The organism is Curtobacterium sp. NPDC092190, from assembly GCF_044755625.1.
Taxonomy (GTDB): Bacteria; Actinomycetota; Actinomycetes; order Actinomycetales; family Microbacteriaceae; genus Curtobacterium.
The window spans coordinates 114,957-172,627 of sequence record NZ_JBIVRJ010000003.1; the positions used below are offsets into that span (position 1 = coordinate 114,957).

Sequence of the window (57,671 nt, forward strand, 5' to 3'; positions counted from 1 at the left end):
CCAACGGCGAGGACAACAACGACGGCGAGAGCCACAACCGGTCGTGGAACTCGGGCGTCGAGGGGCCGACGGACGACCCGGAGGTCGCCGCGCTCCGACTGCAGCGCCGGCGGAACTTCCTCGCCACCCTGCTGCTCAGCCAGGGCGTGCCGATGATCGCCCACGGCGACGAGCTCGGCCGCACCCAGCACGGCAACAACAACGTGTACGCGCAGGACTCCGCGATCAGCTGGATCGACTGGGAGCACGCCGACGACGAACTCGTGCAGTTCACCGCCGACGTCGTGAAGCTCCGGCACGACCACCCGACCTTCCGCCGCACCCGGTACTTCAACGGTCGTCCGGTGCGCCGGGGCGAGGGCGAGCCACTGCCCGACGTCGTGTGGCTGACCCCGTCCGGCGACGCGATGGACCCCGAGGACTGGGACTCCGGCTTCGGCAAGAGCGTCGGCATGTACCTGAACGGCGAGGGCATCCGCGGCCGCGACCGCTGGGGCGAGCGTGTGACCGACGTGGCGTTCCTGACGTACTACAACGCACACGACGACGTCGTGACCTTCACCCTGCCACCCGAGGAGTACTCGCCCGGGTGGACCGTCCGGATCGACACGGCCGAACCCGGCGCCCGCGAGACGGTCCTCGACGCCGGGACCCCGCTCGACGTACCGGCGCGCTCGATGATCGTGCTCCGCGCCGAGCCCGACCACGAGGTCACCACCACGCAGGTGGAGTCGGTCGAGGGCGGGCGGCAGTCCACCCCGACCAACCCCGCGGCGTCGACGGCGGCGTCCGCCACCGACCCGGAACCCTCCGGGGCGGAACCGTCCGACGCTGCTCCGTCCGGGGCGGAACAGCCCACGGCGTCGGCCGAGGGCACGTCCGCAACGGACCCGGTCAGCGACACCGACGCCGACCCAGACTCCTCCGACACCGAACCCGAACCCGATCCCACAGGAGCCACCGCGTGAGCGCTCGCCGCGTCCCCACGTCCACCTACCGGCTGCAGGTCACCGCAGACTTCGACCTCGACGCCGCCCAGGGCGTGGTCGACCACATCCGCACCCTCGGTGCGGACTGGGTCTACCTCTCCCCCGTGCTGCAGGCCGAGCCCGGGTCACAGCACGGCTACGACGTCGTCGACCACTCGCACGTCGACACCGAGCGCGGCGGCGACGCCGCGCTCCGAGCCCTCGCCGAGGCCGCGCACGCCGCCGGGCTGGGTGTCCTCGTCGACATCGTGCCGAACCACGTCGGCGTCGCCACCCCCGAGGCGAACCCGTGGTGGTGGTCCCTGCTCGAGTCCGGACAGGGCTCCCCCGTCGCGTGGGCCTTCGACGTGGACTGGCAGGCCGGGGACGGGCGCATCCGGATCCCGGTGCTCGACGACCGGCTGCTCGACGCGGTCGAGCTGCGGGACGGCCGGCTGTACGTCGGCGAGACCGCCTACCCGACGGCCGAGGGCACCGTGCAGGACGGTGACGACGTCGCAGCCGTGCACGCCCGTCAGCACTACGAGTTCGTGCACTGGAAGCGCGCGGACCACGACCTCAACTACCGTCGCTTCTTCGCGGTCAACACCCTCGCGGCGATCCGCGTCGAGGAGCCCGAGGTGTTCGCATCGTCCCACGCGACGATCGGCGGCTGGTTCCGCGACGGGCTCGTGGACGGCCTGCGCATCGACCACCCGGACGGCCTGTACGACCCCGCCGGGTACCTGCAGGACCTGCACGACCTCACCGGCGGCGCGTACACGCTCGTCGAGAAGATCCTCGAGCCCGGCGAGCAGCTCCCGTCGTCGTGGCCGGTCGACGGCACCACCGGCTACGACGCCCTCGCCGTGGTCGACCGTGTCCTCGTCGACCCCGCGGGTGAACCGGCGCTCACCGCCGCGTCCGGTGCCGAGCCCGCCGACTGGCAGCAGCTCACGCACGACACCCGGCGCGGGATCGCCGACGGCATCCTCGGCAGCGAGGTCCGCCGGCTCGCACGGCTCCTCGCCCCCGTGGCACCCGACGTGCCCGAGGACCGCGTCGTCGACGCCGTCGCCGAGATCGTCGCGTCCTTCGAGGTCTACCGGACGTACCTGCCCGAGGGCGTCCACCACCTCATCGACGCCCTCGAACGCGCCGCCGAGGCCCGCCCGGACCTCGACGACGTGATCGACCGCATCGCACCGGCGCTCGTCGACCCCGGTCACGCCGCGGCCGTCCGGCTGCAGCAGACGTCGGGCATGGTGATGGCGAAGGGCGTCGAGGACACCGCGTTCTACCGCACGTCGCGCCTGACCACCCTGAGCGAGGTCGGCGCCGACCCGAGCCTGTTCGCCGTCTCGGTGGAGGACTTCCACCAGGCCCAGCGCGACCGCCAGGGCAGCTGGCCGCACACCATGACGACGCTCACCACGCACGACACGAAGCGCAGCGAGGACACCCGTGCGCGCATCAGCGTGCTCGCCGAGCTCGGCTCCGAGTGGGCCGACGCCCTCGCGCGGCTGCGGTCCCTGGCCCCGCTCGACGACGCCGTGATGGCTGACCTGCTGTGGCAGGCCGTCGTCGGTGCACGTCCCGCGAGCCGCGATCGCCTGCACGCCTACGCCGAGAAGGCGTCGCGCGAGGCCGGCGACAGCACGACGTGGACCGAGCCGGACGAGGCGTTCGAGGAGCAGATGCACGCGCTCGTCGACGCGTCGTTCGACGATCCGCAGGTCGTGGCCGTGCTCGACGAGCTCGACCAGGTCATCAACGCTGCCGGGTGGTCGAACGGGCTGGCCCAGAAGCTCGTGCAGCTGACGATGCCCGGCGTGCCGGACGTCTACCAGGGCACCGAGGGCTGGGACCGGTCGCTCGTCGACCCGGACAACCGCCGACCGGTCGACTACGCCGAGCTCCGGCACGTGCTCGCCGGGCTCGACGGCCCCGAGGACGACGGCCCCGAGCGGCTGCCGGCCGTCGGACTCGACGGTGCCGTGAAGACCCTCGTCGTCAGCCGGGCCCTGCGCCTGCGCCGCGACCACCCCGAGCTGTTCACCCGCTACCTGGGGCTCGAGGCCACGGGCAGCGCCGCCGACCACGTCCTGGCGTTCGACCGTGGCGGTGCCGTGACCGTCGCGACACGCCTGCCCGTCGGACTCGAGCGGGTCGGGGGCTGGGGCGACACCCTGGTGCACCCGGTGCCGCTCGACCGGGTCGACCTGCTCACCGGTCGACGGTTCCCGGCGTCCCGCGGCATCGCGCTCGCCGAGCTGCTCACGGACCTGCCGGTGGCGCTCCTCGTGCCCGCCGACCTCGCCGACGCCGGGGCGGCCGCTGCCTCCTCGTCCACGTCGACGACCACCCCCGCGGCCTCCGGGTCGGGCGGCACCGCCGTCTCCGACCAGCAGGCCGAGATCGAGATCCTGGAGGGTCACGCATGACCGTTCCCGCCCGCTACGCCGTCTGGGCGCCGAACCCCGAGCGCGTGCGCCTGGTCGTCGACGACGTCGAGTACGCGATGACCCGCGGTGACGACGACTGGTGGAGCACCGACGAGGTCGCCCCGGTCGTCGGCGCGCGCTACGGCTTCCGCATCGACGACGACGAGGACGTCCGCCCGGACCCCCGCAGCCGGTACCAGCCGGACGGGGTGCACGGCACGTCCGAGGTCGTGGACCCGGAGCGCTTCGCCTGGACCGACGAGGCCTGGACGGGCCGTCCCGCCCGCGGCGGGGTCATCTACGAGATGCACATCGGCACCTACACGCCCGAGGGCACCCTCGACGCGGCCGCCGCGAAGCTCGACCACCTCGTCGAGCTCGGTGTGGAGTTCGTCGAGCTGCTCCCCGTCAACGCCGTCAACGGTGAGTGGAACTGGGGCTACGACGGGGTCGGCTGGTTCGCCGTGCACCACCCCTACGGCGGTCCGGACGCCTACGACCGCTTCGTCGACACCGCCCACGCGCTGGGCCTCGGGGTCATCCAGGACGTCGTCTACAACCACCTCGGCCCGAGCGGGAACTACCTGCCGCTGTACGGTCCGTACCTGCTGCAGGGGCTCGGGAACACCTGGGGCGACTCGGTCAACGTCGAGCACCCCGAGGTCCGCCGGTACGTGCTGGACAACGTGCGGATGTGGTTCCGCGACCACCACGTCGACGGACTCCGGCTCGACGCGGTGCACGCGATCCGGGACACCACGCGCCCGCACGTGCTGCAGGTCATGGCCTCCGAGACCGAGGCGTACTCGGAGTTCGTCGGGCGCCCGCTCTCGCTCATCGCCGAGTCGGACCTCAACGACCCGGTCATGTTCCGTCCGCAGGAGGCCTCCGGGTACGGCCTGACCGGACAGTGGTCGGACGACTTCCACCACGCCGTCCACGTGGCGCTCACCGGCGAGACGAACGGCTACTACGCCGACTTCGCACCGCTCTCGGCGCTGGCGAAGGTCCTGGAGCACGGGTTCTTCCACGACGGCACCTGGTCGTCGTTCCGCGGGAAGCGGCACGGTCGACCGATCGACCGCGGGACGTCGCCCGCGACGGCGCTGGTCGTCGCGAACCAGAACCACGACCAGATCGGCAACCGCGCCGCGGGCGACCGGCTCGCGGCGTCACTCGACGACGAGTCGCTCGTCATCGCCGCGGCGCTGACGCTGCTCGGCCCGTTCACGCCGATGCTGTTCATGGGCGAGGAGTTCGCCGCGACCACGCCGTGGCAGTTCTTCACCTCCCACCCGGAGAAGGCGCTGGGCGAGATCACGGCGAAGGGCCGGATCGCCGAGTTCGCGGAGCACGGTTGGGACGAATCGGTCGTCCCGGACCCGCAGGACCCGACGACGTTCTCGAACTCGAAGCTCGACTGGGCCGACGTCACCTCGGAGCGGGGTGCGCGGATCCTCCGGGCCTACCGCGTGCTCGTCGCGCTGCGCCGCACCGAGCAGGCCTTCGTCGACCACCGCTACGAGGCGAACGCCGTCCGCTTCGACGGGGACGACCGCTGGCTCGTGCTGACCCGCGGCCTGCTCGGGCCCGACGCGGCGCCGGTGCACGTCGTGGTGAACTTCGCCGACGACGCTGCCGAGGTGTCCGTCCCGGACGCGACCGGTGAGGAGCTCTACCGCTTCGGTGAGGCGAGCGTCGACGCCGGTGTGGTCCGGTTCGCGTCGCGCGGCGTGGTGGTCCTGCGCTGACGGACGTGCCCTGACCGATCTGCGAGAGCGACAGTCCCCCGTGGAACCCCCACGGGGGACTGTTGCTTCCGCGGACCAGAGCGGCCACGACACCGGCCGGGCACGGCGCGGCAGTACCGGTACCGGTACCGGTACCGGGCCGTCACCGGCATCGGTACCGGGCCGTCACCGGCACCGGCACCGGTTCCGGGCCGTTGCGGGTCAGGCGGACTGGTCTCCGACCGCGTGCGCGTTCTTGCGCACCGAGGGCAGTCGGCGGTGGTCCTTCACGACGGAGCGCACCTCGCGCACCCGCCGGTCGATGCCCCACTTCGTCACGAGCGTCAGGCTCTCACGGACGATGTTGCCGCTCATCTTCGAGACGCCGAACTCGCGCTCGGTGAAGGTGATCGGCGTCTCGACGACCCGCAGCCCGGCCTCGAGCGCACGCCAGCACAGGTCGACCTGGAAGCAGTACCCCTTCGACGCGACCCCGGCCAGGTCGATCCGCTCGAACGCCTTCGACGTGAACACCCGGAAGCCGCCGGTCGCGTCACGCACCGCGATGCCGAGCGCCATCCGCGTGTAGAGGTTCCCGCCGCGGGACAGCAGTTCGCGGTACCACGGCCAGTTCTCGACCTCGCCGCCCTTGATCCAGCGGGAGCCGAGCACGAGGTCGTTCGAGTCGGCGAGCTCGAGCATCCACGGGAGGTACTCCGGGTGGTGCGAGCCGTCCGCGTCCATCTCGACGAGCTTGTCGTAGCCGTGCTCGAGGCCCCAGGCGAACCCCGCGAGGTACGCGCCGCCGAGGCCGTCCTTCACCGTCCGGTGCATCACGTGGACCCGGTCGGTCTCACGCGCGATCTCGTCCGCGATGTCGCCGGTGCCGTCCGGGGAGTTGTCGTCGACGACGAGCACGTGGACGCTGTCGTCGGTCGCGGCCAGGGTGCGGGCGACGATCGGGCGGACGTTCTCCGCCTCGTCGTAGGTCGGGATGATGACCAGGGACGTGCTCATGGTGCTCCTCGCGGTTCGCATCGAAGGGTATCGGGTCGCCCTGCGTCAGCCCGACGTCAGGTCTGCGAACACGATCAGATTGTCCGTGTAGTGCCCGGTCGCGGTGTCGAACGTACCGTCGCACGTGATCAGCCGGAGCTGCGGGGTCGGTGCGCTGCCGTACACGTCACTCGTCGGGAAGGCCGACTTCGCGGCGCGCTCCGAACGGTCGACCGTGAAGGTGCGGGTCGTGCCGTCGGACATCGCCACGTGGATCTCGTCCCCGGCCACGAGTTCGTCGAGCCGGAAGAAGACGGCTGCGCTCGTTGGGCTGTCGACGTGCCCGGCGATCACGGCCGGCCCGACCTGCCCCGGCACGATGCCGTCGGCGAACCAGCCCGCGCTGTCCCAGTCCTCCGGCGGGTCGAGCTCCCCAGCGGCACCGCGGCCGAGGTCCTCGAGGCCCGAGGACACACCGATCGCCGGGATCTCCACCCGCACCGGCCTGGCGGTCGAGCGTGCCGCCGGGGCAGCGGGGTCCTGGAAGCCCGACGTGTCGCCGGCCCCGGAGCCGTTCGCCGCCGCACCCGGGTCCGTCCTCGCGGACGGGCTGCTGGTCGCCGCCGTCCGGGTCCCCGCGGCGTCGGTCCCCGTGGTGGCGACGGCCACCCCGGCGATGCCGCCGCCGACGAGGACCGCCGCCACCGCTCCACCGACGATCACGCCGGGGCGGCCGGACCACCACCGGCTCGGTCCGGTCGCGGTCCGACGCCCGGTCACGAGGCGCCTCCCGCGTCGGTCGCGCAGCCACCGAGGACGTCGGACGTGAGCATGGTCGCGCCGAGCGCTGCCCACGCGTCGCCGTAGTAGGTCGGGGTGGTCGCCGAGGTCCGGTCCATCCGCCGCAGGTCGGCCGACGCCGCCGCCGACGAGCCGGCCGCGTGCTCGGCCGCTGCCCGTGCGGCGTAGGCGAGCGCGCTGGTGTCCCCGGTCACGGCCGTGCCGCCCAGGTCGAGCTGGGCTGCGAGCTCGGTGCTCCGGCGCAGGGTCGGCGCGATCGACCCGGCGAGCGTGCGGTCCTCGGCCGAGCACGCCTCGGCGTAGCGCAGCGGCAGCCGCATCGCGTCCCACCCGTAGACGACGCTGCCCTGGTCGCCGTTCGCGGGCATCGGTTCGACCGTGCCGTCGGCGTGCACCTGGGACCAGTCGCTCGGCAGGTCGCTGACGTCGAGCACGGCGGCGGTCACCGCACGGGAACCCTCGGTGAGCTCCGCCCAGCGGCGGTCGCCGGTCGCCCGTTCCAGCACCCGGAACGCGGCGGGTGACGCGTAGGACGCGTCGTACCGGTACGGCTCGGTGTCCGCCCACGGCCCCGGCAGCAGGATCGTCCCGAGGTCGGTCTCCGCGGTCTCGTGCTCGAGGATCGCCGACGCCATCGCCCTGCCCGCGGCGGTGTACCGTTCGTCGCCCCACCGGTCGCCGGCGAGCACGAGTGCCCGGGCGGCGTCGAGGTCGGCATCGCTCGCGGACTGGCCGTCGACGACCCCGACCTCTGGCGTCCACCGCCACGCGAGCAGGTCGTCGTCGGTCACCAGGTGCCGCTTCGTCCACGACCAGATGTCGCCGAAGGTCGCACGGTCGTCGTCCGCGTAGGCGATGAGCAGACCGTAGGCCTGCCCCTCGCTGACGGTGTCGCCGCCCTGGTCGGTGCGGACGACCCGGCCGTCCTGCACGTAGTCGTCGAGGAAGTCCTGCCGCAGCTCGGCGGCGCTGCGGTCGACGTCCGGGGCGGGCGACGAGGTCACGCTCGAGGTCGCTCCTGCCTGCGGCACGGCGTCGCTCCACGGACGGACGGCGACGAGGGCGACGCCGACGGCGACGACGACCGCCGCTGCGGCGGTGATGGGGATCCAGGTCCTGCGGGTCATGCCGGCACCTCTTCCGGGGTGGTCGGGGACGGTCGGACGGGAGGCGCGCACCAGGTGGGCGCTCGGGCTGCGGTGATCCGCGCCTCCAGGCCGGGCCCGACGGGTCACGCGACCCGTCGGCTGCCCGTCGGTCAGTGGAACAGCGAGCGGAACGCCGCGACGATCGCGTGCGTGAACTCGGTGACGGGGCGGTCGGCGGCTGCGCCGCCACCACCGGTCTGGACCCCACCGGACGGGGTCGTTGCCGTGGCGGCCGCGTCGGTGACGGGCACGACGGTCAGGTCGCCCTTGCTGTCGTCGAGGACGAAGAGCGTCGAGACGGTGTTGCCGGCGAGGTCGACCTCGGCGGTCCCGCGCTGGCCGCTGCCGGAGACGTCGAGCGACCACTTGCCGGCGCCGACCGTCGCGTACCGGGTGGCCGTGCCGAAGGAGGCGTCCTCGGCGATGGCGGTGCCGTCGGTCGTGCTGACGTCGACCTCCTTCGCCGTGGTCGCGGCCTGGACGAGACGGAGCTTGGCCTTGCCGTCACCGGGCTGCTGCAGGTCGTCGGTGAACGCCTTGGTCTGCAGGTCGTCGTTCTTGCCGTAGGCGACGACGGTGTTCGCGTCGCCCTGCTGGACCTGGACGTCGGTCGAGATCACCGGGGTGGAGTCGGGGGCGTCGGCAGCGCGCATCGAGAGGACGTAGGTGCCGACGGGGAGCTCCTGGTAGGGGCTGACCTGGCCGTACGTGACGTCGTCGAGCTCGAACACCGTCTTGCCGCCGGACAGGCTGGTCAGCTCGACGTCGACGCCCTTGGTGTCCGGGGAGAGATGGCCGACGCGGAGCCAGCCCTCGTCGGAGCCGGTCGCGGCCGAGGCGGTCTGCGGTGCGGCGAGGCCGACGGTGGCGGCGACGACGGCGGCGGCGATCCCGGCGACGACGACCGGGCGGCGGGCGGCGCGGCGGGTGGCGGTGGGCGCGGAGGTGCGTGCGTGCATCGTGGTGCTCCTTCGGTTCGGGTGGTGCTGGTGCTGGGGCTGGGGCTGGGGCTGGGGCTGGGGAGCAGGTGCGGGTGCGGGTGTGGGCGGACCGTGGGGCTGGTGGCCGGTGGCGGTGCGCGAGCGGGCGGATCCTGCTCGCGCCTGCCGGTTCGGCTACCGGTTCCGCCCGCTCACGACGGGGCCGGGGTCAGGAGGCACTCGTCGGCGTCGTCGTGGGGTCGGCCGGGGTGTAGGTCACGACGACCCGCTCCCCGTCGCGCTCGACGTCGGCCGGGCGGATCCCGTCGCTCATGGCATCGAAGGTGGCGACGGCACGAGCAGCATCCGCCCGGTCGGCGGTCTGCACGACGAGCCGACGGAAGGGTTGCCCGTCCTCCCCCGTGAGCGGGCGGAACCGTTCGACCGCCACCGACTGGTCGGCGAGCACCTGGCCGAGGGCGAGCATCGCGCGCGAGTCGACCTGCCCCGCTCGGAACTGCGACTTCGTGCCGGCGTCGGCCCGGAGCGCCGGGTTCTGCGCGAGCTCGGTCCCCATCGTCTTCCGCCCGTTCGTCGCGGCGGTGATCGCGTCGTTCGCGGCCGCCTCGCCCTCGGAGTGGATGCGACGGACGTCGACCTGCTGGTCACCGGTGCCGAACGTGGCCACGCTCGTCGAGTTCCGGATGGCGAGCGACACGTCCTGCGAGGAGTTCCCGCCGGTGCGCATCGAGTCCGTCGTGACCACGTAGTCGGAGTCCTTCCACCCGTTCGGCGACTGGCGCTGGACGGCGGCGTCGGTGTCGAGCTTGTAGTACCAGATGACGTTGTTGCGGGCGTACCCGTCGCGGACCAGGTCGACCCACATGGCGTCGTCCACGAGCAGCCGCGAGGACTTCGGGACGTTGTCGCCGACCCACTGCTCGGCCTGCTGCATCGGCAGGTCGAGGTTCGCCGACGTGAACCCGCGCAACTGCGTGCCCCAGAGCGGCACCGCCACGACGACGGCCGCTGCGGTGACCACGGCCCAGGCGGCACCGAAGCCACGTCGAGCGAATCCGTGCACACGGGTCCGGGCGTTGGACCGGATCCGTCCGGCGAGCGCGAGGACCGCTCGCTCGGCGGTGTACGCGACGAGCAGCGCTGCGAAGGGCACGAGCACGATGACGTACGGCACCGGCAGGTACCCGTTCGGGCGGAACATCATCGCGAGCAGGAAGACGAGCATCGCGGCGATCGGGCGGACCCGGCGCAGGAAGAGCCCGACGACCGCGGCGGCCGAACCGAGCACGATGAAGACGGGGTCGAGCGCCCACCACTGTGCGGCGGCCTGGTTCGCCAGGCTCCCTCCGTCGAAGATCGATCCCGACGCGGTGCGCGAACCGAGCTGGTAGGTGATGCCCTCGAAGAGGCTCACCCGGCCGGCGCCGGGCAGGAGCTCACCCTTGACCGCGGCGAGCAGCAGGTAGCCGCCACCGATGACGACCAGGACGGCCCCGGCGACGCTCAGCGTGTACCGACGGGTGCTCCTGTCGGCCCGGCGGACCGCGATCCAGATCAGGAACGGCAGCGCGAGCAGGTACGTCTCCTTGGAGAGCACCGCGACGCCGAGGCACGCGGCGGCTCCGGCGAACCCGGCGAGCTGCTGGCGCCGGCTCAGGACGAGGACGAACGCGGCGAGGAGCCACGGCGTCGCGACGTTGTCGATGTAGACCGTGCGGTGGTACTGCAGGGCCAGCGGCGACAGGGCGAACACGAGGCCCGCGGCCGCGGCGGTCGCACGGCCCGCGCCCAGTCGACGGGCGAGCACGAACAGCAGGATGCTCGACACCGCGGCGAAGAAGACCATCGCCTCGCGTGCGGCCTCGACGGCGAACGGGTAGCGCGCGAACGCCCCCGTCACCGAGGTGTAGGCCGCGATCTGGATCCAGCCGAGCGGCGGGTGGTCGTACCAGTACGTGTAGTGGGTGATCTCGCCGAGGTTCGTGATCGCCCACGCCTGGGCGGTGTAAGTGCCCTCGTCGTCGATGCGCTGCGGCGTGCCGGACATGTTCCAGAGCTGCACCACCACGGTGACGGCGAGCACGGGGAGCAGCCAGCCGAGGCTCGCCGCGTGGACGCGGAACCAGCCGCGGACGCCGGAGAACGACTCCGCGCCACGCACCGGGATCCCGGTGGTGTGGGTGATGCTGGCGGTCATCGGGCACCTCCTGCGGACGAACCGGCGAGCTCACGCTGCTGCGTGTCGGTGTCGGTGGTGACGGCGTTCGCGAAGCCCACGACCTCGGGCGTCGCGGAGGCCGTGCGGTGCTGCCCGGTGTGCTCGGTCTTCTCCCAGCCGTTCTGCCCCTTGACGTGGCGGACGACGGCACGGACGGCCGCTGCGGCGAGGAACACCTGGTACGGCACCAGGCCGAGGACGAGCTTCACGTAGTCGCGGATGCGGACCTTCTCCTTGTAGATGCGACCGAACTCGTTGAGTCCGACGACCTCGACGGCGAGCAGCATGAGCGTGGGCGCCACCGGGATGAACGAGACGAGGGCGATCGCCGTCGGCACCTTGACGAAGAGGATCATCAGGACGCTGAGCGGGATGAGCAGACCGGTCGCCGCCTGGATGAACGGCATGGTCAGCATGTAGCGGGCGAAGAAGCGCTGGCGGAAGGACGGCAGCTTCTTCCACTCCCCCTTGCCGAGCACCTGCAGGAAGCCCTGGTTCCAGCGGGTCCGCTGCTTGAGCAGGGACGCGAACGTGGGCGGCGTCTCCTCGCGGGTGACGGCCTCGGGGCTGTAGGCGACGACGACCTTCGCGCCGTCGGCGGAGAGCCGGACGCCGAGCTCGCAGTCCTCGGCGAGGCAGTGCGCGTCCCAGCCGTCCGACCACTCGAGGCGCTCCTTCGTCACGAAGACGGTGTTGCCGCCGAGCGGGATGAACTTCGAGCCCGCGTGGAAGTGCAGGCGCGAGCGGAACCAGAAGTAGTACTCGAGCACGTTGCGGAGCGACCACCAGCTCGACTTGAAGTTCATCAGCTGGACGCCACCCTGCACGACGTCTGCGCCGGTCTCCTGGAAGCGCGAGTCGACGAGCGACAGGAGCTTCGGGTAGACCTCGTCCTCGGCGTCGAACACCCCGACGATGTCGCCCGTCGCGTACTGCAGCGCGAGGTTCATCGCCTTCGGCTTGTTCTTCGGTGCGGTGTCGTCGACGACCACGCGGATCAGTCCTGGATGACGCTCCGCAGCCGCGCGCACGACGGCGTCCGTCTCCGGGTCGTCCTCGCCGACGATCGCGATGATCTCGAAGTCCGGGTGGTCCTGCGTCGCGAGCATGTCGAGCGTCTCGCCCATCACGTCCTGCTCGTGCCGACCGGGTACCAGCAGGGTGAAGCGGTGGGCGGCCGGCAGCGGGGTCTGGCTGAAGCTCGTCGACTTCAGCGCGTCGCGTGAGCGCCAGGCGTGCAGCATCCACCACAGCGTGGTGAGCGCGATCACCGTGAGCAGCACGGAGACCGCGATGAGCGCCGAGTAGCCGAACCACTCGCCCAGCGACCAGGCGACCTGCGGAGCCTGCCCCGAGCCTCCCGTCGGGACGTCCGTGGTCCCGCGGTTCGGGAGGTCCCCGGCGGGACCGGTCCCCTCGTTCGGCTGCAGCAGCGGCCCGGCGGCCGTCAGCAGCGTGGTGGTGATGGTCATGCGGCGTGCTCCTTCGCGTGAGCGTCGGTGGAACGGAAGACGAGGGCCTTGTACGCGGCGAACCGGAAGACGGTGCCGAGGACGAGACCCACCCCGTTGCCGGCGACGTTGTCGGCGAGGGTCGAGGTGAAGCCGAGGACGTAGTGCGAGACGAACAGGCAGGCCGAGGCGATGCCGAGACCGATGACGTTCGTGACGGCGAAGAGGAGTCCCTCGCGGAGGGTCTCCTTCCGGCCGACCTGCCGCTGCGAACGGAACGTGATCGAGCGGTTCGCGAGCCACGCGACCACCGTGGCGACGACGGCGGAGACGATCTTCGCGGCGATCGGGCCGTCGGGCAGGACCGTCGCACGCAGGAGGTTGTAGACGCCGAGGTCGATGAGGAAGCAGATCGCTCCGATGGCGCCGAACGACGCGAGCTGCGTCGTGGTGGCGCGGAGCCGCGGGCCGAGGGCCGGTCTTGGGACGCTCGCCGCAGGGACGCCGGTCGCCGCTGAGTGGGCGGTCGAGGCGTTGGAGGTCGGCACCGAGCCTGTGCCTGGTGGCACCAGAACGGGGGTGACGGTTCGGGTCATGCCCCCTCTTCGGGGGCACGTTGCGGAGTGGTTTGGTCGGGGTACAGCCCCTGCCAGGACCCTGCCAGTTCCGCGACACCTGCTGTTCATCAGTGAACATCCTTCAGCGTTTTTGCTGATCAGGTGTCAGGAGGGCAGTCCGTCCGGACGGTCGTGCTCGTCGTGAGCTTGCTGCACGACGGACGGGAGGCACGGTGCCAGCTGGCACCGTGCCTCCCGTCCGTCGGTCGGTCGCGCGCTACGCGGGGCGCTGCTCCGGGCTGACCGTCTTGCTGGCATCGCGCTCCGGGATGTCGCCGAGCGCCTCGTCGATGGCGGCGAGCGCGTCAGCGTCGAGCGTCACGCCCGCGGCCTTCACGTTGTCGGTGACCTGCTCGGGGCGGGACGCGCCGACGATCGCCGAAGCGACGTTCGGGTTCTGCAGCGTCCACGCGATCGCGAGCTGGGCCAGCGTGAGGCCGGCCTGGTCGGCGACGGGCTGCAGGCGCTGCACGGCTTCGAGGACCTCGTCGCGCATGAACCGCTTGATCATGTCCGCGCCGCCCTTCTCGTCCGTGGCGCGGGACCCCTCGGGGGCCGGCTGGCCCGGCTTGTACTTGCCGGTGAGGACACCCTGTGCGATCGGGGACCAGACGATCTGGCTGAGACCGAGCTGCTTCGAGGCGGGGACGACCTCGCCCTCGATGACGCGCCACAGCATCGAGTACTGCGGCTGGTTCGAGATGAGCTGGAAGCCGAGCTCCTTCGCCAGCGCGGCACCGGCGCGGATCTGCTCCGCGTTCCACTCGCTGACGCCGATGTAGAGCGCCTTGCCCTGACGGACGACGTCCGCGAAGGCCTGCATGGTCTCCTCGAGCGGCGTCTCGTGGTCGTAGCGGTGCGCCTGGTAGAGGTCGACGTAGTCGGTCTGCAGGCGCTCGAGCGAGCCGTCGATCGACTCCGTGATGTGCTTGCGGGAGAGGCCGACGTCGTTGTGCCCCTTCGGCCCGGTCGGCCAGTAGACCTTCGTGAAGATCTCGAGCGACTGGCGACGCTCGGCCTTGAGCGCCTCGCCGAGGACCGTCTCCGCCGCGGTGTTGGCGTACGTGTCGGCGGTGTCGAACGTGGTGATGCCGGCGTCGAGCGCTGCCCGCACGCACTGGGTGGCGACGTCGTTCTCGACCTGCGAGCCGTGCGTCAGCCAGTTGCCGTAGGTGATCTCGGAGATCTTGAGTCCGGAGTTGCCCAGGTACCTGAATTCCATGCTCCTGACGCTAGTGGAGTGAGCGCTCTCGTGAGGGGGTGTGCGAGTACCTGTGGAGCGGCGCGGGCGCCGCCGGCATGGGCGCCGCCGGCGTGGGCGCCGCCGGCGTGGGCGGGCGGAACACGCGACGCGCGCCTCCCGACCTCATCCGGATCCGCCCGCTCGGGGTGCGAGCAGCAACAGACCGGATCCGCCCGCTCCGGGCCGCACGCACCGGTCCTCGGCACCGGCACGAGTCCTGCACACCTCGCTCCGTCCGGCGCCCGTCCACAGCTCGACAACGCCCGTTACGGCCGACCTGGCCGATCAGACACACTGCCCGCATGTCCATCGCCGACCACTTCCCGCCGCCGCTCCGCGGACGCCCCTTCCGCGTCCGCGAGGCACTGCACCGCGGTGTCCCGGCGAGCCGACTCCGCTCACGACGGCTCTGCCGACCCTTCCACGGCACACGGTGCTGGACCCCACCCACCTCCCGCGCGGACCGTGCACGCGCGGTCGCTCCACGGCTCCGGTACGACCAGGCGTTCAGTCACACCACTGCAGCGCACCTCCTCGGCATCCCGCTCCCGCGCAGACTCGAGGCAGACCGACGCATCCACGTGACCACCATCGGCAAGGACCAGGCCATCCGCGTGCGCGGGACCGTCGGACACCGAACCAGGGCACACCTCGCGAACGTCGTCCGTTCCGGGACCACCCCGATCGTGGACCCGGCCACCACCTTCGTCATGCTGGCAGCGTTCCTCACGGTCGACGAGCTCGTCATCGCCGGCGACGCGTTGGTCGGGTGGCTGAACTGGTGCGCGGTCGACGCACTCAGGGCCGTCGTCCGCCGCCACCGCGGCGGACGGCACGTCCGCAAGGCTCGCGCCGCCCTCGCCGAGGTGCGCCCGGGCTCGCGGAGCCCGGGCGAGACACGTCTCCGACTGGTCCTGGTCCGGCGCGGACTCCCCCTTCCGTCGCTCAACCACGACGTCGTCGTCGGAGGCAGATGGGTCGCCTGTGTGGACCTGGCCTACCCGGACGCGAGGGTCGCGATCGAGTACGAGAGCGACCTCCACCGATCCGACCCGCGGGTGTTCCGCAAGGACCTGACGCGCGGCGAGCACCTGAAGGACGTCGACTGGTGGCTGGTCCGGGCGACAGCGGATGACGTCGGTCCGCTCGCCGACGACTTCGCCGAGCGCATGCGGCGCCTGCTCACGACGGGCACGGCCGGGAGGCACGACACGCGGTCCCGACATCCCGTTGCGACGTTCACGTGAACATTGGTTGACGCTTCAACCAAACAGGTGCACAATGGGCTAGGCTACAGTTCAAATCGATGCAGGCGCATGAAGATGCTCGCCTGGTCGGGAACCGCAGACCAACACTCTCGTAAGGAGTCACCATGACGCTCAACGCCTCCGCCATCCCGGGCTACCAGACCGGTACCTGGAAGATCGACCCGACCCACTCCGAGGTCACCTTCTCCGTTCGCCACCTCGCGATCAGCAAGGTCAAGGGCTCCTTCGAGCGCTTCGACGCGACGCTCGTCACCGCCGAGAACCCCCTCGACACGACCCTCGAGGCCTCGATCGACGTCGCGAGCATCAACACGAACCAGGCGCAGCGCGACCAGCACCTCGCCACCGGTGACTTCTTCCTCACCGAGGAGCACCCGCAGATGACCTTCAAGTCGACCGGCATCCGCGAGGACGGCGACGACATGCTCATCGACGGTGAGCTCTCGCTCCGCGGCGTGACCAAGAACGTCACGCTGAAGACCGAGTTCGGTGGCGTGACCACCGACGGCTACGGCCAGGTCAAGCTCGGCGCCGAGGCGACCACGAAGATCGACCGCACCGAGTTCGGCGTGAACTGGAACGCGGCGCTCGAGGCCGGCGGCTTCACGCTCGGCAACGACGTCACCATCAACCTCGACGTGCAGTTCGTCCTCCAGGCGGCCTGACCTCCGGGTCACTGAACCGAGGCTGTCGTCCCGCCCGAGCGCGGGGACGACGGCCGCGGACACCGAACGAAGTACCTGCAGTACCCGGCGAACGGCCCGGCTCCTCCCCCACGGAGCCGGGCCGTTCCGCGTTCCCGATGCCTCGATCCGTGAGCCGTGATCGGTGAGCCGGCCCGACGCCCGCCCGTGAGCTCGAGCGGGCCTTTCCTGTGGCAGCCGTTGCCTTGCATGCGCCGATCCCGTCCGCTCGGGCACGAGCGGGCCGTTCCCGCAGCCGTCCCCGCCGCCGCGTACCGATTCCGCCCGCCCGAGCACGAGCGGGTGTTTCCGTCGCTGCCGGCTCGACCTCGACGCCGGATCCGCCCGACCGTCGCGATGACCGACCGCCCTCGGCCCGCAGACGACACCGAGCACTGCCGCGCACGCGCGCTGAACTTGCGAGCGGGCGTAGCGTGTCGCCTGTTCAGCGCGGGAATCGCCCGTCCGTCGGTCCCGTTGCACCTCGCACCCGCCCCGACCGAAGAGGAGCACCACCATGGCCACCGACTGGATCGCGCTGCAGTCCCTCGCCGCAGCCGAGTTCGGACGCCGCGTCGCTGCAGTGACCGACTGGGAAGCGTCCACTCCCGACTCGGAGTGGACCACGCGCGACCTGGTGACGCACGTCATCGACGAACAGCGATGGATCCCCAAGCTCCTGACGGGGTGCGACTACGCGCAGGCCGAGGCGGACCTCGAACCCATCGGGCAGGACCTCGTCGACGAGTGGGCGAAGTTCGCGGCGGCAGCTTCGAGCGCATGGCAGAACGCGCCCGCTGACACTCCCGTGCACCTCAGCACCGACGTGGTCCGTGCAGACGAGTACCTGACCGAGCAGACCAGCGACATCACCATCCACACGTGGGACCTCGCGCGCGCGACGGGGACCGACGAAGCGTTGCCCGATGAACTCGTCCGCGCTGTGTGGGAGTACTTCGAACCGCAGATCCAGGACCTCGCGGCGACCGGGCTGTACGCCGCGCCGGTCGAGGTCGACGAGGATGCGCCGCTGCAGGTCCGCCTGCTCGCGGTCACAGGTCGCGATGCCAGGGTGAACGCCTGACGCGTCTTTCCGCCCGTTCGACACCGGGGGGGCGGAGTCGGCGGCAGAACGCCAGTGGGCGGAACCAGCGGCAGCGTGAGCGCACGCGAGCAATCTCCGCCCGCTCGTCGTTCGGCAGGCCTGACGCCTGGCGGCCCGACACGACGACGATGACAGCACTCATCCAACAGGAACCGCCCGCCGGACACCCGGCGGGCGGAATCGACGAAGGAGCCATCACGAACGCAGCAGACAACGCCCGCTCGACCGCCTCGACCGACGCCCACGGACGCCACGGAGCCGCCGAAGAGACCGCAACCCCCGGAACGACCGGAACCCCCGGAACCGCCGGAACCACCGCCTCGACCGACGCCCCCGACGCCGCCGGGCCCTCGGTGCGCACGACCCGCCTCGGACGCACGGGCCTCGAGATCAGCCGCGTCGTCCTCGGCATGATGTCCTTCGGCAAGCCGGACCAGGGCGCCCACCCCTGGAGCGTCGACATCGACGACGCCCGCCCGTTCGTCCGCCGTGCCTACGAGGCCGGCATCACCTCGTTCGACACCGCCAACGTCTACTCGGCCGGCTCGAGCGAGGAGATCACCGGGCAGCTCCTCAAGGAGATCGCTCCGCGCGAGGAGGTCCAGGTCTTCACCAAGGTCTTCAACCGCATGCGCCCCGGTCCGAACGGCGCCGGGCTCTCCCGCGCCGCGATCATGCACGAGATCGACGCCTCGCTGACCCGGCTCGGCACGGACTACGTGGACCTGTACCAGATCCACCGGTTCGACCCGCACACGCCGATCGAGGAGACCATGGAGGCGCTCCACGACGTCGTCAAGGCCGGCAAGGCGCGCTACATCGGCGCGAGCAGCATGTGGGCGTGGCAGTTCGCGCAGATGCAGCACACCGCCGAGCTGCACGGGTGGACGAAGTTCGTCAGCATGCAGGACCAGTACAACCTCCTCGAGCGTGAGGAGGAGCGCGAGATGCACCCGTTCGCACAGGCGACCGGCGTCGGCGTCATCCCGTGGAGCCCACTGGCCCGCGGCAAGGTGACCCGCCCGTGGGACGCCCAGGGTTCGGGCAGCCGCTCGGACACGGACGAGTTCGGCAAGACGCTGTACCGCCAGGACGAGGACGCGAACCGTGCCGTCGTCGACGCGGTACAGCAGGTCGCCGAGGCCCGCGGCGCGAGCATGGCGCAGGTCGCCCTGGCGTGGGTGGCCGGCAAGCCCGCCGTCACCGCGCCGATCATCGGCGCGACGAAGGAGCACCACATCGACGACGCCGTGGCGGCGGTCGCGATGGAGCTGACGCCCGATGAGGTGTCGCGACTCGAGTCCGCCTACACGCCGCGGGTGCCGTCCGGTTTCTGACGCGACCGGACGACGGACGGGAGGCGCGGTGCCAGCTGGCACCGCGCCTCCTGTCCGTCAGGTCAGTCAGTCCGGGAACGCCGCACGGACGGCGCACCGCTCAAGCGGTGGCGTCCTGACGCGATTCCTGCTCCAACCGGGCGATCCGGACGAGCGCCGCGCGCTCGGTTCCCGGGGTCGTCCCCAGCACCGCGCCGATGCCGTCGAGCACCACGCCGGCGACCTGCCGCACCGGCAGCTGCACGGGCCCGACCCCGGGCGTCCGCAGCGCGAGCATCGACCGGTGTCGCGGGTCGAGCGACGCGACCGCTCCGTCGAACAACGCCCGGTAGCCCGGTCGGAGGAGCCTGGCGAGCGGGGGGTCCTTGATGAACCGGACCACGTCGTGCGTCCGGGCGTCGGCCTTGAGCTCGCCGCGGTCGAGGTACCCGTTCATCTGTGCTCGGAGTTCGGCGTCCGACTCCGGAGCGTCCTCGACCCCCATCAGTCGCCCGGCGACCGCCCACTCGCGCACGTAGGCGTCGGCACCACCCGGGATGGGCTTGCCCCACACCTGGGCGCTCCGCAGGAAGGCATCGGTGAAGGCGAGGTGCACCCACCGCGCCAGGTCGGGGTCGTTCGCGGCGTACGGCTTCGTGACGCCGTGGCCGTCGACGTACTCGCCGACCACCCGCTCGTGGAGCTCCCGCACCCACTGGCTGGCGTGCGTGGCCTGCTGCGTGTCGCCGTGCGAGACCGTGTAGATCCACCGGATGGTGCCGGCGAGGCGGCCGAACGGGTCCTCGCGGTAGCGCGAGTGGTCGGCCACCCCGGCGAGGGCCCCGGGGTGCAGCGCCTGCACGAGCAGCGCCCGGACCCCCGCGAGCACGGTGTGGTTGCCGCCGTGCACGGCCCAGGTCGCGGAGCCCGGGCCGAAGAAGCCCGCGTCGGAGCCCTGTTCGAGCTCGTCGATCCAGGCGGGACGCTCGGTCGCGCCGTTGGTGAAGGTGTCGTTGAGGCGGGAGCGGAACGCGTCGGACACGGAAGCCATGCACCCATCGTCCGTCGTGCCCCTGACAACGAGCACGGCTCCGCCGGTAGGTTGGCCGAGTGAGCATCGACACGCCTCGTCCCTGGCTTGCCTCGTACGCCCCGGGGGTCCCGCACGACATCGACGAGCCCACGGGCTCGCTCTCCGACATCGTGGAGCAGTCCGCGGACCGCTTCCCGGGGAAGGTGGCGCTCGAGTTCTTCGGCAGGACGACGTCGTACGCCGACCTGCAGGAGCAGATCCTGCGGGCCGCGAACGGCCTGCGGAAGCTCGGCGTCGGTGCCGGCGACCGGGTGGCGATCGTGCTGCCGAACTGCCCGCAGCACGTGGTGGCGTTCTACGCGGTGCTCCGGCTCGGGGCGATCGTCGTCGAGCACAACCCGCTCTACACGGCCCGCGAGCTCCGGCACCAGTTCGAGGACCACGGCGCGAAGGTCGCGATCGCGTGGGACAAGTCCGTCTCCACGCTCCAGGACTTCCCCGCGGACCTGCGCCTCGACGCGATCGTCTCCGTCGACCTGACGCGCGCGATGCCCCGTGCGACCCGCATCGCCCTGTCGCTGCCGGTGGCCAAGGCCCGCGAATCGCGCGCGAAGCTCACCACGAGCGTGCGTGGCACGACGAAGTGGGACGACCTCGTCTCGACGCGCAAGCTGTCGAAGCGTCACCCGCGCCCGGGCACCACCGACGTCGCGCTCATCCAGTACACGTCCGGCACCACCGGGGTGCCGAAGGGTGCGGTGCTGAGCCACCGGAACCTGCTCGCCAACGCTGCGCAGGCACGGGCGTGGGTCCCGACGATCCGCCGGGGCGACAACACGGTGTACGCGGTGCTCCCGATGTTCCACGCCTACGGTCTGACGCTGTGCCTGACCTTCGCGATGAGCATGGCCTCGCGGCTGGTGCTCTTCCCGGCGTTCGACCCGGCACTCGTCCTCAAGGCGATGAAGAAGCACCCGCCGACGTTCCTGCCGGCCGTGCCGCCGATCTACACCCGACTGCAGCACGCGGCGGACTCGGCGAAGGTGTCCCTGCAGGGCATCGAGATCGGCATCTCGGGCGCCATGCCGTTGTCGCAGAGCGTCGTCGAGCCGTGGGAGGCCCGGACCGGCGGCTACCTCGTCGAGGGCTACGGCCTGTCCGAGTGCTCCCCCGTCCTCATGGCCAACCCGGTCTCCCCGGAGCGTCGCCTCGGCGCGATCGGACTGCCGCTGTCGTCCACCGAGGCCCGCGTGGTCGACCCGGACGACCAGACGAAGGTGCTCGGCACGGGCGAGGCCGGCGAGCTGCAGGTCAGGGGCCCGCAGGTGTTCCGCGGCTACTGGGGCAAGGCCGAGGCCACCGACGAGGTCTTCACGCCCGACGGCTGGTTCCGCACCGGTGACGTCGTGTCGATCGACGCGGACGGCTTCGTCAGCATCGTCGACCGGCTCAAGGAGCTCATCATCACCGGCGGCTTCAACGTCTCGCCGTCCGAGGTCGAGGACGCCCTGCTCAAGCACCCCAGCGTGCGCGAGGTCGCCGTCGTCGGCATCACGCAGGGCGGCAACGAGCAGGTCGTCGCGGCGGTCGTGCCGAAGGACCGGGAGTCGTTCGACGCCGAGGCGCTCCGTGCGTGGTCGCGCGAGCAGCTCGCGGCCTACAAGGTGCCGCGGCGCATCGTCGTGGTGGAGGACCTGCCGCGCTCGATGATCGGCAAGGTGCTCCGCCGCAAGGTGCGGGACCAGATCACCGCGAAGTAGGCGGGCCGCTCCGTCGCGGGACCGCGAGCAGCGCGAGGCCGGCGACGACGAGCGCGATCCCGAGCCACCCGGCACCGCCGAGGTGTTCGCCGACCACGAGCACGGCGAGCACCGCGGCGACCACGGGCTCGAACAGCGACAGCAGTGTCGCGACCGAGGCGCTGACCCGCCGCAGCCCGACCGCGTACAGCGAGTGTCCGAGCACCGTCGGCACGAGCGCGAGGTACACGAACACGGGCCAGTTCGCCCCGACGACGAGCGCGTCACGTCCCGCGACCGCCGCGAGCACGACGAGCGGGACGGCAGCCAGCCCGAACACGGCGCCGACCACCCCGCGCCCGCCGGCACCGGCCGCACTGCCCGACACGGCGGTCGGCAGTGCCGGCGGCACCGGGGCCGGCCGGGTCGCCGCGTGCATCCCCCGCGCGACCGCCCACGAGTAGGTGGCGTACGTCAGTCCGGCGAGCAGTGCGCTGCCGAGCCCGAGCAGCAGGGACCCGTCGCCCGGTGCCGTCGACCTCGCGAGCGTCACGACGACCATGCCGACCACGCTCACCAGGGTGGCGACGACCCAGCGACCGGTGACACGCCTCCCGTCCGCCGCCCACTCCACGATGCCCGCGAAGAGCGGCGACGACCCGATGGCCACCGTCGTGCCGAGCGCGACCCCCGCGTCCGCGAGTGCTGCGTAGAACGCCACCGCGTACACGACGAGCGAGACCGCGCCGAGCAGCACCCAGCTCCGTGCACCGGGTCGGACGACCGCGCGCAGCGCGGAGCGACCCGTCGTCGCGGCGAGGACGAGCCCGCCGAGACCGAACGTGACCGCACCGAAGACGAACGCGGGAACGCCGGGTGCGAAGTGGGTCGCGGTCCCCGTCGTCCCCCACACGGCGGCGGCGACGAGGACCGCCACGGGGCCGCCCACCGGACGGGAGGCACGACCCACCGCCGCCGGGTCGGTCACGACACGTGGACGGTCGGCCGCCGGTGCACGTCCGGCTCCGCCTCGCGCAGGACCTCGCGCGTCACCGGGGCGACGTCGCCGACCCCGGTGAACACGAAGCGCAGGGCGTTCTGGATCGGGCTGCCCTCGTTCCACTCGAAGTAGATGCTCGGCACGACGCCGGCGATGTCGCGCACGGCGAGCAGCGTCGACGCGATGGTGTTCGGCACGTTGCCGGACCGGACGCGCAGGACGCGGTGGCCCTGCACGACGTGTCCCTCGACGACCAGGTCCTCCTCGAAGTCGGACGAGTCGGCCGGCAGCACCTCGAGGAACATCGTCGGCACGCGCGCGGGGATGCCCGAGTCGCGGCGTTCCTCGCGCCCCTTCGACCGGTAGGCCTCGGCGGTCCCGGCGCCCGGCTCGTTGGCGATGATGCAGACGGAGCTGAACTGGTCGGCGTCGGCCTCGATGAACTGCCGGGCGGTCGCGTCCAGCTCGATCGACGACGCCCGGAGCTCGAACGACCGCCGCACACGGGACACCAGCGACACGACGACGATGGCGATGATGAAGACCGCCGCGATGCGGACACCGTCCGGACGTTCGATGACGTTCGCGACCGTGGTGTAGACGAACACCACCGCGATGACCCCGAAGCCGATCGTCCGCTTCTTCTGCTGCCGCCGCCGAGCCGACAGCGTCACCGCGACGGCCGCGCTCGTGATGAGCACGAGGACACCCGTGGCGTAGGCGCCGCCCTGCGCGTCGACGTTCGCCTCGAAGATGATCGTGATCGCGAAGGCGATGAGCGTGAAGATGATCACGAGCGGCCGGGTCGCACGCGCCCACTGCGGCGCCATGCCGTAGCGGGGCAGGAAGCGCGGCACGAGGTTGAGCAGACCGGCCATCGCGCTCGCGCCCGCGAACCACAGGATCGCCACCGTCGACACGTCGTAGACCGACCCGAAGACGTTGCCGAGGTACTCGTGCGCCAGGAACGCCAGGGCGCGACCGTTCGCGCCGCCGCCCGGCTGGAACTCCTGCTGCGGGATGAGGAAGGTCGTGGCGATCGAGGACGTGATGAGGAACGTGCTCATGATGATCGCGGCGGTCGTCAGCAGGCGCTTCGTGCCGCGGATCCGTCCCTCGGGGCGGCCGTCCGGGTCGTCACCGGCCCCGCCGCGCACCTGCGGCATCACCGCCACGCCCGTCTCGAAGCCGGAGAGGCCGAGCGCCAGCTTCGGGAACACGACCAGCGCGATCCCGATCATCACGAGCGGGTTGCTGTGCTGCGCGGTGAGGTTCGACCACCAGTCGCTCGCGACGACGGGACGCTCGAACACGTGCCACAGCGCCACGACGACCACGACCGCGTTGAGCAGGAGGAACACCGCGACGAGCCCGACGGCGATGCCGATGGCCTCCTTGAACCCGCGGAGGAACACGACGCCGAGCAGGAGCAGCAGCACGAGCGTGATCGGCACCGGGATCTCGGTGAACCAGTGCGGCGTGAAGGGGTTCTCGGCGATGTGCGCGGTGGCGTCGGCGGCCGAGAGCGTCATCGTGATCATGAAGTCGGTCACGGCGAACCCGAGCAGCACGAGCACGAAGAGCTTGCCGGCCCACCACGGCAGCAGCTTCTCGAGCATCATGATCGACCCGGCGCCCTTGAAGCTGTCCGACGCGACCCGTCGGTACACGGGCAGGGCGCCGAACAGGGTCACGAGCACGAGCACGATCGTCGCGATGGGCGACAGCAGCCCGGCTGCGAGCGCCGCGATGGCGGGCTGGTAGCCGAGCGTCGAGAAGTAGTCGACGCCGGTCAGGCACATGACCCGCCACCACGAGTGGGTCTTCTCGACCTCGACCTGGTGGGGGCCCTGGTGCGAGGCACCCTGGTCGGCTCCGTGCAGCATCCAGCGGCGCAGCCGCACGCTGCGGTCGGAGGGTCGCCCGGTGGCGCCGCCCTGGGCGGCACGCTCGGCTTCGGTCGCGGTCACGAGAGTCGATGGTAAGCGGTCCCGACGACCCTCGGGCACCCCACGACCGGGTCTGTGGACGGCGCCTCAGCCCGCGCTGATCCTGGTGTACTTCCGCACCGACAGCGGCACGAACACCACGAGCAGCACCACGATCCCGATCAGCACCGTCACGACCGGGTGCTGCATCGTCCAGACGTCGGGGACGGGAGCCGTGCCGACGTTGCCGAACAGCTCCCGTGCGGCCTGCACGAGCGACGACACGGGGTTCCACTCGGCGAACACCCGCAGCACGAGCGGCATCGTCTCGCTCGGCACGAAGGCGTTCGAGATGAACGTCAGGGGGAACAGCACCATGAAGGACGCGTTGTTGATGACCTCCGGCGTCCGGACGCTCATCCCGAGCAGCGCCATCACCCAGCTGAACGCGTAGCTGAAGAGCAGGAGCAGCCCGACCCCGGCGAGGAACTCGTGCGGTGCGGACCCGACCCGCCACCCGACCGCCAGCCCGGTCAGCATCATGATCACCATCGAGATCGCGTTGAGCACCAGGTCCGAGTTCGTGCGCCCGACGAGCACCGCCGACGCCGACATCGGCAGGGTCCGGAAGCGGTCGATCAGGCCCTCCTTCAGGTCCTGCGCCATCGCCGACCCCGAGAAGGTCGCCCCGAACACGACGGTCTGCGCGAAGATCCCCGCCATCAGGAACTGCGTGTAGTCGGTCCCCCGCACCTGGATCGCCCCGCCGTAGACCTGGCTGAAGAGCAGCACGAACATGATCGGCTGCAGCACCGCGAAGACGAGCATGTCCGGGGACCGCTTGATCTTCGTCAGGTTCCGTCGCGTGACGGTCCAGCCGTCCTCGAACCAGATCGCGACGGGCGAGGTCACGACCACCGGCAGCTGCTGCCGCGACGCGCCGACGGCGGTCACCGGACACGCTCCGGGGTGCTGTCGTTCGTCTCCCCCGCGGCTCCCACCGCGTCGCGTCGCCCCGGCCGGGAGGCACGTCCCGCCCCCGCCCCGCCGCCACCGTCCGACGCGTCCTCCTCGTCCGCCGTGGCGGCGTGTCCCGTCAGGCGCAGGAAGACGTCGTCCAGCGTCGGGCGTCGCATGCCGGCGTCGTGCAGCCGGATGCCCGCCTCGCCCAGGTCGGCGAGGACCCGCTGGAGCGCCTGCGGTCCGGCCTCGACCGCGATGCCGGAGGTGCGCCCGTCGGCCGACGTCTCCACGTCCCCGACGCCGTGGCGGCGCAGGGCGGTGACCACGGCCTCCCGGTCGTCCTCGTCCACCAGGGTGACCACCACACGGTGTCCACCGACCTGTGCCTTGAGCTGGTCGGCGGTGCCCTCGGCGATCACCCGTCCGTCGTCGATCACGGCGATGTCGTCGGCGAGCTGGTCGGCCTCCTCGAGGTACTGCGTCGTGAGCAGCACGGTGGCGCCGTCGCCGACCAGGCCCTCGATGATCGCCCAGAGGGCCAGGCGACTCCGGGGATCCAGTCCGGTGGTCGGCTCGTCGAGGAACAGCACGCGCGGGTTCGTGACGAGCGCACCGGCGAGGTCGATGCGCCGACGCATGCCGCCGGAGAAGCCCTTCACGGGGCGGTCTCCGGCCTCGGACAGGTCGAACACCTGGATGAGTTCGCGCGCCCGCTGCCGCGCTGCCCGTCGACCGAGGTGGTACAGCCGGCCGATCATCTCGAGGTTCTCGGCCCCGGTGAGGTTCTCGTCGACCGCGGCGTACTGCCCCGAGACACCGATGGACCGCCGGGTGGCCTGCGGGTCGGCGACCACGTCGACGCCGTCGATCGTCGCCCGGCCGGAATCCGGGGTGACGAGCGTCGTGAGGACCTTCACGGTGGTGGTCTTGCCCGCGCCGTTCGGTCCGAGCAGCGCCGTGACGGTGCCCTCGGGGACGGACAGGTCGAGCCCGGCCAGCGCGTGCACCGGACCCGAGCGCGATCGGTAGGTCTTGGTCAGCCCGGAGGCTTCGATGATGGCCATGTCGCTCCCTCGTCGGCCACGTCGGTGTGGTGTGGGGTCGGAGGGAGCGACGACGTCACTCAGACGTCGAAGTCACCACCGAAGTCGCCGAAACCGCCGCCGCCGCCGAAGTCTCCGCCGCCGTCGTCCCAGCCCGCGTTCTCGTACCCGCCGCCGTCGGACGCGCCCGCATCGGACGCCCCGCCGTCACCGGAGTCGGCACCAGTGTCCTCCGAACCGCCGTCGCCCGCAGCATCGGTACCGCCGTCGAACGATCCGGCGTCGGGCAGGAAGGCGCTCATGATCGCCGAGCCGATGACGTACCCGGCGACCGTGCCGAGGATCGAGGCGCCGATCATCCGGCCGAACGACGGACCACCGCGCTGGCCCATCGCTCCCGCGCCGCCGTTCATGCCGCCGAGCGAGCGCTCCATGAAGCCGGGCTGCCGGATCTCCGAGCGGGTCGCCGCCTGGGCGAGGGACCGCGGGTCGTCCCCGCGGGGGGCCTCGCCGTCCGGGGCGCTGCGGGTGAACTCGTCGTAGACCATCCGACGCTGCTCGGGCGTCAGGGTCGCGAAGGCCTCGGCGTGCACCTCCTCGATGCGCTCCGGCGGCGCCGTGCGGAGCAGGTAGCGGTAGCGCTCGACGGCGCGCTCGTCGTCGGTGGACGTTGCACCCTGCGGTCCGCCCGGCTGCTGGCCGCCGTACTGCTGGCCGCCGTACTGCTGTCCGCTGGGCTGAGCGGGACCGCCCCACTGCGGGGTCCCGTACTGCTGGCCGCCGTACTGCTGGCCCTGCTGGGTCCCGTACTGCTGGGTCCCGTACTGCTGGGCTCCGTACTGCTGGTCGCCGTCCTGCTGTCCCTGCTGGACGGGCGGCACCTGGTACGACTGCTGTCCGTACCGGTAGCCCTGCTGCTGCGGCTGCTGCTGCGGCTGGCCCCACCCGCCCTGCTGGTCGCGGTCGCGCTCGGGACGGCCGAGCAGTCGGTCGAGGAATCCCATGTCGTTGCTCCTTCGGTGCGGTCCGCCCCGGTCGGGAGGGTCCGTCGGTGCCACCCTAGGGAGCGCCGGCGACCGCTGACTGTGCGACCGCACAGAACTGGCCGAGAGCGGTGTCGGCGCGCGCCGAGCGCCGTCGACCCGGCCGTGGAGCGCGCGTCGGCGGCACCCGGGCGGGCGACGAGGACGGGGCTCCCGCCACGGCGACGAGCGCCGGCGACTGCTCAGGCGCGCCCGCGACCCCGCCGCCCGGTGCGGAGGACGAGCCCGGCGAGCAGCCGCCACCCCAGCAGGAAGACCGCGAGCGAGATCGTCGCGACGATGACGAACGACAGGGGCAGCGGATCCCCCGCGACGTCGCCCTGCCCGGTCAGCACGCGGAGCAGCATCCCGATCGCGACCGTCGCCACCCACACCACCACGCCCGTCGGCCACACCCGGAGCGGACGCCGCCAGCCGCGCACGACCAGGTACCCGACGAGCCAGCCGGCCAGGAACGGGTACGCCGTCGTCCACAGTCCGGAGAGCGACGAGGCCTCGGCGTGGGAGGACCGCCCGATGAGCGCGAAGGCGACGATGAGGACGATGTCGACGACGGCTGCGAGCCAGCCCCAGGTGCGAGTCACCCGACCATTCTCGCGCGGTCGGAGCGCTGCTCGTGACCCCAGCCCGGTCGGCGCACCCGCCCCGTCGTGACCCTGCCCCGTCGTTGCCCTGCCCGTCGTGACCATGCCCGTTGTGACGATGCCCGTCGTGACCCAGCCCTGCCGGGGCCGGCGCTCAGAACAGCCCGGGGCGACCGTTCTCCTCCGGCAGGTCGAACCCGCGGAACATGTCGGAGACGAGCGCCGCGATCTGCGGTTCGACCAGGCGTTCGACGGCCTCGGCGATCCGCGGACGGTGCTCGACGAGGGCCAGGCACACGGCCGTCCCCGTGGCGCGCGCACACTCGTCGGACAGGGCGATCTCGTGCCGCAGTGCAGCCTTCGCCTCGTCGGACAGCGGTTCGCGCGGCGTCTGTTCCCCCGCCCCCGTGCCGGTCATCTCGTCCAGGGTGAACAGGAACGGCTCCCCGGGCGACGGCTCCGGGTCCACGTCGAGTCCCTGGAACTCCGGCGACAGGCCCTCGGTCGGCTGGTAGCCCGCGTGCCGCTTCCGCGCGGCGGCCCGTTCGAGCTCACGGTGCAGCAGCGGGAGGTTCTTCGCGGTGTACTCGTCGACGGCGTCCTCGACGATGGTCGAGATCCGACCGATCAACGCGTGCTGGACGGCGTGCGGCACGTCCGGGCCGAAGCCCGCTGCCGAGGCGATCGGAGAACCGGTGCACTTCCGGCAGATCCGCGTCCGCGGGCGGGCGGTCCCGATCTGCCAGCGCGGCAGCCAGCGCAACCACACGTCGACCGCGCTCCGCACGCGACCGTCGATGCCGTCCATCCCTCAACAGTAGGCCGCGCGGCGCGGTTGCCCGCGGAGCGCGCCCGAGCGGGCGGAAACGCGCCGCGCTCGCCGAGCGGCCTGCACGTTCCGCCCCCCCCCCCTCGTCAGCCCGGCGCGGTGCGGCGAGCGGTCAGGTGTGCCGCGAGCGGGCGGAAACGCCTGCCGGACCGGGCGCGCAGGTGCGAGATCCGCCCGCTCGGAGTGAGCGTCCGGCACCACCCGGCGAGCGGGCGGATTGGTCGAGCAGCCATGCGCGGACCTGCGCGTTCCGCCCGCTCGCGGTGGTCGCCGGACGCGGGGGCCGGCGAGCGGGAAGGAACGGCAGCAGAGGTGGTCCGCCCCCGCCGGTTCCGCCCGCTCGGCGAACGGGACGGACGGGAGGCGCGGGTCGGCCCCGCCCCGGGCGATCCGGCCCCGGGTGGTGCCGTGCTCAGGCCCGCGGCTCGGTCACGAAGTCGATGAGCTCCTCGACGCGCCCGAGCAGCTGTGGCTCCAGGTCGTTGAAGGTCCGGACCTGCCCGAGGATCCGCTGCCATGCACGGGCGACGTCGGCCTGCTCCGCGGCGGGCCACCCGAGGTGCTGCAGGATGCCCTTCTTCCACTCGATCGAGCGCGGGATCGTCGGCCACGCCTCGAGCCCGAGGCGCGCCGGCTTCACCGACTGCCAGACGTCGACGAACGGGTGCCCGACGACGAGGACGTGCGCGCCCCACTTCCCGCGCATCACGGCGTCGGCGAACCGGGACTCCTTCGACCCCGGGACGAGGTGGTCGACGAGCACCCCGACGCGACGCTCTCGGGTGGGCCGGAACTCGTCGAGCACGTCGGCCAGGTTGTCGACGCCCTCCAGGTACTCGACGACGACGCCCTCGACACGGAGGTCGGCGCCCCAGACCTTCTCCACGAGCTCGGCGTCGTGCCTGCCCTCGACCATGATCCGCGAGGGCAGCGCCACTCGTGCCCGCTGCTGCTCGACGGCGAACGAACCCGACGCGGTCCGGAGGCGACCACCGTCGGTCGTGTGCCGCACGGCGGGCGCGGCCCCGGGCCTCCCGTCCGCACCGGCGGCGCGAGCCGGGGGTGCAGCCGCGGCGGAGCGACCGACCGGCGCCTGCGGACGACCGAGGGTGACGAGTTCGCCCTCGAGCAGGAACTGCCCGGTGAAGGGGAAGGCGCGGGTGCGACCCTTCCAGTCCTCCAGGGCGACGTTGCCCGCCTCGAGCCCGACGACGGCGCCCGCCCACCCGGAGTCGGGGTCCTCGAGCACCATGTCGCGTTCGAGCGGCACCTGCCGCACCTTCTTGACGCCCTTCGAGCGCCAGTCGCCCGAGAGCACGTCACTGCCGTACCGGTCGTCGTCCACCCGGGAAGCGTAGTGTCGACGGGTCCCGCAACGGCGCCGGCACCCTGGCGCGTCACGGTACGCGTCGCGTCCACCCCCGATCGGAAGGCCACACCGTGCGCGCAACCGTCATCCACGCCCCTCGCGACATCCGCGTCGAGGAGCGCGACACCCCCGTCCTCATCGAGCCCACCGACGCCGTCGTCAAGGTGACCGCGTCCTGCGTCTGCGGATCGGACCTCTGGCCGTACCGCGGCGTCCGCGGGACCGAGCAGGCCCACACCATCGGGCACGAGTTCGTGGGCGTCGTCGAGTCCGTCGGCGCCGACGTCACGGGCCTGTCCGCCGGCGACTTCGTCATCGCGCCGTTCACGACGAACGACGGCACCTGCCAGGCGTGCACGCACGGCATGACGAGCGGCTGCGAGCACAGCTCGATCTTCGGGGGCACGACCGACGCGTACGGCCACCCGATCGGCGGCGCCCAGTCGGAGTACGTCCGGGTGCCCGACGCCGCGGCGACGCTCGTGAAGGTCCCGGGCCCGGTGGACGACGACCTCGTGCCGTCGCTCCTCACGCTCTCCGACGTCTTCTCGACGGGACACCACGCCGCCGTGTCGGCCGAGGTCGGCCCGGGGAAGACCGTCGTGGTCGTCGGCGACGGCGCGGTCGGCCTGTCCGCGGTGCTCGCCGCCGCGCGCCTGGGCGCCGAGCGCATCATCGCGATGAGCCGGCACGCGGACCGCCAGGCGCTGGCGCGGGAGTTCGGGGCGACCGACGTCGTCGAGACCCGCGGCGAGGAGGGCATCGCCGCCGTGCGCGAACTGCTCGGCGGGGAGCTCGCCGACTGCGCCCTCGAGGCCGTCGGTACGGCGGAGAGCATGGACCAGGCGCTGCGGGTCGTCCGCCCCGGCGGCAACGTCGGCTACGTCGGGGTCCCCGCGGGTGCACCCGAGCTGCCGATGCCCTTCCTGTTCGCGAAGAACATCACCGTGGGTGGCGGGATGGCCCCCGCCCGCGCGTACATCGAGGAGCTGCTGCCGGACGTGCTCTCGCGGACGATCGAGCCGGGCCGGGTGTTCGACCTCGAGCTGCCCCTCGACCAGGCCGCCGAGGCGTACGCGGCGATGGACGAGCGGCGCGCGATCAAGGTGCTGCTGCGTCCGTAGCACCCGGGTGGGCTGAGCGGGCGGTGTCGTCCGTCAGGCGTCGCGCACCGCGAGCACCCGGTGCGGCGCCGCCCGCTCGGCGGTCCACCCCGCGGGGAGGGCCTCCTGCAGCTCCGGCACGGTGAACGACCGGCGGATGGAGCGGAGTCCGTCCACCCGGACGAAGGTGCCGGCGGACACGAGCGGGGATGCCAGCGCGTACGCGCGGTAGGCCTGCCGCGACCGACGGATGTCCGAGTGCAGGCTCCGACCGGTGGCCAGCTGCTCGGAGTCCGACAGGAAGGCCGCTCGGGCGTCGTCGTCCAGGTGGTGCAGCACGTGGTTCGACACGACGACGTCGAACCGCTCTCCCGCGGCGACGAGGTCCGTGCTCGACGCCTGCCGGAAGGTCACCCCGCGCGCCGTCGACCGTCGGGCTGCAGCGATGGCGCGTTCGTCCGGGTCGACCCCGACGACCTCGAGCGACAACCCGTCACTGCCCGCCCACCGCACGAGCGAGCGCGCCAGGTCGCCGCCACCGCAGCCGAGGTCGAGGACCCGCGCACGACCGCTCGGTGGCAGCGCGGGGACGACGTGCGTCCGCCAGACCGCCCGCCACCCGCTGACCAGCGAGTTCACCACGGCGAACCGCCGGAACGTCCGATCGAGCACCCGCGGGTCGCACCCCGGGTCGTCCATGAGCTCCTGCAGGACCGTGTCCCGCTGTCGGAGGTCGACCGCTCGGGCTCCGGGCTCACGTCCGCCGTCCGTGCCGCGCACGGTCCGTGGCCGGTCCGTCACGCCTCGACCGCCGTGAGCCTCGCGCTCTCCACCGTCAGCCCGGGACCGAACGCGACGGCCGCGACCGGCGATCCGGGCGCGAGGCCCTGCTCGACGGCGTCGCGGAGCACGAACAGCACCGTCGCGCTCGACATGTTCCCGTGGTCGCGGAGCACGGCGCGGCTCGACGCGACCGCGCCGTCGGGCAGCTCGAGGGCGTCCTGCGCCCGGTCCAGGATCGCCCGTCCACCGGGGTGCACCGCCCACACCGGCACGTCGGCGAAGGTCTCGCCCTCGCCGAGCAGCGCGGTGACGGCAGCCGGCACGTGCACACCGACGAGCTTCGGGACGGCGGTGGAGAGCACCATCTCGAAGCCCTCGTCACCGATGTTCCACGCCATCTCGGACGCGCCCTCGGGCACCGTCGCCGTCGCGAACCGCTCGATGCGCAGACCCGGCCCGCCCGCCGTGACGACCGCCGCCGCCGCGCCGTCGCCGAAGACGCTGTTCGCGACGATCTGGTCCGGGTCGTCCGACGCGCGGACGTGCAGGGTGCAGAGTTCCGCGCAGACGACGAGCACGACCGCGTTCCGGTCCGCCTCGGCGAAGGCCGCCGCGATCCGCAGCGCCGGGAAGGCGGCGCAGCACCCCATGAAGCCGATGTGGTGTCGGAACACCCCGGCGGGCAGTCCGAGCTGGTCGACGACGTCGATGTCCGGTCCGGGCTGCGTGAACCCCGTGCACGAGACGGTCACCAGGTGGGTGACCCGGTCCGGTGCCACCCCGGCGCGCTCGACGGCGTCACGGGCGGCCGCGACGAAGAGCGCCGGAGCGAGCTCCCGGTAGCGGTCGTTGCGTGTACCGGTGGACGGTGAGACGAGCGTGCCGGAGTCCTGTCGGAAGAGCCCGCCGGGCCGCGAGGCGTCGAGCTCCTCGATCACCGTGTGCCGGTGCTCCACGGCGGATGCGTCGAACGCCGCGGGGACGATCCGTGCGCCGAGGCGGCCGAGGCCGGGCTGCCCGGCGAACAGGTCACGCACCGAACCCTGGTCGAGGGTGGTGTCGGGGACGGCGGTCCCGATGGCGCGGATCGTTGCGGTCACGACCCATCCTGTCACCGGGTCGCTGACACGTCCCCAGGTTGGTCCGGTCCGGTCGGTGCCGACGACGGACGGGAGACACGGTACCAGCCGGCCCCGTGCCTCCCGTCCGTCGCGGCCGGACGCTACGACTGCTGCGCGCGCTCCAGGACCAGTTCGCGGACGCGGGCCGCGTCGGCCTGACCCTGCATCGCCTTCATGACCGCGCCGATGATCGCGCCGGCGGCCTGGACCTTGCCGTCCTGGATCTTGGCGAGGACGTCCGGCTGGGCGGCGAGTGCCTGGTCGACCGCTGCGGTGAGGGCCGAGTCGTCGGAGACGACCTTGAGCCCACGGGCCTCGACGACCTGCGCCGGCGACCCCTCGCCCGCGATGACCCCCTCGAGCACCTGGCGCGCCAGACGGTCGGTCAGGTCACCGGACTCGACGAGCGCGATCGTCTCAGCGACGTGCTGCGGCGACACGAGGTCACCGGCTGCGGCGTCCTGCGCGTTCGCGACGCGGCTGATCTCGCCCGTCCACCACTTGCGCGCGGCCTGCGGAGAGGCACCGGCGGCGACCGTCGCCTCGACCTCGTCGAGCAGCCCGCCGTTGACGACGTCCTGGAACTCGAGGTCGCTGAAGCCCCAGTCCCCCTTGAGACGGCGGCGACGTGCGACGGGCGCCTCGGGCAGGGATGCCCGGAGTTCCTCGATGACCGCGGGGTCCGGCACGACCGGCAGCAGGTCGGGCTCCGGGAAGTAGCGGTAGTCGTCGGCGTCCGACTTCGGGCGGCCGGCCGAGGTGCGCCCGGTGTCCTCGTGCCAGTGTCGCGTCTCCTGCGTGATCGTGCCACCCGCGGCGAGGATCGCGGCCTGGCGCTGGATCTCGTAGCGGATGGCGCGCTCGACGGCGCGGAACGAGTTGACGTTCTTCGTCTCGGTGCGGGTACCCAGCTTCTCCTGGCCCCAGGGGCGCAGCGAGATGTTCGCGTCGCAGCGCAGGTTGCCGCGCTCCATGCGGGCCTCGGAGACGCCGAGCGCGCGGACCAGGTCACGGATGACCTGGACGTACGCGGCGCCGAGCTCGGGAGCACGGTCCTTCGCGCCGAAGATCGGCTTCGTGACGATCTCGACGAGCGGGACGCCGGCGCGGTTGTAGTCGACGAGCGAGTACTCGGCGCCCTGGATGCGACCGGTGGCACCACCGACGTGCGTCAGCTTGCCCGCGTCCTCCTCCATGTGGGCGCGCTCGATCGGCACCTGGAAGATGGTGCCGTCGGCGAGCTCGACCTCGACCTCACCCTCGAACGCGATCGGCTCGTCGTACTGCGAGATCTGGTAGTTCTTCGGGTTGTCCGGGTAGTAGTAGTTCTTCCGGGCGAACCGCGAGGACTCCGCGATCGAGCAGCCGAGCGCGAGCCCGAGCTGGATCGAGTAGCGCACGGCCTGCTCGTTGACGACCGGCAACGACCCGGGCAGCCCGAGGTCGACCGGGGTCACGTTCGTGTTGGGCTCGCCGCCGAAGAAGTTCGGGGCGTCCGAGAACATCTTGGTCTTCGTCGCGAGTTCGACGTGGACCTCGAAGCCGAGCACCGGCTCGAAGCGCTCGAGCGCCTCGTCGAAGTCCATCAGCGCGTCCTTCTGCGCCATCAGATCACACCTTCCTGCGCAGCGGACTGCTGAGACTGGTCGAGGTCCGGGATGCTGTCGATGAGCGGGCGGCCCCACTGCTGCTCGAGCAGACGCTCGAGCGCGGCGCCGTACCGGTAGAGGCGGGCGTCCTCGCGCTGCGGCGCCATGAGCTGCACACCGGTCGGCAGCGAGTCCTCGGGCGCGAGGCCGTTCGGGATGCTCATGCCGGGCACGCCGGCGAGGTTCGCCGGGATCGTCGTGAGGTCGTTGAGGTACATCGACAGCGGGTCGTCGAGGCGCTCCCCCAGCGGGAAGGCGGTCGTCGGCGCCGACGGGCTGATGAGCAGGTCGACCTGGTCGAACGCCGCCGCGAAGTCGCGCTGCACCAGGGTGCGGACCTTCTGCGCGGACCCGTAGTAGGCGTCGTAGTAGCCAGCGCTGAGCGCGTAGGTGCCGAGGATGATGCGGCGCTTGACCTCGGGGCCGAAGCCGGCCTCACGCGTCGCGGCCATGACGTCCTCGACGGTCGCACCGTTCTCGGGCGTGACGCGCAGGCCGAAGCGCACCGAGTCGAACTTCGCGAGGTTCGACGACGCCTCGGCCGGCAGGATCAGGTAGTAGGCGCTGATCGCGTACGCGAACGACGGCGCGGCGATCTCGACGACCTCGGCGCCCGCCTGCTCGAGGATCGCGACCGTCTCCTGGAAGCGCTGCGTGACGCCGGCCTGGAAGCCCTCGCCCCCCGCGAGCTCCTCGACGACGCCGACCTTGAGCCCGCGGAGCGTGTCGGCCTGCAGGCCCTCGCGCGCAGCGGCGGCCATCGACGGCCAGGCGTCAGGGATCGACGTCGAGTCCTTCGGGTCGTGCCCGCCGATGACGTCGTGCAGCAGCGCAGCGTCGAGGACCGTGCGGGACACCGGACCGATCTGGTCGAGCGACGACGCGAGTGCGATCGCGCCGTACCGGCTGACCCCGCCGTAGGTCGGCTTCACACCGACCGTGCCCGTGACGGCACCCGGCTGGCGGATCGAGCCACCGGTGTCGGAGCCGAGGGCGAAGGGGGCCTCGTGCGCGGCGACCGCTGCCGCCGATCCCCCGCCGGAGCCGCCGGGGATCCGGTCGAGGTCCCACGGGTTGCGCGTCGGACCGTACGCCGAGAACTCGGTCGTCGAGCCCATCGCGAACTCGTCCATGTTGGTCTTGCCGAGCGGCACGAGACCGGCGGCGCGGAGCTTCGCGACCGGGGTGGCGTCGTAGGGCGGCCGCCAGCCCTCGAGGATCTTCGACCCCGAGGTGGTCGGCATGTCCTGCGTGCACAGGACGTCCTTGATCGCGATCGGCACACCGGCGAGCGCACCGAGGTCGTCGCCCGCGGCGCGACGCGAGTCGATCGACCGCGCTGCCGCCAGGGCGTTCTCGTTGACGTGCAGGAACGCGTGCACGTCGCCGTCGACCGCTGCGATCCGGTCGAGGTGGGCCTGCGTGGCCTCGACGCTCGAGACGTCGCGCGCCACGAGGGCGTCGGCGAGGGCGGCCGCGCTGAGGCGGGTCAGGTCGTCGGTCACTGCTCTTCTCCCAGGATTGCCGTCACGCGGAACCGTTCGCCGTCGGAGTCGGGCGCGCCGGAGAGCGCCTGCTCCTGGGTCAGCGTCTGCCCCACCACGTCGGGTCGGGTGACGTTGCCGAGCGGCACCGGGTGGCTCGTCGCCGGGACGTCGTCGGTCGCGACCTCGGCGACCTTGGCGACGCTCTCGACGATGTGCGACAGCTCCCCGGTCAGCTTCTCGATCTCGTCGGGCGTGAGTGCGATACGTGCGAGGTTCGCCAGGTGGGCGACCTGCTCGCTCGTGATGTCAGGCATGGTGCTCCGTCGATCGGTTCGTGGAATGCGCACCAGTCTATTGGCCGCGTCCGGCGGCGGCACCACGGTCACCGGGGCTGTGGAGAACCGGTACGCCAGGCCCGGTGCCGGTCCGGCGGACCGGCACCGGGCCTGGCGTACCGTCGCGTGCTCGCCGTCGCCGCCTACCCGTGCGTCGGTGGCTGCTGGGTCGCCTCGCCCGTTCCGGTGCCCTGCGCGCCGCCACCGGGGCCCGTCCCGGTCGACGGCGCGCCGGCACCCGCGCCCGGCTGCGAGCCGGCACCCGCCGCCCCGCCCGGTGCGGGCGCGCCCGTCGTCGTGCCGCCGGTCGTGTCCGCGGTGGACGATCCCGGCGCGGAGGGCGCCTGGGCGCGCGTCCCCGGCGTCGCCTGGTCCCCGCCCGTCGCCGCGTCCGAGGCCGAACCGTCGACGGACCGCGGCGTCGAGCCGATCATCGCCGGGTCGGGCTCGGGCAGCGCTCCCCCGCCGTAGCGCTGGTCGAGCCACGACATCATCGAGCGGCCGACGCCGAACTTCGCGCTGTACCCGGTCGTGCCCTGCGGGAAGGACGTGTTCGCGAGACCGACGAGCCCCCTGACGTTGCCGATCCACGTCGCGTTGGTGTACTTCGTGCTCGACGTGACGAGCCAGTTCTGCGTGTCGGCGTCGGTCGTGCCGGTCTTGGCGAACTTCGGGGTGCTGTCACCGGGGTTCGCCGAGGCCGCGGTGCCGCTGCCGGTCAGGACGCCCTGCAGCGCGTGGTCGACCGTCCCGGCGACCTCGGCGGAGACGCCCCGGGTGCAGCTGGACGGCGTGGGCGTGACCGTCGTGCCGTCGGCCTCGCGCACCGAGTCGATGACGGTCGGCGTGCACACGACGCCGCCGTTCGCGAAGCCCGCGTACGCCTCGGCCAGGTCGATCGGCGAGAGCGGGTTCGTGCCGAGCACGGACGCCGGGTTCGACGCCGGGGCCGAGCCGTCCGCCTGGTGGATGCCCATGGCCTGTGCGAGGTCCTTGATCTTGCAGAGGTCGAGCTGCTTCGCCATCGCGCCGAACGCGGTGTTGATCGACTCGGAGGTCGCCGCCTGGACGCTCATGCTCGCCGGGACGGCCTCGGCGTTCGAGACGGGCCAGGGGGACCCGCCGAGTGCCTCGCACGAGTTCGTGAACTCGGACTGCTGGAACAGGTGCTCGCCCGTCGGCACCGACTCCGACAGCGTGTGCCCGGACGCCAGCCACTCGGCCAGCGTGAAGACCTTGTAGGTCGAGCCGGTCTGGAACCCCCCGGAGTTGCCGTAGGCCGTGTCCGCGTTGTAGTCGATCGCCGTCGCACCGGGGCCGGCGTTGTCGCGCTGCGTGTACGTCGTGTTCTGCACCATCGACAGCACGCGTCCGGTGCCGGGCTGGACGGTGACGTTCGTGCCGCCGAGGTCGACACCGGTCATCGTCGCGGGCACGTAGGACGAGAGCGCGGACTGGGCCTGGGCCTGCAGGTCGAGGTCGAGCGACGTGTGGATCTCGAGGCCCTTCGTGTCGAGGGTCTCGATGCGCTCCGCGGCGGTCTTGCCGAACGCCGGGTCCTGCAGCACCTGGTCGCGGACGTAGTCGCAGAAGTACCCCGCGTCGTACGCACTCGCCGCGGCCGAGCAGCCGTTCGCGGTGTCGGTGATCCGCGGCGTGACCTGGGTGGCCTCCGCCTGGTCGAGCTGCGCCTTCGAGATGTCGTGGTGCACGTACATCCGCTGCAGGACGTAGTCGCGCCGCGTCTTCGTCGCCGCGTAGCCGTTCGCCGCGCCGTTGTCCTCGTCGTCCGGCTCGTCGATGCGCAGGTTCGCCGGGTTGTTGAGGATGGCGACGAGCGTCGCGGACTGCGGGAGCGACAGGTCCTTCGCGTGCACGCCGAAGTAGTACTCGGCACCCGCCTCGGCGCCGTAGACGCGGCCGCCGAGCCCGACGAGGTTCAGGTAGCCGGTGAGGATCTGGTCCTTCGTGTACTTCTTGTCGACCGCGATGGCGTAGCGCATCTCCTGCAGCTTGCGTTGCGGTGTCACCCCGGCGGCGTCCTGGTAGCACGCCGCGACCTTGGCCTGGGTGGCGGCCGCGGTCGCGCCGGTGAGCTGCTCGCACTGCTGCACGAGGACGTTCTTCACGTACTGCTGCGTGATGCTCGAACCGCCCTGTACGTCGCCCCCGACGACGGTCGCCGCGACGCCGCGGACGGTCCCGAGCACGTCGATGCCGCCCTCGTCCTCGAAGCGGGGGTCCTCGGTGTCGATCGCCGCGCGCTTGAGCGACTCCGCCATGGCGTCCGAGGCGACGTCGGTCCGGTTCTCGGCGTAGAACGACGCGATCTTGACCTGCTGGCCGTCCTTCGTGGCGTAGACCGAGGACACCTGCTGCGGGGTCTGGATGTCGAGGTAGCTCGGCAGGTCCTCGAAGAACGACACCGCTCCGGACGTCGCCTCGCCCGCCACCGCCACGGCCGGGGTCACCGCGACCGCCACCAGCAGTCCTGCGAGGCCGGACATGGCGAGGAAGGTCGTGAGGGCACCGGACCACCGCATCGCACGCATGGCGGCACGGTACGGGCCCGGACTGGGGTGCTTCTGCCGTGCAGAGGTCAGGGGCTGCGGCGGCGCACAGGATCACCCACAGGGTCGGTCGCGCATCGCCCACGGGGCGGGTCCGCTCAGTCGCGGGGCTGCAGGTCCTGGGGTCGCAGGAGGTACATGTCGGGCACCGGTTGCGCGGTCCCGCCGCCACCCTGGCCGCGCCGGGCCTGGTGCCGGACGAGGTCACCGCGGCCGACCCCGATGAGGGCGACGTCGTGCAGCGATGCCGTCCCCGGCTTGAGGTAGTCGTTGTGACCCACCGGTCGGCGGAACACGCCCGCGTCCGGTTCGACGGTGTCCGTGGAGAGGTCGAGGAGCGTCGACCCGAACCCCGCCGAACCCGGGTCGGTCCCGAAGTACCCGGAGCCGGCGATCGGGTCGCTGTGCGCGTCGCCGACGTAGACCTGCCCGGGTCCCACCGCGAGCTCGGAGGCGGTCTGCACCGCGCTGCCCGGCGAGCCGAGCACGGTGAGCGAGTCCGCCTGCATGCGGCCGGACGACAGTGCCATCAGCGCCGTCGTCGACCCGTAGGAGTGCGCGACGACGTTCAACCGGGGCCGGTCGTCGCCGCGGACGGCGTCGAGACCGTCGACCACCCGTTCGAGCCGCTCGGCACCGGTGCGGGCGAGTCCGAGCGACAGGATGTTGGACATGTCGGGCGTCCGGTAGCCCATCCACGCGAGCACGGCGGTGCCGCTCGACGCGTGATCCGCGACTCCTCGGGCGGTCTGCGTCGTGGCGAGCGCCGACACGGTGGTCTGCTCGTCGTACAGGTCGCTCGCGGTGTCGGTGAAGTCGTGCATCTGCCCGGTCACGGTGAAGAACATCCCCGGGACGACCACCGTCACGTCCCGGGCGGTCGCGAGGTCCCCCACCGCGATCGCCGCGCGGCCCGAGCCCCGGGTGTCGAGGACGATCAGGCGCCGGGGGGCCTGGCCCGACTCGCGGTGCAGGGAGTCCCGGACCTGCGCGAGCAGCGCGGTGCGGGCGGCGGCACGGTCGGACCCGGCGCCGGAGTCCTGGGCATCGGAGTCCTGGTCGTCGGTGCCGACCCCGTCGGCGAGGGTGGTCCGGTTGGCGCGGTCACGGACGTCGTACGGCACCCCGTCCAGGTTGCCGACGACCGCGGGGGCGAGGGCGACCAGGCGCTCCTGTGCGGCGGTGCCGAGCGCGTCCCACCACCGTGCGACGGCGGCCGCGGTGGGTGGCCGGTCCTGGGCGGACGCGAGCACCCGATCGTCCTCGTCGGCGCGTGCCAGGTCGCCAGGACCGACCGCGACGAGTGCGTCGAGGAACGCCGTGCCGCGCGCCCGCGCCAACCGCTCGAGGTCGACGTGACCGCCGGCAGCGGTCGTCGGGGCGTCGGGCGGAGCGTCGCGTGCCACGGAGTCCCGGACCCCGGACACCTCCGCGACGGGCGCCTCGGCCGCTGCCGGGACGCCCACGCCGGACGCTCCCGGGACGGGCACGGCAGGGGCCTCGACCACTCCCAGCGAGTGCATCGAGGCGGTGAGTAGCAGGGCCGCGGCGATGAGCAGCAATCAGGTCTCCCCGGGAAGGCCGTGTCGTCGACCCCCTCAGCCGACGATTGATGCCCTCTCGAGTGTAAGGAGAATGCGCTCACGAGGGGGGTGCGCGGTGCAACTTGCCCCTCGAACTGGGTGCGGATCGTCGACGGTCCCCCGCGGACGACGGCGCGTCGCTCACGGCGAGCCGCGCTCCGCCGTGCTGCTCAGCTCCCTGCGTCCGCGTCGTCGGTCGCCTGGCCGTCGGCACCGTCGGACGGCTCCGGTCCGTCCGCCCGGTCCGGCTCCAGGGCGCCGGGCCCCTCGGTCACGAGCAGGCGGAACTGCTCCGCGTCGATGATGCGGAGCCCGAGCTGCTCGGCCTTCGTGAGCTTCGACCCGGCACCGGGGCCGGCGGCGACGAAGTCCGTCTTCTTGCTGACGCTCGACGCAGCCTTGCCGCCGGCGGCGATGATCGCCTCCTGCGCGCCCTCACGGGTGTACCCCTCGAGCGAGCCCGTCGCGACGACGGTGACCCCGCTGAGGACGCCCCCCTCGACGGCGGCGCCGGGACCGGGGTGGTCCGGCGTGGTGAACTGCACCCCCGCGGCCGTCCAGCGGCCGATGATCTCCCGGTGCCAGTCCACCGCGAACCAGTCGAGCAGGGCGTCCGCGATGATCCCGCCGACCCCGTCGACCGCCGCGAGTTCCTCGCGCGACGCCTCCCGGATGCGGTCGAGCGACCCGAAGTGGTTCGCGAGTGCTCGTGCGGCGACCGGGCCGACGTGCCGGATGCTGAGCCCGACCATGATGCGCCAGAGCGGCTTGGTCTTCGCGGCCTCGATGTTCGCCAGCATCTCGAACGCGTTCTTCGACGGGTAGCGGCTCGGCTCACCCGTGTGGTCGGCTCCGCGCGCGTCGGGGTCGAACGGCGGATCGGTCTTCTTGCGGGCACGGCTGAACGGCGTGACGCGCTTCGGCGTGCCGTCGTCGTCGGACTTCTCCATGCCGGTCTCGGCGTCGCGGACGATCACCTCGATGGGGACGATGTCCTCCATCGTCAGGTCGAACAGGCCGGCCTCGGTGACGAGCGGCGGCTGCTCGGGGTGCAGCGGCTGCGTGAGCGCTGCGGCGGCGACCTCGCCCAGGCCCTCGATGTCGAGCGAGCCGCGCGAGGCGATGTGCTCGACCCGGCCACGGACCTGGGCGGGGCAGCTCCGGGCGTTCGGGCAGCGGAGGTCCTTGTCGCCCTCCTTCGCCGGTGCGAGGGGCGTCCCGCACTCCGGGCACACGGCAGGCATGACGAACTCGCGCTCGGTGCCGTCGCGCAGCTCGACGACCGGGCCGAGCACCTCGGGGATGACGTCGCCGGCCTTGCGGAGCACGACGGTGTCGCCGATCAGGACGCCCTTCGCCTTCACGACGTCCTGGTTGTGCAGGGTCGCCTGCCGCACCACGGACCCCGCGACCTCGGCCGGCTGCATCACCGCGAAGGGCGTCGCACGTCCGGTCCGCCCGACGCTGACCACGACGTCGAGGAGCTTCGTGTGGACCTCCTCCGGTGGGTACTTGTACGCGATGGCCCAGCGCGGTGCACGGGAGGTCGAGCCGAGTTCCTCGTGCAGGGCCAGGTCGTCGACCTTCACCACGACGCCGTCGATCTGGTGCTCGACCGACGCACGACGCTCGCCGGTCGTCCGCACGAACCCGATGACCTCGTCCACGGTGTCGAACACCCGGTAGTGCGAACTCGTCGGCAGGCCCCAGGTCTGCAGCAGCTCGTAGACCTCGGACTGGGAGTGCACCTCGGTGTCGCGCTCGAGTTCGCGCACCGGCCACGCGCCGATGCCGTGCACGAGCATGCGGAGGCGCCGCAGGCGGTCGACCATGAGCGCGCGCTTCGCCTCGGACTTGCCCTCTTCCTTCTGGCGGAGCGATCCGGCGGCTGCGTTGCGCGGGTTCGCGAACACCCGCTCCCCCGCCTCGCGCTGCCGCGCGTTCAGTTCGTCGAACTGCGCGACGGGGAAGAAGATCTCGCCGCGGACCTCGACGATGGCCGGGTGTCCCTCGCCGGACAACCGGTCGGGGATCGTGCCCATGGTGCGCACGTTGCCGGTGACGTCCTCGCCCACCACCCCGTCACCACGGGTCGCCGCCGACACGAGGCGACCGTGCTCGTACCGCAGGTTGATCGCGAGCCCGTCGATCTTCAGCTCGGTGAGGAACCGGACCCGTTCGGACCCGGCGTCGCGCTGCACCTTGTCGGCCCACTCGGTCAGCTCCTCGGGGCTGAACACGTTGTCGAGGCTCAGCATGCGCTCGGCGTGCTCGACCGGCGCGAACTGCACCGTCTGCGCCTGACCGCCGACGGTCTGGGTCGGGCTGTCCGGGGTGCGCAGGTCCGGGAAGCGCTGCTCGATCGCGTCGAGGCGACGGACCATCGCGTCGTAGTCGCCGTCCGACACCGTCGAGCCGTTGCCCTCGTAGTACTGGTCGCGCAGCTCGCCGATGCGCACCCGGAGACGGTCGACCTCCCGCTGGGCCTGCGCGGCGTCGAGGTCGGCCGGGGCCAGCGTCTCGAACGTCGAGTCGGCCGAGTCGGGGGTCGTGTCGCTCATGCCTCAGTTCTACCGTGCACCGCCGACCCCGGGCGCAGCCGGCTCCCCGGCCGCAGCCGGCTCCCCGGCCCCAGCCGCCCGGCCCTCGGCAGCACCCGGGGGCCGGGCGGCTGCCCGACCCCGGCAGCAGGCTCAGACGGTCGCGGGCACCGCCGAGACGGTGCGGTCGATCGTGCACTGCCCGAGCACCCGGGTGCCGACGTAGACCACCGCAGTCTGACCGGGAGCCACACCGGACAGCGGCTCGTCGACGTCGATCACGAGCTCGCCGTCCGTCACCCGCGCCGTCGCCGGGACCGGATCGGCGTGCGCCCGGATCTGCACGTCGCACGCGAACGGCGTCGACGGGTCTGCCGGAGCGGTCCCGGCCCAGGTGAACCGCGAGCCGGCCATCGACCGGACGTCGAGCGCCTCCTTCGGTCCGACGACGACGGTGTTGTCCTTCGGCCGGATCTCGAGCACGAAGCGTGGCTTGCCGTCCGGTGCCGGTCGTCCGAGGTGCAGTCCGCGGCGCTGCCCGACGGTGTAGCCCGTGGCACCCTCGTGCTCGCCGACCACGGTGCCGTCGCGCTCCACGACCGAGCCCGGCGCGGTCCCCACGCGGTCGGCCAGCCACCCGCGGGTGTCCCCGTCCGGGATGAAGCAGATGTCGTAGGAGTCGGGCTTCTGCGCGACGGTCAGCCCGCGCGCCGCCGCCTCGGCACGGACCTCGTCCTTCGACGGTGTCGCACCGAGCGGGAACATCGCGTGCTCCAGCTGCTCGGCCGTCAGCACGCCGAGCACGTACGACTGGTCCTTCGCCCACGCCGCCGAACGGTGCAGCTCACGGGCGCCGTCCGACCCGGTCACGATCGAGGCGTAGTGGCCGGTGCACACGGCGTCGAAGCCCAGGGCGAGCGCCTTCTCGAGCAGGGCGGCGAACTTGATCCGCTCGTTGCACCGCATGCAGGGGTTCGGGGTGCGGCCGGCCTGGTACTCCGCGACGAAGTCGTCGACGACGTCCTCCTTGAAGCGCGCCGAGAAGTCCCACACGTAGTACGGGATCCCGAGCGCCGAGGCCGCCCGCTGCGCGTCCATCGAGTCCTCGATCGTGCAGCAGCCACGGCTCCCCGTGCGGAGCGTGCCCGGCATGCGGCTCAGCGCCAGGTGCACACCGACCACGTCGTGCCCCGCGTCGACGGCCCGCGCCGCGGCCACCGCCGAGTCGACCCCACCGCTCATCGCCGCAAGTACACGCATGTGTCCAGGGTAAGCGCATCCCCCGACGAGTCCAGGCGTACCGTTGCTCGACGATGACCAGCACCACGAACGACGCCTTCGACCGCCGCGGCGTCCTGCTGTCCGGCTTCCTGCCCGCGGCGCTCTTCGCGATCGGCGAGGGAGCGATCATCCCGATCATCCCGATCGCCGCCGACTCCCTCGGCGCGAGCCTCGCGTTCGCCGGGTTCGTCGCCGCGCTGATCCTGGTCGGCGAGCTCATCGGTGACGTGCCCTCAGGCGTCGTGGTCGGACGGATCGGTGAACGGAACGCGATGATCGGCGCCGCCGTGGTGTCCGTCGTCGGGCTGCTCGTCTGCGTCGTCTCGCCGAGCCCCTGGGTGCTCGCCGTCGGGGTGTTCCTGGTCGGTGTCTCGACCGCCGTCTTCGCCCTTGCCCGGCACGCCTACATGACGACCGCGATCCCCCTGCGGATCCGGGCCCGCGCCCTGTCGAGCCTCGGCGGTGTGTTCCGCTTCGGCTACTTCGTCGGGCCCTTCCTCTCGGCCGGCGTCGTCCACCTGACCGGCACGACGCAGAGCGCCTTCTGGATCCACGTGGCGTGCTGCCTCGCGGCGGCGGTCGTGCTCCTCGTCCTGCGCGACCCCGCGACGGGCGCACGCGGTCTGCGGTTGCCGAGCAGGGCCTCCAGGCCGGACTCGACGAGCGCGACCGACGGGACGGACGCGACCCACGGACCGGACGCGGCCGACGCGGCACGGCGCACGGCACCCGCGCGGCACCCCGACGAGCCGCCCACCGACACGGGCGCGCAGTTCGTCGAACGCGAGGCACACGGCCTCGTCCGCACCATCCGCGAGAACCGCGCCGTCCTGGCACGGCTCGGCAGCGGAGCGGCGCTCATCGGCGCGCTCCGCGCCGGACGGCAGGTGATCCTGCCGCTCTGGGCGGTCAGCGTCGGTCTCGACGACGCCTCGGCCGCGCTCGTCATCGGCATCGCGGGCGCCGTCGACTTCGCGCTCTTCTACACGAGCGGGCAGATCATGGACCGCTGGGGTCGACTCGCGAGCGCCCTGCCGTGCATGCTCGGGCTCGCCGTGAGCTACTTCCTGCTCGCCTGGAGCGGGCACCTCGACGCGAGGGTCGGGTGGTTCGTCGGCATCGCGATCGGCATGTCCCTCGCCAACGGTGTCGGCAGCGGCATCCTCATGACGCTCGGTGCGGACCTCGCGCCGCGGGGGAACCCGGCACCGTTCCTCGGTGCGTGGCGCTTCACGGGGGACTTCGGGTCGGCTGCGGCGCCACTGCTGATCTCGGGCGTCACCGCGGTCGCCTCGCTGGCGTTGGCGAGCGGGGTGATGGGGGTGCTCGGCCTGGTCGGTGCGGGGGTGCTGCTGCGGTACGTGCCGCGGTACCTGCCTCGTCGGCTGCGCTGAGCGGACGGCCTGGAGGCGCGGCTCCCGCCCGCCCCGCGTCCACGCCTCGGTAGACTGCCGCTGCTCGCGGGAGTGGTGGAATCGGTAGACACGCAGGATTTAGGTTCCTGTGCCCCAGGCGTGAGGGTTCGAGTCCCTCCTTCCGCACGATGGTCGGCTCGCCGGGTGGAGTCACACCACAGGAGGATGGGGCGGTCACCGCCGGGCGGTACCCTCGTCAGGCGGGAGCTTCCCCGTGCCCCGCCCCGACACGACCGGAACAACCATGCACTCCGTCGCACTCGCCCTGATCCCGTGGCTCGACCCGCAGTACATCCTCGACCACTTCGGGGCCATCGCCGTGCTCATCGTCTGCGCCATCGTCTTCGCCGAGACGGGCCTGCTGATCGGCTTCGTCTTCCCCGGCGACAGCCTGCTCGTCATCACGGGGCTCTTCGCCTTCGACCGCGGCGGCCAGATCGGCGGCATCCCCATCTGGGCGGCGGCGCTGATGATCGGCGCGGCGGCGTTCCTGGGCGGTGAGCTCGGGTACTACATCGGCAAGAAGGCCGGGCCCCCGATCTTCGAGCGCAAGGAGAGCGGACTCTTCTCGAAGGAGAACGTCGACCGCACGAACGCGTTCTTCCACCGCTTCGGCCCGCTCGCGGTCATCCTCGCCCGTTTCGTCCCCGTGGTCCGGACCTTCCTACCGATCGCGGCCGGGGTCGGGCGCATGAACTACAAGAAGTACTCGCTGTACAACGCCGTCGGTGCGGTCGTCTGGGGTGTCGGCGTGACCTTCCTCGGGTACTTCCTCGGGTACATCCCGCCGATCGCGTACGTCGTGCGGAACTACATCGACGTGATCCTCATCCTCGCGGTGCTCGTCACGGTCGTCCCCGCGGGGCTGCACTACTGGCGGACCGCGCGCAAGGCGAAGCACGCCGCCGAGGCCGAGGAGGCAGCGCAGCGCGATGGCGCCGAGCGGGGTACCGCCGACGGCGCGGGTCGCCCGGCCGAGCAGTAGTCGGCGGGCCGTCGGCGCTCCGGCGGCCTGGCGGCGCTGACCGTCCGCGCACGGCGCTGCAGCGGCGGCGTCGCACAACTGAAGACACCTCGCGCCACGGGAACCCGTGGCGCGAGGTGTCGCTCGTTGTGCCTGAGCACGGAACGCCGCGCAGACGCCGGCGTCCCGCGGAGCTCCGACCGGTCGGGTCAGACCCCGAAGTACTCCCGGACGATCGGCGCGATCCCCCGGAACGCCTTCGACCGGTGCGACAGTGCGTTCTTCTCGTCGCGCGTCAGCTGTGCTGCCGAACGGTCGGCGTCGTCCGGCTGGAACACCGGGTCGTACCCGTGTCCGCCGTCCCCGACCGGCTCGGTCAGGACCTCGCCGTTCCACACCGCCTCGAACAGGTGCTCCGTGCCGTCCCGGGTGACGAAGGCGGCGGCACACACGAACGCAGCGGTCCGCTCCACGACGCCCTCGAGGTTCCGCAGCAGCAGCGCGATGTTGTCCGCGTCCACGCGCGTCCCGGCGTACCGGGCGGAGTGGATGCCGGGTGCCCCGCCGAGCGCGTCGACGGCGATCCCGGAGTCGTCGGCGAGCGCCGGCAGCCCGGTGTGCGCCACCGCCGCACGCGCCTTGATGAGCGCGTTGGCCGCGTAGGTGTCGCCGTCCTCGACGGGCTCCGGACCGTCGTACCCGACGAGCTCGACGCCCGCGCCGAGGGCCTCGCCGAGGATCCCGCGCAGCTCGACGACCTTGCCCTGGTTGTGCGTCGCCAGGACGACGGTGTGGCCGGTCACGCGAGGCCCAGCACGTCGCGCTGGATCGCCGCGAGCGACCGGTTGCCCGCGAGGCCGAGGTCGAGCAGCGTGTCCAGCTCGTCGCGGTCGAACGGCGCGTGCTCCGCCGTGCCCTGGACCTCGATGAACTTGCCGGAGCCGGTCGTCACGATGTTCATGTCGGTGTCGGCTGCGGAGTCCTCGGTGTAGGCGAGGTCGAGCATCGGCTCCCCCCCGACGATGCCGACCGAGATCGCCTGCACGCTGTCGGTCAGCGGCGTCGCCTTCTTGGCGATGAAGCCCTTGTCGCGGCCCCACTCGATCGCGTCCACCATCGCCACGTAGGCGCCGGTGATCGACGCGGTGCGGGTCCCGCCGTCGGCCTGCAGCACGTCGCAGTCGAGGACGAGGGTGTTCTCGCCGAGGCCCTTCATGTCCACGACCGCTCGGAGCGACCGCCCGATGAGCCGCGAGATCTCGTGCGTCCGTCCACCGACCTTGCCCTTGATCGACTCGCGCTGCATGCGCTCGTTCGTCGACCGCGGCAGCATCGAGTACTCGGCGGTGACCCAGCCGGTGCCCTTGCCGGCCATCCAGCGCGGCACACCGTTCGTGAAGGACGCCGTGCACAGCACCTTCGTGTTGCCGAACGAGATGAGTGCGCTGCCCTCGGCCTGCGAACTCCACCCCCGCTCGATGCTGACCGGACGGTGGTCGGTGGCACTGCGGCCGTCGATGCGGGTGCTCATGGGGTCCTTTCGGTTCGGGGCAGCGTGATGGCCCCGGTCTGGAGGTGTCCGACGCTCGAGACCTCGGGACCGAGGAAGCGCCGGGCGAGCCGGATGAAGCCGTTCTTGTCGTCGCCGGTGGCCTCGAACGCGTAGGTCGGCGGCTCCGGGGTGGTGCGTTCGAGCCCGTGCTCGACGAGCCGACGGTAGACGTCGTTCGCGGTCTCCTCGGCGCTCGACACGAGCGTGACGTCCGGGCCCATCACGTACTGGATCGCCGCGGACATCAGCGGGTAGTGGGTGCACCCGAGCACGAGCGTGTCGACGTCGGCGGCGCGGATCGGCGCGAGGTACTGCGCCGCCACCTCACGGAGCGCCGGCGACGAGGTGTCCCCGGCCTCGACGAACTCGACGAAGCGCGGGCACGCCGCGAGGGACAGGGTGACGTCGGCAGCCACGGCGAACGCGTCCTCGTACGCCCGCGAGGCGATCGTCCCCACCGTCCCGATCACCCCGACGCGACCGGTCCGGGTCTGCTTCACGGCGGCACGGGCGGCCGGCTGGATCACCTCGACGACGGGGATGCCGTACGCCTGCTCGTAGCGTTCCCGAGCATCGCGGAGCACGGCGGAGGACGCGGTGTTGCACGCGATCACCAGCGCCTTCACGCCCTGGTCGACGAGGTCGTCCATCACCTCGAGCGCGTACCGCCGGACGTCGGCGATCGGCTTCGGGCCGTAGGGCGAGTGCACGGTGTCCCCGACGTAGCGGATGCTCTCGCGCGGCAGCTGGTCGATGATCGCCCGCGCGACCGTCAGTCCACCGACCCCGCTGTCGAAGACTCCGATCGGTGCATCCGTCACCCGCCCAGCGTACCGAGCCGCACCCGCCCGGCGCCCGACCACGCGCGCCCCGCGCCTCGGCACCGCGACGTCGCCCCGGCTCCGCGACGTCACCGCGGCACAGCGACGTCACCTCGGCACCGGGAGGTCACTAGTGTCGGACGCGTGACCAGCGCGCTCCTCACGGACCAGTACGAACTCACCATGGTGGACGCCGCCCTCAAGGACGGCACCGCCGATCGACGCTGCGTGTTCGAGGTGTTCGCCCGCCGCCTCCCCGACGGCCGCCGCTACGGTGTCGCCGCCGGTCTCGGGCGCTTCCTCACGGCGCTCACGGAGTTCCGCTTCGGCGACGAGGAGATCGGCTTCCTCCGCGACCGCGGCGTGATCGACGAGGGGACGGCCCGGTGGCTCGCGGACTACCGGTTCACCGGGGACGTCCGCGCCTACCGCGAGGGCGAGGTCTTCTTCCCCAACTCCCCCGTGCTGCAGGTCGAGGGGACCTTCGCCGAGTCGGTCGTCCTCGAGACCCTCGCGCTCAGCATCTTCAACGCCGACTCCGCCATCGCCGGCGCAGCGGCCCGCATGGTGTCCGCCGCCGACGGCCGTCCGCTCGCCGAGATGGGCTCGCGACGCACCGGCGAGTGGAACGCCGTCGCCGCCGCCCGCGCCGCGTACATCGCCGGGTTCGGAGCGACCAGCAACCTCGAGGCCGGCCGCACCTGGGGCATCCCGACGATGGGCACCGCCGCGCACGCGTTCACGCTCCTGCACGACTCCGAGGAGGCCGCGTTCCGCTCGCAGCTCGACGCCCTCGGCGACGGCACCACGCTGCTCGTCGACACGTACGACATCGAGGCAGCGGTGGAGACCGCCGTCCGGCTCACCGACGGCCGGCTCGGCGCGGTCCGCATCGACAGCGGTGACCTGCCGAGCGTCGTCGCCGCGGTCCGGGCACAGCTCGACCGGCTCGGTGCCCCGGCGACGAAGATCACCGTGACGAACGACCTCGACGAGTACACGATCGCCGCCCTCCGCGCCGCACCGGTCGACTCCTACGGTGTCGGCACGAGCGTCGTCTCCGGCTCGGGACATCCGGCGGCGGGCATGGTGTTCAAGCTCGTCGCGCACCAGACCCCGGCGGGCGACGAGTGGGTCCCCGTCGCGAAGAAGTCCGCGGACAAGGCCTCGACCGGTGGGCGCAAGGAGGCCGGCCGGCGCCTCCGCAACGGCATCGCCACCGCCGAGGTCGTCCTGACCTCCGGTCGCCTCGGCCCCGACGAGCGACCCCTGCTCGTCCCCGTGGTGGACCACGGCGAGGTCGACCCGGCGTTCCTCGGGGTCGCCGGCGTCGAGGCGGCTCGGGCGCACCACGAGCGCGCCAAGGCGGAGCTCCCGGTGGACGCGTCCCGCATCGGACGCGGCGACCCGGCGATCCCCACCCTGGTGGTCTAGCGGACTACTCGGACTTCATCTTCTCGTAGATGGCCTTGCAGTCCGGGCACACCGGGAACTTCTCCGGGTCGCGGCCCGGCACCCACTTCTTGCCGCAGAGCGCCTTGACCGGCTTGCCGGAGAGTGCGGACTGCAGGATCTTGTCCTTCTTCACGTAGTGCGAGAACCGCTCGTGGTCGCCGGGCTCGATCGACTCTTCCTCGAGGAGCTTCTCGAGCTCGCGGTCCATCACGTCGAGGCCGCCGCCGGGTTCCGTCATGCTCATGGGTCCAGGGTACGACGATGCGGCCGACGCCGCGACGGACGGGAGGCGCGGGTCCGCCCCGCCACGCGGCTCACCTGCACCGAGGACGGACGGGAGGCGCGGGACGGTCCCGCCACGCGCCTCCCGTCCGACGGTGCGTACCGACGGGAGGCACGGCGTCCGGCCACAGCGTGCCTCCCGGCCGGCAGGCGCTCAGTTCCGCTGCGCCGCAGCGAGCAGGTCGGGACCACGCCGGTCGAAGAGCCGACCGCCGACGGCCACGCCGGTCACGAGCACGACGACACCGACGGCGATGCCGACGAGGAGCGTCGCGAGTGCCCAGGGTTCCGGACCCTCGACCGCGGTGAGCACCGCCAGCCAGCCCGCGGGGACGAGCGACGCCAGGATGCCGACGATCATCGTCGTCTGCGCGACCGCGGCCGTCGTCCCGGCGGCCTGCGGCTGCTGGAACGGGTGGTCGCCGGGGCGGACGGTCGGGTACGGCAGCAGGACGGAGACGACGCTCGACAGCCCGAGCCCAGCGAGCAGTGCACCCACTGCGATGCCGGTCAGCACCGGGAAGGCCGTCGGGTCCCCGAAGAGCGCGGCGGACACAGCGGCGCCGGCGACGACGAGCGGCAGTCCGACGACGAGCAGGGGCACGAGTCGCCCGAGCCGGTCGGTCCAACCGGGAGCGCCCGACGCGACGTGCAGCCAGACCGCGGTGTTGTCGTAGGAGACGTCGTTGTGGGGCAGGAACCCGGCGATGAGTGCCATGAGCGGCAGCGGGACCAGCGCGGTCCAGTGCCACGGCACGCCGGCGACCCCGAGCGGGAGCACGACGAGCGGCACGAACAGGATGACCAGGTAGGACATCCGGTAGCGCGGGTCACGGCCCCAGTACGTCAGCGCCCGGGCGGCGACCGCGCCGACCGGCGTCGAACCCAGTCCGGCGAACCAGCCGAGCCCGCGGTAGCGGCGGGTGCCGGCGCGTCCGTCCGCGGCCTCGAGTGCGGCGCCGACCAGCGCCCACCAGGCCCACGCGAGCAGTGCGACGGTGACCAGCGCGACCAGCAGCTTCAGGAGCCCCTCCCCGACGCGACCGCTCGCCACGTCCGCCGGGACCGCCCAGGCGGCTCCCCAGGGCGTCCACCCGGCGACGTCGGCGATCCGCTGGAGCTCGGTGCTGGCAGGGTCGAGCCACTCGCTGCGGAACAGCAGCGACGCCACCGGCAGTCCCAGCACGACGATCACGAGGGCGGCGAGCCAGCCGGCGTCGCGCGACCGGTGCGGTCCGACGAAGGTCGCACCGACGGCACTGCCGACCCGCAGCAGCAGGGCGCAGGTCAGGGTGCCGAGCAGTGCGGCGACGACGGCCAGCACCGCGGTGCCGCCGCTGCGCGACCACGCTCCGACCTGCCCGACCGCGACGACCGCGACGGCGAGCACCGGGACGCCCACGAGTCCGGCGACGCCGAGACCGACGGCGAGGTGACGGCGGTCGATCCCGTACACGGCGAAGCGGCGCGGGTCGAACTGGTCGCTGCGGCCGACGACGAGCGGCACCAGCGTGAGTGCGAGGGCGACGAACGTGCCGACGGGGACCGCGACCGACCGCGCGACCTCGACGGGTGCCTGCCGCAGCGCGAGGAGCTCGCCGGCCACCACCACGGCGGCGACCAGGCCGAGCAGGGACCCGAGCACCACGAGGACCGACCGTCGGGCTCCCCCACGGACCTCGCCCGCGAGCAGGTCGACCCTCAGTCGGAGAAGCTGTGCAACCATTCCATGCTCTCTGCCACGACGCGGCCGCCCGCGAGTTCGACGAACTTGTCCTCGAGGCTCCTGCGCCCGCGGACCTGCGCCATCGTGCCGGAGGCGAGGACCTTGCCGCCGACGATGATCGCGACGGAGTCGCACGTGCGCTGCACGAGCTCCATGGAGTGGCTGGAGAGCACCACGGTGCCGCCGCCGCGGGTGTACCGCCGCAGGATGTCCGTGATCGTCGCCGCGCTCACCGGGTCGACCGACTCGAACGGCTCGTCGAGCACGAGGACGCGCGGCGAGTGGATCAGGGTCGCGGCGAGCGCGATCTTCTTCGCCATGCCGACCGAGTAGTCGGCGACCTGGCGCCCGAGCGCCTCGCCGAGACCGAACGCCTCGGCCAGGTCGGTGCTGCGCTTCCGTGCGGTCGCACCGTCGAGCCCACGGAGCGTGGCCGAGTAGTGCAGCAGCTGCGCGCCGGTGAGCCGGTCGAACAGCCGGAGCCGGTCGGGCAGCACACCGAGGGCGCGCTTGGCCGCCGTCGGGTCGGACCAGACGTCGTGGTCGAGGACGGTCACGGTGCCCGCGTCGGGCCGGAGGAGACCGGTGACCATCGACAGCGTGGTGGTCTTGCCGGCGCCGTTCGGTCCGACGACGCCGAAGATCGAACCCTGGCGGATCTCGAGGTCGACCTCGTCCGCGGCGAGGGTCTGGCCGTACCGCTTCACGAGGCCGCTCGCGCGGAGCACGACGGGCTGCTGCGCCTGCGCGGTCTGCGTCGCGGCGGCGGTGGCGGTCGGCTGGCGTCCGGGAGCGCGCTTCTCCTTCGCGGTGGAGCCGGCAGCAGCCGTCGACGGCGTGCCCGCACGCTGGGTCGTCGCCGTGCTCGACGCGTCGTCCCCGGCCGCGCCGGAACCGGTGGCGGCCGTGTCGGCGGGCTGTGCGGGCGTCGCGGGACCGGAGGGTCGTGCGGCACGCCCCTTACCCTTGCCCTTGCCCTTGCCCTTGCGGGGGGTGCGGTCCGACGCGGCGACGGCGGTCTCGGGGGCGGCGCCCTGGTCGGGTGCACCTTCGTCGTGGCCGACCGCGACGGCCGCACCCGTCGTGTCGTCCGTCATCTCGTCATCATCGGAGGCGTCGTCGCGCGCATCCTCGTCCCCCGTGTCGTCGTCGGCCGCGTCACCGGACGGTCCGTCCGCGTCCGCCAGCCAGGCGGCGTCGGACGTCGCGTACACGTCGTCGTCATCAGCTGCAGCCACCGCCCCACCGTACCAACGCGCCGGACGCGGCCGACCCCGACCGGCGGCGCGTCCGCGAGGGCCTCGGTACCGAACCGGTCACAGGATCACGAAATGAGCACGAAGCACGCACGGGTGTACCCCGGAGCGCACTCGTTCCGTATCATTCACCAGGGCACGACGGAGTGTTCACCACTTGGAAACCAGCCCGGACGGGCGCCCGTGGCCGCTCGTCCCCCGCACGAAGGTGCAGGAAGCGCACGCTCACGGCGAACTCGGACCCGGAGCGGGCACACTCGACGAGGCCCGCCCGTGCCCCACGCGGCGCGCGGGCGGACACCAGAAGGGACCAGCATGACCACGCAGATCGTCATCCTCGCAGCGGGGATGGGCAGCCGACTCGGTCGGAGCCTGCCGAAGCCGCTGACCGAACTCAGCGACGGCCGCACCATCATGCAGCAGCAGTTCGACAACATCCGAGCCGCCTTCGGCTCGAGCGCCCGGGTCACGATCGTCGTCGGCTACAAGTCCGAGTACATCGTCGAGGCGTTCCCTGAGGCGAACTTCGTCTACAACGAGTCCTACGACTCCACGAACACGTCGAAGAGCCTGCTGCGCGCGCTCAAGGCGACCGGCAAGAGCGGCGTCCTGTGGATGAACGGTGACGTCGTCTTCGACCCGCGCGCCCTCGTCCGTGCCGCGGACATGATGGACCAGGACCGCTCCTTCGTCAGCGTCAACACCGAGAAGGTCTCCGACGAGGAGGTCAAGTACACGGTCGACGCCGACGGCTGCATCAAGGAGCTCTCGAAGCGGGTGGTGGGCGGCCTGGGCGAGGCCGTCGGCATCAACTACGTCTCCTCGCGCGACAAGCAGGCGCTCATCCGCCAGCTCGGCCGCGTCGACGACCAGGAGTACTTCGAGGGCGGCATCGAGGCTGCCATCGCCGAGGACGGGCTACGCTGGTCGCCGATCGACATCTCCGACCTGTACGCGGTCGAGATCGACTTCGCCGAGGACCTCCAGCGCGCGAACGACCTGTTCGCCTGAACCACCGTCAGGACCCCCTCGGCGGTTCCGCCCGGAGGGAAGCCGCGTGACCACAGCGAGTGCGCCGACCGCGCCCGCGACGACTGCATCGACGTCGTCCCGGAGCGCCGGTCGACGGTACCGCCAGGCACTCTGGCTGCTGACCGTGCGGGACCTGCGCGTCCGGTACTCGACGTCCGCGCTCGGGTACCTGTGGTCGATCCTCGACCCGCTGGTGATGTCGGCGATCTACTGGTTCGTCTTCACCCAGGTCTTCCACCGGGGATCGGTGGGCGAGGAACCGTACATCGTCTTCCTGCTGTCGGCGTTGCTGCCGTGGATGTGGTTCACCGGAGCGGTGTCGGACTCGACGCGGGCCTTCACGAAGGAGGCGAAGCTGATCCGGTCGACGACGATTCCCCGGAGCATCTGGGTCGCCCGGGTGAACGCCTCGAAGGGCATCGAGTTCCTGCTGAGCCTGCCGGTGCTCGCGGTCTTCGCGATCGCCGCCGGTGCGCACCTGCACTGGGAACTGGCGCTGTACCCGCTGGCCATCGTGCTGCAGTGCGCCCTGGTCTACGGGATCGGGCTGATCGTCGCACCCCTGGTCGTCTTCTTCCGTGACCTGGAACGCGCCGTGAAGCTCGTCCTGCGGTTCCTGTTCTACGCATCGCCGATCATCTACGGCACGCAGGCCCTGCCCGACCGGCTGCACGACATCGCCGCACTGAACCCGCTCAGCGGCATCTTCGGCCTGTACCGCTCCGCGTTCTTCCCCGGCCAGCTCGACTGGCTCGAGGTCGGCGTGTCGGTGGTGGTCACCGCCGTGGTCCTCGCCGTCGGTCTCGTCGTGTTCCGCCGAAGCGAGCACCGCGTCCTGAAGGAGCTGTGATGACCGCGACCGACCGGACCGCGCCGTCCACGAGCGTGGCGCCCGTGATCTCCGTGCGCGACGCCGGGATCCGGTTCAAGCGCAACCGCCGCGCGAGCCGGAGCTTCAAGGACCTGTTCGCCGGGAGCAACCGCCGCAAGCGTGCGGACGAGTTCTGGGCGCTCCGCAACGTGTCGTTCGACGTCCGGCCGGGCGAGGCCATCGGCGTCGTCGGACGCAACGGTCAGGGGAAGTCCACCCTGCTCAAGCTCGTCGCGCAGGTCATGCTGCCGGACGAGGGACGGATCCGTGTCGATGCGGGTGTCGCTCCGCTCATCGAGATCACCGGCGGCTTCGTCGGCGACCTCACCGTCCGGGACAACGTGTACCTGACAGCGGGTCTGCACGGGATGTCCCGGGCCGAGATCCGGGACGCCTTCGACGAGATCATCGACTTCGCCGAGATCGGCGACTTCGTCGACACCCCCTACAAGCACCTGTCGAGCGGCATGAAGGTGCGCATCGCGTTCGCGGTGATCTCGCGGTTGGACGAACCGGTGATCCTGGTGGACGAGGTCCTGGCGGTGGGTGACAAGAGCTTCCGCGAGAAGTGCTACAAGCGCATCGAGGAGCTGCTGGCCGGTGGCCGGACGCTGTTCTTCGTCTCGCACAACGACAAGGACCTGCGTCGCTTCTGCGACCGGGGGCTCTACCTCGACAAGGGGCGTCTGCAGCTCGACGACACGATCGAGGCAGCCCTGACGCGGTACGCGGCCGACCACGGGGCCTGAGCTCCGCTCCTCCACACCCGGGCCCCGCCGTACCCTCGTCCACAAGCCGAGGCACCAGCGCACTCCCCCGGGCTCCCGACGTCGGCCCCTCCCCCTACCGTGGCCCGCATGCACCACCCACCCACGGCCTACGCAGTCCCGTTCACCGTCGACCGATCCTGGGCACCACGTCGCTACGACCTGGTGAACACCGGGCCGGAGCCGCTCCACGCGATCTCCCTCACGCACCTCGGCAGCGGGTACTGCCCGCCGCTGGCGGTCAACCGTCTCGACCCGGGTCGATCCCTGTCGATCGCGGTGTTCGGCGCCGACCCCGAGCAGACCGGCATCGTGGTCGTCCGGTGGCGGCGCCCGGACCGTTCCGAGTACCTGTGGCGGATGTCACTCGTGGGCGACCGTCTGGTCGGCCTCGCGTCGTGACGACCGCAGGGTCAGCCCTCGCCGCGCTCCCGGGCGACCTCGTGCCAGCGCGCCACGAGACGGTCGACGGCAGCATGCAGCCGGCGCGTCGCGACGCCGGGTGTGGTGTCGCCGAAGTACCGCTCGACCCAGTGCTGCAGCGTCGCGAGCTCCTCGGCGTCGTTCGCGGCGGCGTCCACCCGCGCGACCACGTCGGCGGCGTCCTCGGCGAGCAGC

The 57,671-nt window shown here is 72.1% G+C and carries 49 protein-coding genes and 1 tRNA gene (2 of these 50 cut by a window edge); 17 read left to right on the forward strand and 33 right to left on the reverse strand.

The window, feature by feature from the left end; all coding sequences use genetic code 11:
* The 3 genes in view from glgX to treZ are tightly spaced (each overlapping or abutting the next) and all read left to right on the forward strand, a layout consistent with a single transcriptional unit that may run on beyond the window.
* Nucleotides 1–968, forward strand: partial view of a glycogen debranching protein GlgX gene (gene glgX, locus ACIQFY_RS08475; RefSeq protein ID WP_400339363.1) — the 3' portion only. Its footprint begins 1,402 nt before the window's first position; the window shows 968 of its 2,370 coding nt (coding positions 1,403–2,370); its start codon lies off the left edge, out of view; it ends in the stop codon at nt 966–968.
* Entirely contained in the window at nt 965–3,412 is a 2,448-nt protein-coding gene (treY, locus tag ACIQFY_RS08480; protein ID WP_400339364.1) for a malto-oligosyltrehalose synthase, read from the forward strand. The genes glgX and treY overlap by 4 nt, the downstream gene beginning before the upstream one ends.
* Nucleotides 3,409–5,163 carry a malto-oligosyltrehalose trehalohydrolase gene (gene treZ, locus ACIQFY_RS08485; protein WP_326495762.1) on the forward strand — a complete coding sequence of 585 codons (1,755 nt, stop codon included), beginning with the start codon at nt 3,409–3,411 and terminating at the stop codon, nt 5,161–5,163. Before treY ends, treZ begins: the two co-directional genes overlap by 4 nt.
* 201 nt (nt 5,164–5,364) lie before the next feature.
* On the opposite strand, the gene ACIQFY_RS08490 is transcribed toward treZ, so the two are convergent.
* The 8 genes from ACIQFY_RS08490 to ACIQFY_RS08525 all read right to left on the reverse strand — a co-directional run bounded on the left by ACIQFY_RS08490 (nt 5,365) and on the right by ACIQFY_RS08525 (nt 14,536).
* On the reverse strand, nt 5,365–6,159 hold the full coding sequence (locus tag ACIQFY_RS08490) for a polyprenol monophosphomannose synthase (protein ID WP_200884134.1): 795 nt from the start codon (nt 6,157–6,159) through the stop codon (nt 5,365–5,367).
* Nucleotides 6,160–6,204: 45 nt separating this feature from the next.
* Nucleotides 6,205–6,918: a class F sortase gene (locus ACIQFY_RS08495; protein ID WP_400339367.1), complete on the reverse strand. Its 714-nt coding sequence runs from the start codon at nt 6,916–6,918 to the stop codon at nt 6,205–6,207.
* Entirely contained in the window at nt 6,915–8,066 is a 1,152-nt protein-coding gene (locus ACIQFY_RS08500) for a glycosyl hydrolase family 8 (RefSeq protein ID WP_400339369.1), read from the reverse strand. Before ACIQFY_RS08500 ends, ACIQFY_RS08495 begins: the two co-directional genes overlap by 4 nt.
* A 131-nt stretch (nt 8,067–8,197) precedes the next feature.
* Entirely contained in the window at nt 8,198–9,046 is an 849-nt protein-coding gene (locus tag ACIQFY_RS08505) for a DUF4397 domain-containing protein (protein ID WP_251154746.1), read from the reverse strand.
* 190 nt (nt 9,047–9,236) lie between these two features.
* A complete protein-coding gene (locus tag ACIQFY_RS08510; protein WP_326495758.1) occupies nt 9,237–11,225 on the reverse strand; it encodes a glycosyltransferase family 39 protein in 1,989 nt (662 codons plus the stop codon).
* Nucleotides 11,222–12,718, reverse strand: a complete 1,497-nt coding sequence (locus tag ACIQFY_RS08515) for a glycosyltransferase (protein ID WP_400339372.1) — start codon at nt 12,716–12,718, stop codon at nt 11,222–11,224. The genes ACIQFY_RS08510 and ACIQFY_RS08515 overlap by 4 nt, the downstream gene beginning before the upstream one ends.
* Nucleotides 12,715–13,245: a GtrA family protein gene (locus ACIQFY_RS08520; protein WP_326495756.1), complete on the reverse strand. Its 531-nt coding sequence runs from the start codon at nt 13,243–13,245 to the stop codon at nt 12,715–12,717. The genes ACIQFY_RS08515 and ACIQFY_RS08520 overlap by 4 nt, the downstream gene beginning before the upstream one ends.
* Before the next feature lie 286 nt (nt 13,246–13,531).
* Nucleotides 13,532–14,536 carry an aldo/keto reductase family protein gene (locus ACIQFY_RS08525; RefSeq protein ID WP_209683542.1) on the reverse strand — a complete coding sequence of 335 codons (1,005 nt, stop codon included), beginning with the start codon at nt 14,534–14,536 and terminating at the stop codon, nt 13,532–13,534.
* A 323-nt stretch (nt 14,537–14,859) separates the two neighbouring features.
* On the opposite strand from ACIQFY_RS08525, the gene ACIQFY_RS08530 reads away from it, so the two are divergent.
* From ACIQFY_RS08530 to ACIQFY_RS08545, 4 genes are all read left to right on the forward strand, one after another.
* A complete protein-coding gene (locus ACIQFY_RS08530; protein ID WP_400339375.1) occupies nt 14,860–15,804 on the forward strand; it encodes a hypothetical protein in 945 nt (314 codons plus the stop codon).
* A gap of 125 nt (nt 15,805–15,929) precedes the next feature.
* Nucleotides 15,930–16,490, forward strand: a complete 561-nt coding sequence (locus ACIQFY_RS08535) for a YceI family protein (protein WP_066652989.1) — start codon at nt 15,930–15,932, stop codon at nt 16,488–16,490.
* Nucleotides 16,491–17,025: 535 nt separating this feature from the next.
* Nucleotides 17,026–17,592 (forward strand): TIGR03086 family metal-binding protein, encoded by a 567-nt coding sequence (locus tag ACIQFY_RS08540; RefSeq protein ID WP_400339378.1) that lies wholly within the window; start codon nt 17,026–17,028, stop codon nt 17,590–17,592.
* A 374-nt stretch (nt 17,593–17,966) separates the two neighbouring features.
* Nucleotides 17,967–18,950, forward strand: coding sequence for an aldo/keto reductase (locus ACIQFY_RS08545; protein WP_400339381.1), 984 nt, complete (start codon nt 17,967–17,969; stop codon nt 18,948–18,950).
* 100 nt (nt 18,951–19,050) lie between these two features.
* On the opposite strand, the gene ACIQFY_RS08550 is transcribed toward ACIQFY_RS08545, so the two are convergent.
* Entirely contained in the window at nt 19,051–19,980 is a 930-nt protein-coding gene (locus tag ACIQFY_RS08550; protein WP_400339384.1) for an oxygenase MpaB family protein, read from the reverse strand.
* A gap of 59 nt (nt 19,981–20,039) precedes the next feature.
* On the opposite strand from ACIQFY_RS08550, the gene ACIQFY_RS08555 reads away from it, so the two are divergent.
* Nucleotides 20,040–21,722, forward strand: coding sequence for a long-chain-fatty-acid--CoA ligase (locus tag ACIQFY_RS08555; protein ID WP_326495750.1), 1,683 nt, complete (start codon nt 20,040–20,042; stop codon nt 21,720–21,722).
* Here the strand turns inward: ACIQFY_RS08555 and ACIQFY_RS08560 are convergent.
* The 8 genes from ACIQFY_RS08560 to ACIQFY_RS08595 all read right to left on the reverse strand — a co-directional run bounded on the left by ACIQFY_RS08560 (nt 21,709) and on the right by ACIQFY_RS08595 (nt 30,436).
* Nucleotides 21,709–22,689, reverse strand: a complete 981-nt coding sequence (locus ACIQFY_RS08560) for an EamA family transporter (protein WP_326495749.1) — start codon at nt 22,687–22,689, stop codon at nt 21,709–21,711. The two genes, ACIQFY_RS08555 and ACIQFY_RS08560, sit on opposite strands and share 14 nt — an antisense overlap.
* Complete coding sequence (locus ACIQFY_RS08565; protein ID WP_209683555.1) at nt 22,686–24,671, reverse strand: amino acid transporter; 1,986 nt, start codon at nt 24,669–24,671, stop codon at nt 22,686–22,688. The genes ACIQFY_RS08560 and ACIQFY_RS08565 overlap by 4 nt, the downstream gene beginning before the upstream one ends.
* A 66-nt stretch (nt 24,672–24,737) precedes the next feature.
* Complete coding sequence (locus ACIQFY_RS08570; RefSeq protein ID WP_066652975.1) at nt 24,738–25,583, reverse strand: ABC transporter permease; 846 nt, start codon at nt 25,581–25,583, stop codon at nt 24,738–24,740.
* Complete coding sequence (locus tag ACIQFY_RS08575) at nt 25,580–26,656, reverse strand: ATP-binding cassette domain-containing protein (RefSeq protein WP_400339389.1); 1,077 nt, start codon at nt 26,654–26,656, stop codon at nt 25,580–25,582. The genes ACIQFY_RS08570 and ACIQFY_RS08575 overlap by 4 nt, the downstream gene beginning before the upstream one ends.
* Before the next feature lie 59 nt (nt 26,657–26,715).
* Entirely contained in the window at nt 26,716–27,639 is a 924-nt protein-coding gene (locus ACIQFY_RS08580) for a hypothetical protein (protein WP_400339391.1), read from the reverse strand.
* Between the two features lie 221 nt (nt 27,640–27,860).
* Nucleotides 27,861–28,262 (reverse strand): DUF3054 domain-containing protein, encoded by a 402-nt coding sequence (locus ACIQFY_RS08585; RefSeq protein WP_400339394.1) that lies wholly within the window; start codon nt 28,260–28,262, stop codon nt 27,861–27,863.
* 154 nt (nt 28,263–28,416) lie between these two features.
* Nucleotides 28,417–29,070, reverse strand: a complete 654-nt coding sequence (locus tag ACIQFY_RS08590; RefSeq protein WP_066652971.1) for a spermidine/putrescine ABC transporter substrate-binding protein — start codon at nt 29,068–29,070, stop codon at nt 28,417–28,419.
* A gap of 433 nt (nt 29,071–29,503) precedes the next feature.
* Nucleotides 29,504–30,436: a DUF3097 domain-containing protein gene (locus ACIQFY_RS08595; protein ID WP_251154738.1), complete on the reverse strand. Its 933-nt coding sequence runs from the start codon at nt 30,434–30,436 to the stop codon at nt 29,504–29,506.
* Nucleotides 30,437–30,531: 95 nt separating this feature from the next.
* Here ACIQFY_RS08595 and ACIQFY_RS08600 point away from each other — a divergent pair, with 95 nt between their 5' ends.
* On the forward strand, nt 30,532–31,584 hold the full coding sequence (locus ACIQFY_RS08600; RefSeq protein ID WP_066652958.1) for a zinc-dependent alcohol dehydrogenase family protein: 1,053 nt from the start codon (nt 30,532–30,534) through the stop codon (nt 31,582–31,584).
* A 33-nt stretch (nt 31,585–31,617) separates the two neighbouring features.
* Here the strand turns inward: ACIQFY_RS08600 and ACIQFY_RS08605 are convergent, their stop codons facing one another.
* The 9 genes from ACIQFY_RS08605 to mnmA form a co-directional block, all read right to left on the reverse strand.
* Nucleotides 31,618–32,364, reverse strand: a complete 747-nt coding sequence (locus tag ACIQFY_RS08605) for a methyltransferase domain-containing protein (RefSeq protein ID WP_326495744.1) — start codon at nt 32,362–32,364, stop codon at nt 31,618–31,620.
* Nucleotides 32,361–33,446 carry a type III polyketide synthase gene (locus ACIQFY_RS08610; RefSeq protein WP_400339397.1) on the reverse strand — a complete coding sequence of 362 codons (1,086 nt, stop codon included), beginning with the start codon at nt 33,444–33,446 and terminating at the stop codon, nt 32,361–32,363. The genes ACIQFY_RS08605 and ACIQFY_RS08610 overlap by 4 nt, the downstream gene beginning before the upstream one ends.
* Before the next feature lie 122 nt (nt 33,447–33,568).
* A complete protein-coding gene (gene gatB, locus ACIQFY_RS08615) occupies nt 33,569–35,074 on the reverse strand; it encodes an Asp-tRNA(Asn)/Glu-tRNA(Gln) amidotransferase subunit GatB (protein ID WP_066652943.1) in 1,506 nt (501 codons plus the stop codon).
* Entirely contained in the window at nt 35,074–36,621 is a 1,548-nt protein-coding gene (gatA, locus tag ACIQFY_RS08620) for an Asp-tRNA(Asn)/Glu-tRNA(Gln) amidotransferase subunit GatA (protein ID WP_400339398.1), read from the reverse strand. The genes gatB and gatA overlap by 1 nt, the downstream gene beginning before the upstream one ends.
* Nucleotides 36,618–36,917 carry an Asp-tRNA(Asn)/Glu-tRNA(Gln) amidotransferase subunit GatC gene (gatC, locus tag ACIQFY_RS08625; RefSeq protein WP_058728900.1) on the reverse strand — a complete coding sequence of 100 codons (300 nt, stop codon included), beginning with the start codon at nt 36,915–36,917 and terminating at the stop codon, nt 36,618–36,620. The genes gatA and gatC overlap by 4 nt, the downstream gene beginning before the upstream one ends.
* Nucleotides 36,918–37,081: 164 nt before the next feature.
* Nucleotides 37,082–39,490, reverse strand: coding sequence for a transglycosylase domain-containing protein (locus ACIQFY_RS08630; protein WP_400339402.1), 2,409 nt, complete (start codon nt 39,488–39,490; stop codon nt 37,082–37,084).
* Nucleotides 39,491–39,606: 116 nt separating this feature from the next.
* A complete protein-coding gene (locus ACIQFY_RS08635) occupies nt 39,607–41,031 on the reverse strand; it encodes an alpha/beta hydrolase (RefSeq protein ID WP_400339404.1) in 1,425 nt (474 codons plus the stop codon).
* Between the two features lie 230 nt (nt 41,032–41,261).
* Nucleotides 41,262–43,652 carry an NAD-dependent DNA ligase LigA gene (ligA, locus tag ACIQFY_RS08640; RefSeq protein ID WP_400339407.1) on the reverse strand — a complete coding sequence of 797 codons (2,391 nt, stop codon included), beginning with the start codon at nt 43,650–43,652 and terminating at the stop codon, nt 41,262–41,264.
* Nucleotides 43,653–43,784: 132 nt separating this feature from the next.
* Nucleotides 43,785–44,891: a tRNA 2-thiouridine(34) synthase MnmA gene (gene mnmA / locus ACIQFY_RS08645; RefSeq protein WP_400339410.1), complete on the reverse strand. Its 1,107-nt coding sequence runs from the start codon at nt 44,889–44,891 to the stop codon at nt 43,785–43,787.
* 53 nt (nt 44,892–44,944) lie between these two features.
* Here mnmA and ACIQFY_RS08650 point away from each other — a divergent pair, with 53 nt between their 5' ends.
* The 3 genes from ACIQFY_RS08650 (at nt 44,945) to ACIQFY_RS08660 (ending at nt 47,312) form a co-directional block, all read left to right on the forward strand.
* Entirely contained in the window at nt 44,945–46,306 is a 1,362-nt protein-coding gene (locus ACIQFY_RS08650) for an MFS transporter (RefSeq protein ID WP_326495738.1), read from the forward strand.
* Nucleotides 46,307–46,372: 66 nt separating this feature from the next.
* Nucleotides 46,373–46,453, forward strand: a tRNA-Leu gene (locus ACIQFY_RS08655).
* A 118-nt stretch (nt 46,454–46,571) separates the two neighbouring features.
* Nucleotides 46,572–47,312, forward strand: a complete 741-nt coding sequence (locus tag ACIQFY_RS08660) for a DedA family protein (protein ID WP_400339413.1) — start codon at nt 46,572–46,574, stop codon at nt 47,310–47,312.
* A 188-nt stretch (nt 47,313–47,500) separates the two neighbouring features.
* Here the strand turns inward: ACIQFY_RS08660 and rdgB are convergent, their stop codons facing one another.
* The 3 genes from rdgB to murI are packed head-to-tail and all read right to left on the reverse strand — an operon-like array spanning nt 47,501 to nt 49,664.
* Nucleotides 47,501–48,094: an RdgB/HAM1 family non-canonical purine NTP pyrophosphatase gene (gene rdgB, locus ACIQFY_RS08665; RefSeq protein WP_400339416.1), complete on the reverse strand. Its 594-nt coding sequence runs from the start codon at nt 48,092–48,094 to the stop codon at nt 47,501–47,503.
* The gene (rph, locus tag ACIQFY_RS08670) at nt 48,091–48,822 is read right to left on the reverse strand and encodes a ribonuclease PH (RefSeq protein WP_066652919.1); all 732 of its coding nucleotides are present in this window, start codon (nt 48,820–48,822) and stop codon (nt 48,091–48,093) included. Before rph ends, rdgB begins: the two co-directional genes overlap by 4 nt.
* Nucleotides 48,819–49,664: a glutamate racemase gene (murI, locus tag ACIQFY_RS08675; RefSeq protein WP_066652917.1), complete on the reverse strand. Its 846-nt coding sequence runs from the start codon at nt 49,662–49,664 to the stop codon at nt 48,819–48,821. Before murI ends, rph begins: the two co-directional genes overlap by 4 nt.
* On the opposite strand from murI, the gene ACIQFY_RS08680 reads away from it, so the two are divergent.
* Nucleotides 49,656–51,098, forward strand: a complete 1,443-nt coding sequence (locus ACIQFY_RS08680; RefSeq protein ID WP_400339908.1) for a nicotinate phosphoribosyltransferase — start codon at nt 49,656–49,658, stop codon at nt 51,096–51,098. The genes murI and ACIQFY_RS08680 overlap by 9 nt on opposite strands.
* Nucleotides 51,099–51,102: 4 nt before the next feature.
* Here ACIQFY_RS08680 and ACIQFY_RS08685 read toward each other — a convergent pair whose 3' ends face one another.
* From ACIQFY_RS08685 to ACIQFY_RS08695, 3 genes are all read right to left on the reverse strand, one after another.
* Nucleotides 51,103–51,363, reverse strand: a complete 261-nt coding sequence (locus ACIQFY_RS08685; protein ID WP_400339420.1) for a DUF3039 domain-containing protein — start codon at nt 51,361–51,363, stop codon at nt 51,103–51,105.
* 192 nt (nt 51,364–51,555) lie between these two features.
* Nucleotides 51,556–53,127 carry an ABC transporter permease gene (locus tag ACIQFY_RS08690; protein WP_326495736.1) on the reverse strand — a complete coding sequence of 524 codons (1,572 nt, stop codon included), beginning with the start codon at nt 53,125–53,127 and terminating at the stop codon, nt 51,556–51,558.
* On the reverse strand, nt 53,103–54,365 hold the full coding sequence (locus tag ACIQFY_RS08695) for an ABC transporter ATP-binding protein (protein ID WP_326495735.1): 1,263 nt from the start codon (nt 54,363–54,365) through the stop codon (nt 53,103–53,105). Before ACIQFY_RS08695 ends, ACIQFY_RS08690 begins: the two co-directional genes overlap by 25 nt.
* A 333-nt stretch (nt 54,366–54,698) precedes the next feature.
* On the opposite strand from ACIQFY_RS08695, the gene ACIQFY_RS08700 reads away from it, so the two are divergent.
* The 4 genes from ACIQFY_RS08700 (at nt 54,699) to ACIQFY_RS08715 (ending at nt 57,455) form a co-directional block, all read left to right on the forward strand.
* Nucleotides 54,699–55,394, forward strand: coding sequence for an NTP transferase domain-containing protein (locus ACIQFY_RS08700; RefSeq protein WP_066652912.1), 696 nt, complete (start codon nt 54,699–54,701; stop codon nt 55,392–55,394).
* Nucleotides 55,395–55,440: 46 nt separating this feature from the next.
* Entirely contained in the window at nt 55,441–56,265 is an 825-nt protein-coding gene (locus ACIQFY_RS08705) for an ABC transporter permease (RefSeq protein WP_251154730.1), read from the forward strand.
* Nucleotides 56,265–57,035: an ABC transporter ATP-binding protein gene (locus ACIQFY_RS08710; protein ID WP_400339425.1), complete on the forward strand. Its 771-nt coding sequence runs from the start codon at nt 56,265–56,267 to the stop codon at nt 57,033–57,035. Before ACIQFY_RS08705 ends, ACIQFY_RS08710 begins: the two co-directional genes overlap by 1 nt.
* Nucleotides 57,036–57,143: 108 nt before the next feature.
* Nucleotides 57,144–57,455: a hypothetical protein gene (locus ACIQFY_RS08715; RefSeq protein ID WP_251154728.1), complete on the forward strand. Its 312-nt coding sequence runs from the start codon at nt 57,144–57,146 to the stop codon at nt 57,453–57,455.
* Between the two features lie 11 nt (nt 57,456–57,466).
* Here ACIQFY_RS08715 and ACIQFY_RS08720 read toward each other — a convergent pair whose 3' ends face one another.
* A protein-coding gene (locus tag ACIQFY_RS08720) for a CDP-glycerol glycerophosphotransferase family protein (protein ID WP_400339428.1) crosses the window boundary here: on the reverse strand, nt 57,467–57,671 show its 3' portion. The gene runs 1,028 nt beyond the window's last position; 205 of the gene's 1,233 nt are visible here — the last part of the coding sequence; its start codon lies beyond the right edge, outside the window; the stop codon is at nt 57,467–57,469.

Excerpts from the sequence above, each read along its gene's own strand:
- ACIQFY_RS08660 (WP_400339413.1), top strand. The coding sequence starts at position 46,572 with ATGCACTCCGTCGCACTCGCCCTGATCCCGTGGCTCGACCCGCAGTAC.
- ACIQFY_RS08590 (WP_066652971.1), bottom strand. The coding sequence starts at position 29,070 with ATGGACGGCATCGACGGTCGCGTGCGGAGCGCGGTCGACGTGTGGTTG.
- ACIQFY_RS08525 (WP_209683542.1), bottom strand. The coding sequence starts at position 14,536 with ATGGAATTCAGGTACCTGGGCAACTCCGGACTCAAGATCTCCGAGATC.
- gatB (WP_066652943.1), bottom strand. The coding sequence starts at position 35,074 with ATGGCGCAGAAGGACGCGCTGATGGACTTCGACGAGGCGCTCGAGCGC.
- ACIQFY_RS08500 (WP_400339369.1), bottom strand. The coding sequence starts at position 8,066 with ATGACCCGCAGGACCTGGATCCCCATCACCGCCGCAGCGGCGGTCGTC.
- ACIQFY_RS08490 (WP_200884134.1), bottom strand. The coding sequence starts at position 6,159 with ATGAGCACGTCCCTGGTCATCATCCCGACCTACGACGAGGCGGAGAAC.
- ACIQFY_RS08535 (WP_066652989.1), top strand. The coding sequence starts at position 15,930 with ATGACGCTCAACGCCTCCGCCATCCCGGGCTACCAGACCGGTACCTGG.
- ACIQFY_RS08550 (WP_400339384.1), bottom strand. The coding sequence starts at position 19,980 with ATGGCTTCCGTGTCCGACGCGTTCCGCTCCCGCCTCAACGACACCTTC.
- rph (WP_066652919.1), bottom strand. The coding sequence starts at position 48,822 with ATGAGCACCCGCATCGACGGCCGCAGTGCCACCGACCACCGTCCGGTC.
- ACIQFY_RS08575 (WP_400339389.1), bottom strand. The coding sequence starts at position 26,656 with ATGGCCATCATCGAAGCCTCCGGGCTGACCAAGACCTACCGATCGCGC.
- ACIQFY_RS08690 (WP_326495736.1), bottom strand. The coding sequence starts at position 53,127 with ATGGTTGCACAGCTTCTCCGACTGAGGGTCGACCTGCTCGCGGGCGAG.
- ACIQFY_RS08635 (WP_400339404.1), bottom strand. The coding sequence starts at position 41,031 with ATGCACTCGCTGGGAGTGGTCGAGGCCCCTGCCGTGCCCGTCCCGGGA.
- ACIQFY_RS08710 (WP_400339425.1), top strand. The coding sequence starts at position 56,265 with ATGACCGCGACCGACCGGACCGCGCCGTCCACGAGCGTGGCGCCCGTG.
- ACIQFY_RS08515 (WP_400339372.1), bottom strand. The coding sequence starts at position 12,718 with ATGACCATCACCACCACGCTGCTGACGGCCGCCGGGCCGCTGCTGCAG.
- ACIQFY_RS08580 (WP_400339391.1), bottom strand. The coding sequence starts at position 27,639 with ATGGGATTCCTCGACCGACTGCTCGGCCGTCCCGAGCGCGACCGCGAC.
- ACIQFY_RS08700 (WP_066652912.1), top strand. The coding sequence starts at position 54,699 with ATGACCACGCAGATCGTCATCCTCGCAGCGGGGATGGGCAGCCGACTC.
- ACIQFY_RS08650 (WP_326495738.1), top strand. The coding sequence starts at position 44,945 with ATGACCAGCACCACGAACGACGCCTTCGACCGCCGCGGCGTCCTGCTG.
- ligA (WP_400339407.1), bottom strand. The coding sequence starts at position 43,652 with ATGAGCGACACGACCCCCGACTCGGCCGACTCGACGTTCGAGACGCTG.
- mnmA (WP_400339410.1), bottom strand. The coding sequence starts at position 44,891 with ATGCGTGTACTTGCGGCGATGAGCGGTGGGGTCGACTCGGCGGTGGCC.
- ACIQFY_RS08530 (WP_400339375.1), top strand. The coding sequence starts at position 14,860 with ATGTCCATCGCCGACCACTTCCCGCCGCCGCTCCGCGGACGCCCCTTC.
- treZ (WP_326495762.1), top strand. The coding sequence starts at position 3,409 with ATGACCGTTCCCGCCCGCTACGCCGTCTGGGCGCCGAACCCCGAGCGC.
- ACIQFY_RS08715 (WP_251154728.1), top strand. The coding sequence starts at position 57,144 with ATGCACCACCCACCCACGGCCTACGCAGTCCCGTTCACCGTCGACCGA.
- ACIQFY_RS08630 (WP_400339402.1), bottom strand. The coding sequence starts at position 39,490 with ATGCGTGCGATGCGGTGGTCCGGTGCCCTCACGACCTTCCTCGCCATG.
- ACIQFY_RS08685 (WP_400339420.1), bottom strand. The coding sequence starts at position 51,363 with ATGAGCATGACGGAACCCGGCGGCGGCCTCGACGTGATGGACCGCGAG.
- gatC (WP_058728900.1), bottom strand. The coding sequence starts at position 36,917 with ATGCCTGACATCACGAGCGAGCAGGTCGCCCACCTGGCGAACCTCGCA.
- ACIQFY_RS08505 (WP_251154746.1), bottom strand. The coding sequence starts at position 9,046 with ATGCACGCACGCACCTCCGCGCCCACCGCCACCCGCCGCGCCGCCCGC.
- ACIQFY_RS08510 (WP_326495758.1), bottom strand. The coding sequence starts at position 11,225 with ATGACCGCCAGCATCACCCACACCACCGGGATCCCGGTGCGTGGCGCG.
- ACIQFY_RS08540 (WP_400339378.1), top strand. The coding sequence starts at position 17,026 with ATGGCCACCGACTGGATCGCGCTGCAGTCCCTCGCCGCAGCCGAGTTC.